Origin of the sequence: Mesorhizobium sp. WSM4976 (assembly GCF_029625685.1) — a bacterium.
Taxonomy (GTDB): Bacteria; Pseudomonadota; Alphaproteobacteria; order Rhizobiales; family Rhizobiaceae; genus Mesorhizobium.
This window is the reverse complement of the sequence record NZ_JARTVT010000037.1, coordinates 1-57,671: the sequence shown is the minus strand read 5'-3', so window position 1 is coordinate 57,671 and position 57,671 is coordinate 1. Positions and strand designations below refer to the sequence as shown.

General features: G+C 61.6%; 49 protein-coding genes and 4 pseudogenes. 34 read left to right on the top strand and 19 right to left on the bottom strand.

Features of this window, described 5'->3' with window-relative positions:
• Positions 1 to 167 precede the first annotated feature (167 nt).
• The 9 genes from P9272_RS31935 to P9272_RS31895 form a co-directional block, all read right to left on the bottom strand.
• Positions 168 to 1,151, bottom strand: coding sequence for a beta-ketoacyl-ACP synthase III (locus P9272_RS31935; RefSeq protein WP_063169256.1), 984 nt, complete (start codon positions 1,149 to 1,151; stop codon positions 168 to 170).
• Positions 1,148 to 2,413: an adenosylmethionine--8-amino-7-oxononanoate transaminase gene (locus tag P9272_RS31930; RefSeq protein WP_063169255.1), complete on the bottom strand. Its 1,266-nt coding sequence runs from the start codon at positions 2,411 to 2,413 to the stop codon at positions 1,148 to 1,150. Before P9272_RS31930 ends, P9272_RS31935 begins: the two co-directional genes overlap by 4 nt.
• Positions 2,413 to 3,048 (bottom strand): dethiobiotin synthase, encoded by a 636-nt coding sequence (bioD, locus tag P9272_RS31925; protein WP_063169254.1) that lies wholly within the window; start codon positions 3,046 to 3,048, stop codon positions 2,413 to 2,415. Before bioD ends, P9272_RS31930 begins: the two co-directional genes overlap by 1 nt.
• Positions 3,045 to 4,184: an 8-amino-7-oxononanoate synthase gene (locus tag P9272_RS31920; RefSeq protein ID WP_024505572.1), complete on the bottom strand. Its 1,140-nt coding sequence runs from the start codon at positions 4,182 to 4,184 to the stop codon at positions 3,045 to 3,047. The genes bioD and P9272_RS31920 overlap by 4 nt, the downstream gene beginning before the upstream one ends.
• Positions 4,181 to 5,149 (bottom strand): biotin synthase BioB, encoded by a 969-nt coding sequence (bioB, locus tag P9272_RS31915; protein ID WP_224570943.1) that lies wholly within the window; start codon positions 5,147 to 5,149, stop codon positions 4,181 to 4,183. Before bioB ends, P9272_RS31920 begins: the two co-directional genes overlap by 4 nt.
• A 174-nt stretch (positions 5,150 to 5,323) precedes the next feature.
• A complete protein-coding gene (gene nadC, locus P9272_RS31910) occupies positions 5,324 to 6,205 on the bottom strand; it encodes a carboxylating nicotinate-nucleotide diphosphorylase (protein ID WP_063169252.1) in 882 nt (293 codons plus the stop codon).
• A 1-nt stretch (position 6,206) separates the two neighbouring features.
• Positions 6,207 to 7,748 (bottom strand): L-aspartate oxidase, encoded by a 1,542-nt coding sequence (locus P9272_RS31905; RefSeq protein ID WP_063169251.1) that lies wholly within the window; start codon positions 7,746 to 7,748, stop codon positions 6,207 to 6,209.
• On the bottom strand, positions 7,745 to 8,719 hold the full coding sequence (gene nadA, locus P9272_RS31900; RefSeq protein WP_063169250.1) for a quinolinate synthase NadA: 975 nt from the start codon (positions 8,717 to 8,719) through the stop codon (positions 7,745 to 7,747). The genes P9272_RS31905 and nadA overlap by 4 nt, the downstream gene beginning before the upstream one ends.
• A 62-nt stretch (positions 8,720 to 8,781) precedes the next feature.
• Positions 8,782 to 9,744, bottom strand: a complete 963-nt coding sequence (locus P9272_RS31895; RefSeq protein ID WP_024505567.1) for a membrane protein — start codon at positions 9,742 to 9,744, stop codon at positions 8,782 to 8,784.
• Between the two features lie 171 nt (positions 9,745 to 9,915).
• On the opposite strand from P9272_RS31895, the gene panB reads away from it, so the two are divergent.
• The 4 genes from panB (at position 9,916) to P9272_RS31875 (ending at position 13,200) form a co-directional block, all read left to right on the top strand.
• A complete protein-coding gene (panB, locus tag P9272_RS31890) occupies positions 9,916 to 10,752 on the top strand; it encodes a 3-methyl-2-oxobutanoate hydroxymethyltransferase (protein WP_063169249.1) in 837 nt (278 codons plus the stop codon).
• Positions 10,749 to 11,657, top strand: a complete 909-nt coding sequence (panC, locus tag P9272_RS31885; RefSeq protein ID WP_063169248.1) for a pantoate--beta-alanine ligase — start codon at positions 10,749 to 10,751, stop codon at positions 11,655 to 11,657. Before panB ends, panC begins: the two co-directional genes overlap by 4 nt.
• Positions 11,658 to 11,755: 98 nt before the next feature.
• Positions 11,756 to 12,475 carry a LuxR family transcriptional regulator gene (locus tag P9272_RS31880; protein WP_063169247.1) on the top strand — a complete coding sequence of 240 codons (720 nt, stop codon included), beginning with the start codon at positions 11,756 to 11,758 and terminating at the stop codon, positions 12,473 to 12,475.
• Between the two features lie 92 nt (positions 12,476 to 12,567).
• A complete protein-coding gene (locus P9272_RS31875) occupies positions 12,568 to 13,200 on the top strand; it encodes an acyl-homoserine-lactone synthase (protein WP_063169246.1) in 633 nt (210 codons plus the stop codon).
• Positions 13,201 to 13,565: 365 nt separating this feature from the next.
• On the opposite strand, the gene P9272_RS31870 is transcribed toward P9272_RS31875, so the two are convergent.
• Positions 13,566 to 13,814, bottom strand: coding sequence for a DUF6074 family protein (locus tag P9272_RS31870; protein ID WP_063169245.1), 249 nt, complete (start codon positions 13,812 to 13,814; stop codon positions 13,566 to 13,568).
• 599 nt (positions 13,815 to 14,413) lie between these two features.
• Here P9272_RS31870 and P9272_RS31865 point away from each other — a divergent pair.
• From P9272_RS31865 to P9272_RS31855, 3 genes are all read left to right on the top strand, one after another.
• Positions 14,414 to 14,884: a hypothetical protein gene (locus P9272_RS31865; RefSeq protein ID WP_224570941.1), complete on the top strand. Its 471-nt coding sequence runs from the start codon at positions 14,414 to 14,416 to the stop codon at positions 14,882 to 14,884.
• A complete protein-coding gene (locus P9272_RS31860) occupies positions 14,877 to 15,011 on the top strand; it encodes a hypothetical protein (RefSeq protein WP_256754986.1) in 135 nt (44 codons plus the stop codon). The genes P9272_RS31865 and P9272_RS31860 overlap by 8 nt, the downstream gene beginning before the upstream one ends.
• A gap of 174 nt (positions 15,012 to 15,185) precedes the next feature.
• Positions 15,186 to 15,431 (top strand): hypothetical protein, encoded by a 246-nt coding sequence (locus P9272_RS31855; RefSeq protein ID WP_063169243.1) that lies wholly within the window; start codon positions 15,186 to 15,188, stop codon positions 15,429 to 15,431.
• A 189-nt stretch (positions 15,432 to 15,620) separates the two neighbouring features.
• Here P9272_RS31855 and P9272_RS31850 read toward each other — a convergent pair whose 3' ends face one another.
• On the bottom strand, positions 15,621 to 16,010 hold the full coding sequence (locus tag P9272_RS31850; RefSeq protein WP_024505560.1) for a hypothetical protein: 390 nt from the start codon (positions 16,008 to 16,010) through the stop codon (positions 15,621 to 15,623).
• 706 nt (positions 16,011 to 16,716) lie between these two features.
• Here P9272_RS31850 and P9272_RS31845 point away from each other — a divergent pair.
• The 3 genes from P9272_RS31845 (at position 16,717) to P9272_RS31835 (ending at position 20,121) form a co-directional block, all read left to right on the top strand.
• Positions 16,717 to 17,931, top strand: a complete 1,215-nt coding sequence (locus P9272_RS31845) for a cation:dicarboxylase symporter family transporter (protein ID WP_210326676.1) — start codon at positions 16,717 to 16,719, stop codon at positions 17,929 to 17,931.
• A gap of 150 nt (positions 17,932 to 18,081) precedes the next feature.
• Positions 18,082 to 18,387 (top strand): thioredoxin domain-containing protein, encoded by a 306-nt coding sequence (locus P9272_RS31840; RefSeq protein WP_126057771.1) that lies wholly within the window; start codon positions 18,082 to 18,084, stop codon positions 18,385 to 18,387.
• A gap of 732 nt (positions 18,388 to 19,119) precedes the next feature.
• Entirely contained in the window at positions 19,120 to 20,121 is a 1,002-nt protein-coding gene (locus P9272_RS31835; protein ID WP_063169241.1) for a zincin-like metallopeptidase domain-containing protein, read from the top strand.
• A 157-nt stretch (positions 20,122 to 20,278) separates the two neighbouring features.
• On the opposite strand, the gene groL is transcribed toward P9272_RS31835, so the two are convergent.
• The 3 genes and pseudogenes from groL to P9272_RS31820 form a co-directional block, all read right to left on the bottom strand.
• Positions 20,279 to 21,934 carry a chaperonin GroEL gene (gene groL / locus P9272_RS31830; RefSeq protein WP_063169240.1) on the bottom strand — a complete coding sequence of 552 codons (1,656 nt, stop codon included), beginning with the start codon at positions 21,932 to 21,934 and terminating at the stop codon, positions 20,279 to 20,281.
• A gap of 65 nt (positions 21,935 to 21,999) precedes the next feature.
• Positions 22,000 to 22,293, bottom strand: a pseudogene (gene groES, locus P9272_RS31825) (co-chaperone GroES); the annotation flags it as partial.
• Positions 22,294 to 22,355: 62 nt separating this feature from the next.
• On the bottom strand, positions 22,356 to 22,703 hold the full coding sequence (locus tag P9272_RS31820; RefSeq protein WP_063169239.1) for a hypothetical protein: 348 nt from the start codon (positions 22,701 to 22,703) through the stop codon (positions 22,356 to 22,358).
• A gap of 1,010 nt (positions 22,704 to 23,713) precedes the next feature.
• Between P9272_RS31820 and P9272_RS31815 the strand changes: the two genes are divergently transcribed.
• The 7 genes from P9272_RS31815 to P9272_RS31785 all read left to right on the top strand — a co-directional run bounded on the left by P9272_RS31815 (position 23,714) and on the right by P9272_RS31785 (position 31,681).
• Positions 23,714 to 24,037: a DUF736 domain-containing protein gene (locus tag P9272_RS31815; RefSeq protein ID WP_024505644.1), complete on the top strand. Its 324-nt coding sequence runs from the start codon at positions 23,714 to 23,716 to the stop codon at positions 24,035 to 24,037.
• A gap of 181 nt (positions 24,038 to 24,218) precedes the next feature.
• On the top strand, positions 24,219 to 24,488 hold the full coding sequence (locus P9272_RS31810) for a helix-turn-helix domain-containing protein (protein WP_024505645.1): 270 nt from the start codon (positions 24,219 to 24,221) through the stop codon (positions 24,486 to 24,488).
• The gene (locus P9272_RS31805) at positions 24,485 to 25,033 is read left to right on the top strand and encodes a S26 family signal peptidase (protein ID WP_024505646.1); all 549 of its coding nucleotides are present in this window, start codon (positions 24,485 to 24,487) and stop codon (positions 25,031 to 25,033) included. The genes P9272_RS31810 and P9272_RS31805 overlap by 4 nt, the downstream gene beginning before the upstream one ends.
• Positions 25,021 to 25,704, top strand: coding sequence for a lytic transglycosylase domain-containing protein (locus tag P9272_RS31800; RefSeq protein ID WP_024505647.1), 684 nt, complete (start codon positions 25,021 to 25,023; stop codon positions 25,702 to 25,704). The genes P9272_RS31805 and P9272_RS31800 overlap by 13 nt, the downstream gene beginning before the upstream one ends.
• Before the next feature lie 178 nt (positions 25,705 to 25,882).
• The gene (rlxS, locus tag P9272_RS31795; protein WP_063169238.1) at positions 25,883 to 27,853 is read left to right on the top strand and encodes a relaxase/mobilization nuclease RlxS; all 1,971 of its coding nucleotides are present in this window, start codon (positions 25,883 to 25,885) and stop codon (positions 27,851 to 27,853) included.
• Between the two features lie 355 nt (positions 27,854 to 28,208).
• A complete protein-coding gene (locus P9272_RS31790; protein ID WP_024505649.1) occupies positions 28,209 to 29,195 on the top strand; it encodes an ATP-binding protein in 987 nt (328 codons plus the stop codon).
• 17 nt (positions 29,196 to 29,212) lie between these two features.
• Entirely contained in the window at positions 29,213 to 31,681 is a 2,469-nt protein-coding gene (locus P9272_RS31785) for a S8 family peptidase (RefSeq protein WP_063169237.1), read from the top strand.
• Between the two features lie 206 nt (positions 31,682 to 31,887).
• Here P9272_RS31785 and P9272_RS31780 read toward each other — a convergent pair whose 3' ends face one another.
• The 4 genes from P9272_RS31780 to P9272_RS31765 form a co-directional block, all read right to left on the bottom strand.
• Positions 31,888 to 33,447, bottom strand: a complete 1,560-nt coding sequence (locus P9272_RS31780) for an E2 ligase fold family C protein (protein ID WP_024505651.1) — start codon at positions 33,445 to 33,447, stop codon at positions 31,888 to 31,890.
• A gap of 3 nt (positions 33,448 to 33,450) precedes the next feature.
• On the bottom strand, positions 33,451 to 33,837 hold the full coding sequence (locus P9272_RS31775) for a Mov34/MPN/PAD-1 family protein (protein ID WP_236383243.1): 387 nt from the start codon (positions 33,835 to 33,837) through the stop codon (positions 33,451 to 33,453).
• Between the two features lie 98 nt (positions 33,838 to 33,935).
• On the bottom strand, positions 33,936 to 34,553 hold the full coding sequence (locus tag P9272_RS31770) for a putative metal-binding protein (RefSeq protein ID WP_024505653.1): 618 nt from the start codon (positions 34,551 to 34,553) through the stop codon (positions 33,936 to 33,938).
• Positions 34,546 to 34,842: a DUF2604 domain-containing protein gene (locus tag P9272_RS31765; protein ID WP_024505654.1), complete on the bottom strand. Its 297-nt coding sequence runs from the start codon at positions 34,840 to 34,842 to the stop codon at positions 34,546 to 34,548. Before P9272_RS31765 ends, P9272_RS31770 begins: the two co-directional genes overlap by 8 nt.
• Before the next feature lie 902 nt (positions 34,843 to 35,744).
• Here P9272_RS31765 and P9272_RS31760 point away from each other — a divergent pair.
• The 17 genes and pseudogenes from P9272_RS31760 to P9272_RS31680 all read left to right on the top strand — a co-directional run.
• Positions 35,745 to 36,638, top strand: a pseudogene (locus P9272_RS31760) (hypothetical protein); the annotation flags it as partial.
• An 88-nt stretch (positions 36,639 to 36,726) separates the two neighbouring features.
• Positions 36,727 to 37,771 (top strand): annotated as a pseudogene (gene fni, locus P9272_RS31755) (type 2 isopentenyl-diphosphate Delta-isomerase).
• An 86-nt stretch (positions 37,772 to 37,857) separates the two neighbouring features.
• Positions 37,858 to 38,089 (top strand): annotated as a pseudogene (locus tag P9272_RS31750) (IS5/IS1182 family transposase); the annotation flags it as partial.
• Positions 38,090 to 38,756: 667 nt separating this feature from the next.
• Positions 38,757 to 41,063, top strand: coding sequence for a S9 family peptidase (locus P9272_RS31745; RefSeq protein WP_063169235.1), 2,307 nt, complete (start codon positions 38,757 to 38,759; stop codon positions 41,061 to 41,063).
• An 833-nt stretch (positions 41,064 to 41,896) separates the two neighbouring features.
• Complete coding sequence (locus P9272_RS31740) at positions 41,897 to 45,361, top strand: Ulp1 family isopeptidase (RefSeq protein WP_063169234.1); 3,465 nt, start codon at positions 41,897 to 41,899, stop codon at positions 45,359 to 45,361.
• Between the two features lie 219 nt (positions 45,362 to 45,580).
• The gene (locus tag P9272_RS31735) at positions 45,581 to 47,605 is read left to right on the top strand and encodes a conjugal transfer protein TraG (protein ID WP_063169233.1); all 2,025 of its coding nucleotides are present in this window, start codon (positions 45,581 to 45,583) and stop codon (positions 47,603 to 47,605) included.
• 116 nt (positions 47,606 to 47,721) lie between these two features.
• On the top strand, positions 47,722 to 48,135 hold the full coding sequence (locus tag P9272_RS31730) for a CopG family transcriptional regulator (protein WP_063170364.1): 414 nt from the start codon (positions 47,722 to 47,724) through the stop codon (positions 48,133 to 48,135).
• Entirely contained in the window at positions 48,132 to 49,100 is a 969-nt protein-coding gene (gene trbB / locus P9272_RS31725) for a P-type conjugative transfer ATPase TrbB (RefSeq protein WP_024502850.1), read from the top strand. Before P9272_RS31730 ends, trbB begins: the two co-directional genes overlap by 4 nt.
• Before the next feature lie 12 nt (positions 49,101 to 49,112).
• Complete coding sequence (locus P9272_RS31720) at positions 49,113 to 49,421, top strand: TrbC/VirB2 family protein (protein WP_024502851.1); 309 nt, start codon at positions 49,113 to 49,115, stop codon at positions 49,419 to 49,421.
• A complete protein-coding gene (locus P9272_RS31715) occupies positions 49,421 to 49,693 on the top strand; it encodes a VirB3 family type IV secretion system protein (protein WP_024502852.1) in 273 nt (90 codons plus the stop codon). Before P9272_RS31720 ends, P9272_RS31715 begins: the two co-directional genes overlap by 1 nt.
• Positions 49,687 to 52,137, top strand: a complete 2,451-nt coding sequence (trbE, locus tag P9272_RS31710) for a conjugal transfer protein TrbE (protein ID WP_063169232.1) — start codon at positions 49,687 to 49,689, stop codon at positions 52,135 to 52,137. The genes P9272_RS31715 and trbE overlap by 7 nt, the downstream gene beginning before the upstream one ends.
• On the top strand, positions 52,134 to 52,859 hold the full coding sequence (gene trbJ, locus P9272_RS31705; RefSeq protein WP_024502854.1) for a P-type conjugative transfer protein TrbJ: 726 nt from the start codon (positions 52,134 to 52,136) through the stop codon (positions 52,857 to 52,859). Before trbE ends, trbJ begins: the two co-directional genes overlap by 4 nt.
• Before the next feature lie 33 nt (positions 52,860 to 52,892).
• Positions 52,893 to 54,215 carry a P-type conjugative transfer protein TrbL gene (gene trbL, locus P9272_RS31700; protein ID WP_063169231.1) on the top strand — a complete coding sequence of 441 codons (1,323 nt, stop codon included), beginning with the start codon at positions 52,893 to 52,895 and terminating at the stop codon, positions 54,213 to 54,215.
• Positions 54,216 to 54,947, top strand: a complete 732-nt coding sequence (gene trbF / locus P9272_RS31695) for a conjugal transfer protein TrbF (RefSeq protein ID WP_063169230.1) — start codon at positions 54,216 to 54,218, stop codon at positions 54,945 to 54,947. It abuts the gene before it with no gap.
• Between the two features lies 1 nt (position 54,948).
• On the top strand, positions 54,949 to 55,974 hold the full coding sequence (gene trbG, locus P9272_RS31690; RefSeq protein ID WP_164548809.1) for a P-type conjugative transfer protein TrbG: 1,026 nt from the start codon (positions 54,949 to 54,951) through the stop codon (positions 55,972 to 55,974).
• On the top strand, positions 55,971 to 57,185 hold the full coding sequence (locus P9272_RS31685) for a TrbI/VirB10 family protein (RefSeq protein WP_063169228.1): 1,215 nt from the start codon (positions 55,971 to 55,973) through the stop codon (positions 57,183 to 57,185). Before trbG ends, P9272_RS31685 begins: the two co-directional genes overlap by 4 nt.
• A 12-nt stretch (positions 57,186 to 57,197) precedes the next feature.
• A complete protein-coding gene (locus P9272_RS31680) occupies positions 57,198 to 57,440 on the top strand; it encodes a DUF2274 domain-containing protein (protein ID WP_024502859.1) in 243 nt (80 codons plus the stop codon).
• Positions 57,441 to 57,469: 29 nt separating this feature from the next.
• Here P9272_RS31680 and P9272_RS31675 read toward each other — a convergent pair.
• Positions 57,470 to 57,671: hypothetical protein (locus tag P9272_RS31675; RefSeq protein ID WP_206520515.1), on the bottom strand; the 202-nt coding region annotated here is incomplete at its 5' end.

Genomic DNA, 57,671 nt, shown 5'->3' with positions numbered 1-57,671 from the left:
TTGCTGGCCTTCGATGAGCGCTGCGATTTGAGCAAGCGGGTCGATACTTAGACATCGCGGAGCACCGCACGGACCCCAGCTCTATGGAGCTTGCCGGCGACTATTTGCGTATTGAGCCATTCTCATAGTCTCATTCATGAGCAGTCCTGTGCGCAAGCATTGCTTTGCTAAATTCCCACCACAAGCGCGCCGCCGCTGAGACCCGCACCCGCTGCCGCCAAGAGGACTTTCTCGCCAGGCCGAAACGGCTGCGCCCGATGGGCCAGCGACAATGAGAGCGGGATCGTCGCGGCGGAAGAGTTGCCATATTCGGCGATCGTCTTGACGATCGAGTGATCAGCGATGCCGAGGTTCCTGCCGACCGCGTCGAAAATGCGCGCATTGGCCTGATGCGGCACGAAACGATCGAGGTCTTGCGGCCTCAGTCGGGCAGCAGTGAGCGCATCTCTCGAGCAGGCGGTCATCATCTCCACGGCCTTGCTGAATACTTCACGGCCGTCAGTGATCGTCATCCGTGTCTGCGCGAGGTCGAGGTCGGCATGGAACGGAGTGTTGCTTCCCCCGGCGGGAATCTGGATTAGCCCGTAGCGCGAGCCGTCGGAATCCACCGAAGCGCCGAGAATGCCTCGATCCGGGTCATCGCAAGGACTGATCACCATGGCGCCGGCGGCATCGGCAAACAGCACGGCGCTGGCGCGCTCGGCCAAATTGATGCGGTGGCTGAGGATGTTGGCGGCGATGACAAGGCTCGCTTTGCCGTGCAGGCGGGTGAACCCGTCGGCGAACATCAGCGCATAGATGAAGCCGGCGCAGGCGCCGGTCAGGTCGATCGCTCCGGCGCGGCCTAGCCCCAGCCGATGTGCGACCAGCGGCGCGCTTGGCGGCAGAAGGTGATCGGGCGTCGACGTGGCGAGCAAGAGTAGACCGACGTCGCCGCGGTCGATACCGGCATTGGTCAGCGCCATGTCGCCGGCAGAGGCGGCAAGGCCCGACAGCGTGTCTTCGTCTGTTGCCCAGAAGCGCGAGCGAATTCCGGTGCGCCGCTCGATCCAGCCGGGCTCAAGCCCGAGCCGGTCTTCGATTTCCGGGTTCTCGACCTTGCGCGTCGGCGCATGATGGCCGAAGCCGAGAACGCGCGACGATAGGTTCATGGCCGCGAGCCGAAGCGTTCGCCGGCCTCCTCTATCGCGTCATAGAGCCCGTCCAATTCGTCGCTGGTGATGCAATAGGGCGGCAGAAGATAGAGGACATTGCCGAGCGGGCGCACCAACAGGCCGCGCTCAAGGAAAAAAGCGCGCAGTTTTGGCCCGATCTCGGCCAGATAACCGGCTGAGCCGGTGCGTAGGTCGAGTGCCGCGATGGTGCCGGTTGTCCGGCAGTCGGTGAAATATGGATTGTCCCGGAAGCGTTGCAGCCCCGCGGCCTGCCTCGCGCTCAAGACCGCGATCCGCTCGGCCACCGGCTCGTCACGCCAGATCTCGACATTGGCAAGTGCTGCCGCGCAGGCGATCGGATTGGCGGTGTAGGAGCTCGAATGGAAAAACGTCTTCTTGCGATCCTCCGAAAAGTGAGCGTGGAAGATGGCATCGGTGGCGATCGTGGCGGCCAGCGGGATGGTACCACCGGTCAGACCTTTCGAGGTGCACAAGATGTCGGGCGAGACGGACGCCTGTTCGCAGGCAAACATGGTTCCGGTGCGCCCCCAGCCGGTCATCACTTCATCGGCGATCACGAGCGTGCCGGAGGCTTCGGCGATCCTCTTCAATTCGGCAAGAACCCAGGCCGGATACATCAGCATGCCGCCGGCGCCAAGCACCAGCGGCTCGACGATCAGCGCGGCTGCGCGCCGGTCGCGGCTAACGGCCTCGAACCGATCCAGCGTTTCCTGCTCGCGCCCGGCGGCCGGGAAGGGGATGGTGTCGACCTCGAACAGCAAAGGCTCATAGGCGGCGTTGAAGACGCCACGGGCGCCGACGCTCATCGTGCCGATGGTGTCGCCATGATAGCTGTGCTCCATGACGGCGATGCGCGAACGCGACGCGCCGATGTTACGGAAATAGCCGAGCGCCATCTTCAGCGCGACTTCGACTGAGGTCGAGCCACTGTCGGAATAGAACACCCGGTGGAGGCCGGCGGGTGCGATGCCTACAAGCGCCTCGGCCAGCCGTTCGGCCGGCTCGTGGGTGAAGCCCGCGAAGATGATCTGGTCGAGGCTCGAGGCGGTCGTCTCGATGGCCTTCATGATGCGGGGGTGGCGATGGCCATGGGTGACGACCCACCAGGAAGAAATCGCATCGAGGATGCGGAAGCCGTCGGCCTTGTGGAGATAGGCGCCTTCAGTCAGCACGATTTCAGGGAGCGAGGGCTCTAGCGCGTGCTGCGTGAACGGATGCCAGACTCGAGACTCCGCCATCAGTCGCCTCCGGCAATCATGGCCAGGTCGAAGCCGGAAATCATTGCATCTCTCAACGTTTCACCCGTCAGCGGACCGAGGTGCGGCAGCCTGCCCAGCTGCGGCACGCCGCCGAATTCCACGATTGTCCTTTGTGTATCGGCCACCTCTTCGCCAATGAAGGCAATGCCGATGAGCGGGATGGAGCGGGCTCTCAGGGCCTCGATCGACAACAGCGTATGATTGATGGTGCCAAGCGCGGTGCGGGCGCACAGTATGACCGGCAGCCGCCATTGTTCGAATATGTCAATGAACCTTGTCTGTCGATTGAGCGGCACCATCAGCCCGCCGGCGCCTTCGATGACGAGCGGTGTCGGCAGGACCGGAAATGAAAGATCGTCGGCCTCGATCGCGACGCCGTCGATTTCGGCTGATCGATGCGGCGACAGCGGCATCGTCAGTCGATAGACTTCGGGCAGCACGCGTCCGTCGGGCAAGCCGGAAAGCCGGGCGACGACCTCGCTGTCGGTCTCCTCGTTGAGGCCCGATTGCACCGGCTTCCAGTAGAAGCCGTCGAGCAGCCCGGCAAGTCCGGCCGAAAACACTGTCTTGCCAATTCCAGTGTCTGTTCCGGTGACGACGATGCGTTTGGTCATGCTGTGGCCAACACTCCGACGAGAGCCTCGACCATGGCGGAAATGTCGGCTTCGTCGACGTTGAGAGTCAGCGAAATGCGCAGGCGCGACGTACCCTCAGGCACTGTCGGCGGGCGAATGCCGCGTATGTCGAAGCCGCGTGCCTGCAGTCCTGCCGCCACCGCCATGGTGCGGCTGTTATCGCCGATCACAAGCGGCTGGATCTGCGAGCCGCTGGGCATCACGCCGCAGCGTTCGGCCAATTGCCGGCTCGCGAAAGCGACACGCTCGTGCAACTGAGCACGACGCATAGGCTCGTCAGACAGAATAGTCAGCGCCTCACGTGCCGCGACTGCCATCAGCGGCGATGGTGCGGTCGCATAGATGAATGGCCGGCACCGGTTGATAAGATAGTCGCACAGTGTTCGCGGTCCGGTAACGAGCGCGCCGGATGCGCCAAGCGCCTTGCCGCATGTGTGGAGCGTGACGATGTTGTCGCGGCCTTCATACGCGGCGGCCAGTCCCCGGCCGTCCGGTCCCCAGACGCCGGTGGCATGCGCTTCATCGACGACGATGAATGCCTGGTACCGATCAGCCAGCGCGACCAGGCTCTCCATCGGCGCACGGTCGCCATCCATGCTGTAAAGGCTTTCGAAGGCGATCCACACCCGCCCCATGCCGCCTTCGGCGCGCCAGCGGGTGATTGCGTCCTCGACAGCGTCGACGTCGTTGTGCGCGGCCAGCTTGAACTCAGCGCGCCCGGCCTGGGCACCCTCATGCATGCTGGCATGAGCGAGCTCGTCGAGGACCAGCAGGTCGCCTTTCTGCGGCAGGGCCGTCAGCAGAGCGAAGTTGGCGATATAGCCGCTGCCGAAGAACAGTGCACGCTCGGCTCCGAAAAATGCCGCTGCGTCCGCCTCCAGTTGCTCATGTTCCGGTGCATTGCCGCGCAACAGCCGCGATCCGGTGGCGCCCACTGGCGTGCCCCGCGCAATCGCCGTCGAAACCGCATCGCCCAGTCTTTTGGAGGCGGCAAGTCCGATATAGTCGTTCGACGAGAAGTCGAGCCCGGCGCGCGGTGCGAGCGTCCGCAACCGGTCCTTGCGCCCCAGTCCCCGCAAGGTTGCGTCATAGCGGGCAAGAATTGCCTCCTTCATTGCGTGGCGAGTTCCATAGGCTCAATGCCGAGGCGCCGGAACAGAAGGGTATCCTTGTCCTCGCCGGGATTTCCCGCCGTCAGCAGCGTGTCGCCGACAAAGATCGAATTGGCGCCGGCAAAGAAGCACAGCGCCTGCGTTTCGTCGCTCATCGCCGTCCTGCCGGCGGACAGCCTTACATAGGATTTCGGCATCATCACCCGCGCGAGCGCAACGATGCGGACGAAATCGATCGGATCGATGGCGTCGGCCGCGGCAAGCGGCGTGCCTTCGATGGGAATAAGCATGTTGATCGGCACGCTTTCCGGCGGCTCGGGCAGGTTCGCGAGCGTGACCAGCATGTCGATGCGATCGGTCTTTTCTTCTCCCATCCCGACAATGCCGCCGCAGCAGACTTTCATCCCAACCGCGCGCACGTGCCCAAGCGTTTTCAGCCGGTCGGCAAAAGTCCTGGTTGAAATAACCTCGCCATAGTAGCGCTCAGAGGTATCGATGTTGTGGTTATAGTAGTCGAGACCGGCCTGCTTCAGGCGAGCAGCTTGCTCAAGATCGAGCATGCCGAGCGTCATGCAGGTCTCCATGCCGAGGGCCTTGACGCCCTCAATCATGGCGACCACAACGTCCATGTCGCGCTCCTTGGGACTTCGCCACGCCGCGCCCATGCAATAGCGCGTTGCGCCGCCATCACGCGCCTTGGCCGCTTCGTCGATGACATGCTTGACGTCCACCAGCTTCGACGCCTTCACACCGGTTTCGTAATGCGCAGACTGGCTGCAATAGCCGCAATCTTCGGGGCACCCGCCGGTCTTGATGCTAAGGAGCCGCGACAGCTGCACTCGGTTTCGATCGAAGTTCTGGCGGTGGATCGTCTGAGCCAGGAACAGCAGATCGTTGAATGGCATGCCGTAGATGGCCTCGGCCTCTTTGCGGTTCCATCGCGGAGGCGTTCCGTCGACCGATTGCATGGTCTGGTTCACGTCGAACTCCGAGTTCATTCCAATCGTCATCGTCAAACCTTTGTTTGCTAGTCCGGTACGCCTTCTTGGCTTTGGGGCGCACTCGCTAAAGGCGAGCTGCGGCACGTCTTTCCAGCACCTCCTACGCCTGCCGAGCTGATGTTGCTCCTCACGCCGTAATCCTCAGTTCAAGTGCTTGCAGATGTTCTGGTGGTCCGGCATGTCCAGGCCGATGTCGAGGATCGGGGCGCTGTGCGTCAGCCAACCCATGGAGATGAGATCGACACCGGTCGCCGCAATCGCCGCCGCCGTTTTCGGCATCACCCGACCGGACGCCTCGGTGATCGTACGGCCATCCACTATAGAAACCGCGCGGGCAAGATCCTCGACCGACATATTGTCGAGCAGCACCGCGTCAACACCAATCGCGAGCGCTGCATCGAGCTGCTTCAGCGTGTCGACCTCGACCTCGACCTTCACCATATGCCCTGCTGCGGCGCGCGCCCGCTCTATTGCTGTGCGCATATCGCCGGCGATCGCGATGTGGTTGTCCTTTATGAGCACGCCGTCATCGAGGCCGAACCGGTGATTGGCACCGCCGCCGACGCGCACGGCGTATTTCTCCAATGCCCGCAGCCCGGGCGTCGTCTTTCGCGTCGATACAATCCTCGCCTTGTGACCGCGCACGGCCTCAACCATGGCCGCTGTGGCAGTGGCAATGCCGCTCAGCCGGCATAAGAAATTGAGGGCCGTGCGTTCGGCCGTGAGCAGGCCTCGTGCGGGTCCGGACAATCTTGCAATGGTTTCCCCGGCCCCAACCTCGCTGCCATCAGGGCGCCAGATCTGGATGTTGATCGCCGGTTCCACGAGAAGGAAGGCATACGAGACCAGATCGAGCCCGGCAACGACGCCCGCCTGCCTCGCTTTGAGCACCAACGTGGCAGTGCAATCATACGGGATAACCGCATCGGTGGTCAGGTCGCCGGATCTGCCCAGGTCTTCGAGGAGCGCAACGCGCACAATCGGTTCGATCAGGGTCGCGGGGAGGGGGGAGAATGAAGTCATATCAAGTGCTCCGTATGGTAGCCCGGCAATCGAGTGCGGCCGCGGCCCGCATTGCGCTGTGCAGTGTCAGCCGTGATGGGCGCACGTTGGCATCGTGGAGCGGGAAATCGGACCGACAGTGCGCGCCTCGACTCTCTTCCCGCCTCAGGGCCGCCGCGGCGATCATCAGTGAGACCAAAGCCGGACCAGAGGCAGCGACACTATTGGCTGCGATCGGCAGCAGGGTCGCCACCGCTTCGCGCATTGCCTCGCCGTCGCGGATGATACCCAGGGCGGCGGAGACAATCGGGCGGACCACGGAAGCGTCTGGTCGTGGAGGGACGAATGTGGAGCATCTGCGCGGTCGCCGGGTATACGACGTGCCGGCAACGCTTTCGGCAACCCAGCTCGCGGTGACCGCCGCTTCGGTGAGCGAGTTGCTGGCCAGGCGGTTGGCGCCGTGCAGGCCGGTACAGGCCACCTCACCGCAGGCCCACAATCCCTCGATGGAGCTGCGGCCGGCGCTGTCTACGGCGACGCCGCCCATGTGATAATGTGCCGCCGGGCGCACCGGGATCAGGTCGGTCGCTGGGTCGATTCCTGCGCTCCGGCACAATTCGGCGATGCCTGGAAAACGCTTGCCAAATCTCGGGCCGAGACTTTGCCGTGCGTCCAGGAATACGCGGCGTCCAACGGCAAGCTGGTGCCAAATGGCGCGCGCTACGACGTCGCGAGGCGCAAGTTCACCGCCAGGTGTGTCGGCGAGGAAGCGCTCTCCTCGCTCATCGATGAGCACCGCGCCTTCGCCACGCACGGCTTCGCTCACCAGCGGCATCGGCCGGCGCGGACCGTCGAGCGCAGTTGGATGGAACTGTATGAATTCCAAGTCGGCGAGTTCCGCCCCCGCCCATGCGGCGAGCGCCAGCCCGTGACCCCATGAGCCAGCGGGGTTTGTCGTGTCGCAAAACAGCCCGCCGACGCCGCCGGTCGCCAGCACCGCGCGACGCGTGGGCAGAGCGAGCGCGCCGGCTCGTCCTGCTGCGACCACGGCGATGACCGACCCGTCCTGCACGACCAGCCGGCGGACCTCCACATTTTCGATAATGGTGATCGAGGCTGTACGCCGAACCGCGGCGACGAGCGCGCGCACCAACTCGCGACCGGTGGCGTCGCCGGCTGCATGCACAATCCGCCGTCGCGAGTGTGCCGCCTCGAGCCCAAGTCGCAACGCGCGGTCAGGGTGCTGGTCGAAGTCGACGCCGAACCTTTGGATCGTCCTAATCGCTTCGGGTGCAGCTCGTACCACTCGCCGCACCGTGGCCTCATCGCAGAGTCCGTCGCCGGCAGCTATCGTGTCGCAAAGGTGAAAATCTGGGCCGTCGTCGCCCCCGAGACTTGCCGCAAGACCGCCCTGGGCAAGTTCACTGCAGGCTCCGGTTCCAAGCGGCGCGTTGGTCAAAAGCACGACCGGTTCCGGCGCCAGATGAAGCGCCGTCATCAGGCCGGCAATGCCGCCGCCGATGACGACCGGCGCCCCCGCGATTTCGCGAACCTCCAGACTCATAGGGAAAGCATGCGCTCGACCGCGCGGCGGGCGGGGCCGGCAATTTCGGGATCAATCCGGACCTCATGCCGGTTCTGCTCGAGTGCGGCGCGAATGTTGGCCAGGTTGATGCGCTTCATGTGCGGGCACAGATTGCATGGGCGAACGAACTCGACGTCGGGATGCGCGACCGCGACGTTGTCGCTCATCGAACATTCGGTCAGAAGGACGACACGCTTCGGTTTCTCACGCTCGACATAATCCGACATCGCCGCGGTCGAGCCGGAGAACTCCGCCTCCGCGACAACGTCTGGTGGGCATTCTGGATGGGCCAGCACGATGACGCCTGGATGGGCATCGCGCAGTTCCCGGATGTCTGCTGCGGTGAAGCGCTCATGCACCTCGCAATGGCCTTTCCAGGCGATGATCTCGACGTCTGTATCGGCTGCCACGTTCCTCGCCAGATATTCGTCCGGGAGCATCAGCACACGCGCCACGCCAAGCGATTCCACCACCGCCTTGGCGTTGCCGGACGTGCAGCAGATGTCGGACTCCGCTTTTACGGCGGCGGAAGTGTTGACGTAAGTAACAACGGGGACCCCCGGATACCGCAGCCGCATTAGCCGCACGTCGTTTGCCGTGATCGATTCGGCCAGCGAGCAGCCGGCGCGGAGATCCGGGATGAGCACGGTCTTGTTCGGATTGAGCAGTTTTGCCGTCTCGGCCATGAAATGAACGCCGGCAACCACGATGATGTCGGCGTCGACCGTCACCGCCTTGTGGGCCAACGCCAGGCTGTCGCCGACGATGTCTGCCACGCAATGAAAAATTTCGGGCGTCTGGTAATTGTGCGCCAGCACCACCGCATTGCGCTCACGCTTCAGCGCTAAGATGGCTTCAATATCGCCGGCGAACGCGGGCCATTCAACGGGTGGGATCACCCGCCGGACACGCTCATACAAGGACGCAGCCATAGGTAACGCCCCAGTCATTGGCGCCTCGATTATATTCGGTTTGACAATAAGGGAATATATCTACCTTGACTATAAGTATGTCAAGCCCGCGCCAGCGGTAATTTTGTCCCGGCGATAGCCCTGTCGTCGAGGACGGCATGCCGGAAGCGATAAAGCTTCGCCGGTCGGCCGCCCGTGTCGAGGGAGGTCTCCCCGGTCTCCTCAACAAGTTCCTGCTGCTCGACCAATCTCCGGAAGTTCGGCTTGTTGATCAGCCTGCCAGCCAAAGCTTCCACGGTTCGCTGCAGTTGCAGCAGCGTGAAGGAAGGCCGCATAAGCTCGAACACGACCGGCCGGTATTTGATCTTCGAACGCAGCCGCGCGATCCCGGTTGCCAGAATACGACGGTGGTCAGCGACCATTGGTTTGCCAGCCGCGGCCGCAATCGCGTCCCTGCCGCCACCGGCCTCCTCAATCAGAGCAGCTTCATAGAGCAACTCGTAGCGTTGGAGCGTGAGTTCCTCGTTCCAATGGCGGTCGTCGAAGCCGAAGGCTATCGCAGCGCGCTGCCGGCGCTCGCGTTGAGTGGTCGGCTCGCTGGCGCCGCCGGCCCACTCAATCAGGCGGGGCCGCAATCTATCGAGCAGCACAGGCGGCGTGCCGAAGCGGTGGTCCTCCCAGGGAAAATATTCGTACCAACTTTGCCAGCCGCACGCGGCCGAGTTCGTTGCCTGTTCCTTCCTGGTCAATGCGAGATAGCTGATTGAGATGACGCGCTGGTGGCGCTCAGTGCCGATGCGATCGCGATCGGCGAAGGTGTAGAGTTGCTCGATGTATCCAAGTGCATGGCCGGTCTGCTGCTCCACCCACCCCCTCAAACCCGACTGCAGTGATCGATGCTCAAGGGCAAAAGGTCCAGAAGGGAGGGTGTCCGCATGACCGACTGTGAGGACACAGGGCTCACTGTCGTTTACGGCGACCACGACGGCAGTCAGGTCCACTTTGGCTTCGTCAGCTTTGACGGCGGCTTTGCCTTTCTTGGTTCTTCTTGTCTGAGGATCCATGTTTGCGAAAGCGGGTTGGCCCAACGGAGCGCCTTAATCGATTGAATGTAACCTTGGAAGCCAGCACGTCAACACCGGAGTACTCAAGCGCTGTTTTTAGCTCTTCGCAGTCGCACAAAAATATGCCAAACGCGACACCCGCTGTTGGTAACGTAAGGGAAGGGGCCTCGGTTGAGCGCGGCTGGTGAGATAAAAGGGATGACTCCTCCAGATATTCGATCGCGAAAAGGCCAGACGCCACTTGTATGCTTGACGGCCTACACCACGCCGGTCGCGAGGCTGCTCGATCGCCACTGCGACATCGTTCTTGTCGGCGACAGCGTCGGCATGGTGCTGCACGGCCTGTCGTCGACGCTGGGGGTCACGCTCGACATGATGATCATGCACGGACAGGCCGTTCGCCGCGGCCTTGAACACGCGCTGATGGTCGTCGACCTGCCCTTCGGTTCCTACGAGGAAAGCCCAGAGCACGCTTTCGGCAACGCTGCGCGCGTGATGGGTGAGACCGGTTGTTCAGCGGTAAAGATCGAGGGCGGCGAGACCATCGCGGAAACCATCCGCTTCCTTACCGCGCGCGGCGTACCTGTCATGGCCCATGTGGGCCTGACGCCGCAGGCGGTAAACACGTTTGGAGGCTATCGTGTGCAGGGCCGGGGAGCCGATGCAGAGCGGATCAGGCGCGACGCCAGGGCGGTAACTGAAGCTGGCGCCTTCTCCTTGGTGCTGGAAAAGATACCGGAGCAGCTTGCACGGCAGATAACCGCCGATATCGACATACCCACCATCGGCATCGGTGCCTCGCCAGCTTGCGACGGCCAGATTCTGGTGAGCCACGATATGCTCGGGCTCTTCACCTCATTTCGGCCGAAGTTCGTCAAACGCTATGCCGAGCTCGGTGAGCAGGCTGAGGCGGCAATCGCCGCTTACGCCACCGATATGCGGAACCGGCACTTTCCGGCGGTCGAACATCTCTATGTCAACGCCTTGAAGGCCGGTGACTTCACATGAGCGTGCCGATCGCTCGAACCGTGAGCGAGCTGCGCGGCGTCGTTGCGCAATGGCGTCGCTCGGGTGCCACGATCGGTATTGTGCCGACCATGGGAGCCTTGCACGACGGGCATCTGAGCCTCGTGCGGAAGGCGCTCGAAAGGGCCGAGCGGGTGATCGTGACGCTGTTCGTAAACCCCAAGCAGTTCAACAGCCCCGCCGACCTGATTGCCTACCCTCGGACGGAAAGCGACGATGCTGCCAAGCTCGCTCTGCTGGGCACGCATCTGCTCTATGTGCCGGACACAGAGGAAATGTACCAGGTGGGCTTCGCCACGGCCGTTTCAGTGTCCGGCATCAGCGAATGCCTTTGCGGCGCATTCCGGCTCGGCCATTTCAATGGCGTGGCGACGGTCGTGGCCAAGCTCTTCCTGCAGGCCGGCGCTGACTTCGCCTTTTTTGGCGAAAAGGATTTTCAGCAACTTCAGCTTGTCAGGCGCTTGGTCCGGGATCTCGACATTCCGATCACTATTGTGCCCTGTCCGACAGTCCGCGAAGCCGATGGTCTTGCGCTATCGTCGCGTAACGTGCGGCTCTCCCCAGCCCAACGCGCCATTGCCCCAAAACTAGCATCGGTCCTGCTCGATACGGCCGAGCGGCTTGCACGCGGCTCCCCCATCCTGCCTACGCTTGATGAAGCGCGTGCAGCAATTCTGGCTGCCGGCTATCGCGAGCTCGAATACCTGGAGCTTCGCGGAGAAACAGACCTGCAATCGTTAGCAAGCCTTGACCGACCGGCACGCTTGCTTGCTGCGGCTTGGCTTGGCGACACGCGGCTCATCGATAACGTCGCAATATCACCCATCGGTAGTTGGTCAGGTGGGCGGAGCTCTCTCCAATCGGAAGCAGCACAGCAATTGCGGTGATGACGGCGGCGCGTCGTATGCCCTGCAGGGACAGGCCATCATTTAGAACCACGTCTCCGTCGGCTTCCAGCAACCTCCGCGAGGTACGCTAAGCGCAGATGCATCGCGTATTTGAAACCTTGGTCGAGCAACTCTCTGCAAGCGTCGATGCCGTCGATCTCCATGAGGCAATGGCGTCCGCCGCAGCCGGGTTCGACTTTCCGCTCTTCGCTTATTTCACCTACCCATCCGCTTCCGGCGACAGGCCGCGATTGATCTCGAATTATCCATCATCATGGACATCACATTACCTGCAACAGCGCTACCACAGCGTGGATCCCGTGATCCTGCGGGGACTGCGGGGCTGGGATACCTTCGACTGGGGTGTGGACCGCGATCACCGTTATTTGCCGACCTCTCAGCAGGAAGTCCTGGAAAAAGCAGCTGAGTTCGGCATTCGCGGCGGACTGACCATGTCGATGCATGATCATCGCGGCCGGTTCGCCGCACTGACCTTCGCCTCCAACGAGGCGCATCCGCCATTTCTGAGGTCGCTGACGCGCTACGAAAAAGCAATGCAACTGGTTGCGATCAACGTTCATATCCATGCCCGGCGCAGGCTCGCCGAAGATTGCGTGGTAGATGGCATAATGCTCACCCGGCGGGAGTTCGAGTGCCTGAAATGGGCGGCGTGCGGCAAGTCGGCCTGGGATATCAGCCAGATTCTCGGTGTCTCGAAACGCACCGTGACCTTCCATCAGGAAAACGCCAAGGCGAAGCTTGGCGTGCGAACCATCAACCAGGCCGTAGTGCGGATGGCTGCTCGGGCGAGATCCTGATCCTCTCCAAGTCTAGCTGTAAAGGTCTACAGGCTGCATTCATGACGGCTTTGCCCTTCGATTGCGTGGACACATCCCGCACGGAGACGACAATGATGCAGCTGATAACACCCGACTGCTACGCCGAGTTTGCGAGCGAACTCAAGGAAATGCACGGACTTAGGTATCGGGTTTTCAAGAAGCGGCTCGATTGGGAAGTGCAGACCGAAGGCGAAATGGAAACGGACTCGTTTGACAGCCTGAACCCCGTCTACCTGCTTCTCAAGGGGTCCGATTGGCGAACTTGCGGCTGCGTCCGCCTTTTGCCGACCACCGGACCGACAATGTTGCGCGATACGTTTCCGACGCTGCTGGATGAGATGGTGGTCCCTGCGAGTGCCGATATCTGGGAGAGTAGTCGTTTCGCGCTCGATCTCCCTGCGACAGCGCCGAAGGCAGCTGGCGGCCTGGCCCAAGCAACCTACGAGCTCTTCGCGGGGATCATCGAATTCGGCTTGGCCAACAATCTCTCCGGGATCGTAACGGTGACAGATACGCGCATCGAAAGGATCCTTCGTCTCGCGACCTGGCCGTTGTCACGTATCGGACAGCCCAAGCAGGTCGGCAACACCGAGGCAGTCGCCGGCTTCCTCGATATTTCCTACGCCAGTCTCTTGCGCATCCGCTGGAGGGGACGCCTCAACGGGCCGGTGTTGTGGCAACCAGTTCTCATCCAATCGGCATAGCGCCTGCGGATGCTCAGCCGTGACTTGAGTTAAGTCTGCTCACGGCCGCCACCGCCGCCGTGAGGGTGAGCGGACCCGCCCCACGAGCTTTCGACTGTTCCGGTCGATTGGCTCGCGCGGCCGGACTTTGGATTTCCGTAGGCGCAACCCGCAGTCCAGCGTGAGCACGCCAAAATGGCGCCCCTCCGCTTCGTCCAAAGAAGCCAACGTGGCTTCTGAGGTCGTCTTAGAATATTGGACCGGCCGCCGTGAGCGATCGCAACCTCAAAGCTTTGCCGGTATGCCGGTTTGGCCGGACCGTCGGCCAGTCGGAGCAGTCCCCCGATAAGGACCCGAGCTGACGCGCGGTCCAACAGCGCCCGAGCCTATGCTTTGTGCATTACCGTTCGGTTGGCCATGTCGTCCAAGACCGCATGAAGAAGGCTTCCAACCTCCTGCGCAGCGAGCTCTGGCGCAATTCCTACATCGGACAATTGAATGAGCATTTTCTTGGCGGCACAGCGCCAGAACGCGCTCGCCGCCTCGCCGTTCTTGGTCTCGAGGGCCTGGGCGATACTTTCGACCAATATACGTCGCCGATGCAGCGGAAATACGCAAATGTTTGATTCATGCATCAATCACCTCACAGATTCAGTTCCACAAAGAAAAACACCGGCGTCTTCAAAAGAGCCCCGCTAGCGCGGTGACGGTTCGCGGCGACATGACGAGTTCCACTTCCCCATCGACAAGCCATTGGGAGATGAGCCGCCGGACCGCATATCCGGGACCGCACATAAGGTGAACCACCATTGCTCATCCGGCTGCATTTTCCTGGGCCGTTCGACGAGGCGTTCCAGCCGAATTGACGTCCAATGACTTGATCTCTGAAAGGGCAGGGCGGTACGAATCACCCGACTGTTCCGCTGCTTACATTCCTGCGAGCTTGTGTATGAACGATTAAAGCGTGCCCGAGCCGTTCTTGGTGGCCGCCGCAGAAGGGAATCATGTCATCCGCTGCCTATCGTAGGCGGCGCGACTTCTAGCATGACTGCACTGCCCCGACAGGGCTTTGCAATCGCGCGTTTCGAAGCCTATGCTTTGGCATCGGCCGGCATTTACTTCGGTGCAGCCGACAGTAAGACGTACGCGCTCTTGCCCCGTTGGAAGAGAGCCTTGCCCGATCCCTCTTTCGCGACCAGGTGCTGAAGCCCTCACCCCGCAGGACTTCGCGCTTTTGCGACCATCGCTGCATCACGTCGAACCGGGCATCAAGGACAAGTTGGAGGTCGCGCATCAGCCGATCAAGAACGTATATTTTCCCGAGAGGGGCATCGCGTCGGTGGTCGCCACCATGACCGGCGGGCGGCAAGGTGAAGTCGGCATTGTCGGCTATGACGGGATGAAAGGAATTGCCGTCATTCTCGGAAAGGAAAGCACTACCTGGCGCCTGCCGGTTGAAAACCTTCGCCCTGCGATTAGCCCGTCGCTTCGCACCTCAGTGCTGGACTATGCCCACGCGTTCCTCGTCCAATCATGCCGGACGGCACTGGTCAATGGCCACTCCAAGGTCGAAGAACGGCTGGCCCGCTGGCAGCTGATGGTCCACGACCGTGCGGAAGGAGATAAGATCCTCCCGACGCATGAATTTCTGGCGACCATGCTCGCGCCCACCGCCCGGGGTCACCACGGCCCTGCAAATGCTTGAGTATCGAGGACTGGTGCACGCCAAGCGCGGCGAGATCACGATCATCGACCGTGCCGGATTGATAAAGCTCACACATGGCGCTTATGACAAGGAGGAGCAGCGTTATTTCGGCCTGGCCGCTGCCTGAAGCATGTCGGTTGAAACGGGTTCAGCCGACGTCTCCTTGCCCCTCACCAGGTCGCCCAAAAGCATCAGCGGTTTTGAACGAATCGCAGCGATTGTCCGCAATCGGACATAGGCTTGAAGGCGGTCGAATTCGTGCCATAAGTCGGGTTGGTCAGGGTTCAGGGAGGAATTCGTCATGACCAATTCGTTTCACACCGTCACCGTCGAAAAAGCCGCAGAAGCCTATGTCCTTTCCAGGGGAAGGGTCCGCTTTCTCTCCATGGCGCAGGCGATCCGCGCCATCCGAACACTAATGCCGGCATGCAAGGCCACCGACCGCGAGTTGGAGGAACTGTTGGCGGCCGCTTCCTTCGTTCATGGCGTGCCCGTCGCCTTCGACACAAAAACAGCCGATGGTGTAGAACCACGGCTGCATTCCTAAGAGGGCATGCCGCGCCATGCAGACTGTCAGAGGGCATTCGTCAGATGGTAGTCCGCTAACTTAACTGCAGAGTCTAAAGGACGTGTTCCAGCATTGCGAACTCACCGATCGCTTTGTTGCCAAAGCTGCCAGCAAGCGATCGCCTCATCCAGCCGTTTGCACCATCTCATCACAGACATCATCGCGATGCTACCTGTCCAGCATATGTCCAGCATTTCGCAAGGCGGCCAGAAGGAGCCTCGCATAGCCTGTGACATCGATCTGGGCCTGCATCGAAAGGGGCATGCTGGTCCAGTTCTCCAACGGTGCAATGAAAGGTGAGAAGGTGCCATTGACAAGGCAACAACAGCTAACAAGGCCCTCTCGGTCCAATGCCACCACACCGATCTTGTCGCCTGGATATCCAATGGCTGCGACTCGCTGGACCTCCAGGTCACCGTCCACCCGCACGTCAAAAAGAAGGCTACCACGGCTCCTCGTGGCTATCTCAGCCGCCTTCTCATCAAAGCTTGAAGAGAGCAAGCGGACGCTTTCCACCGCCATCTGGAAAATCACCAAATCCAGTTCATTCACGGCCATATGGGCATTTCCGCGCAACGGGTGGTGATTGCAATGACACATACTGCTTGTTCACAGATGTCGGTCACGAACGATCATTCGTCGGGTTCCGGTTCCGACCAACGGTGTCGCCACCTGATCGTGCTGCGGTTCGAACCTTCCGAACGCGAGCCGAGCGCGCTATGAGGTTGGAGTCTAGGTCTCGGACCCTGCCTCGCGGCCTGCTCATCTTTGGCAGACCCGTTGCAACGCCGCCGCGATGGCGCAAACGCCAGATGACGCTGATCCATCGCTTGATCGTGAACTGAGCTTCTGAACACCATTGGGACAGCAGGGTGGAAGGGCTTGACCAACGCTGCCCCCGTTTTCCAAGAGGACCCGTCCTCGATTGAATCTTTCGAGCCCCGTGCAGCGCGCAGCCAAATGATGACCATCTGGACCCAGCTCGCAGACCGCAAGGCAAAGAGGGAACCTTCCAGGCAGCCAAGCTGCGTCGACGCAAAGAGCGGCCTTTGGAGTTCCCAGAATCGACCCTTCCATAGTTGCGACAGGCAACCACTGCACGAGTGTGGGAGAGCGAATCGCAAGCATTGCGTGAGGTCCTGCGCGTTTTCCCCTCTTGCTATTTGGCACATCGTTTGCGCCGAAGTGGGCGCAGCGTTCGACCGGAGCACTGCATGGGAGAGGGAGGAGCCCCACCCCGATCCGGTCAAGGAGAGAGACGGTGTTGGTTCCAAGAGTTCCCCGCGCGATCTTAGCGCCCCGCAAGCGCCATTTTGCCCGGACCTACGTGCAGGTACTTGCCGCCATAATCCTGGGTGCCGCAATCGGCTATTTCCATTTGGAGACCGGCCACAGCCTGAAGCCGCTCTGCGATGCCTTCGTCGATGTCGTCAAGATAATCACCGTACCTGTCATCTTCCTGACAATGGCGACCGGCATTGCCGGCATGAGCGATCTGCAGAAGGTCGGCCGAGTTGCCGCCAAGGCGATGGTTTATTTCCTTACCTTCTCGACGCTAGCACTCCTTGTCGGGCTGATTGTCGCGAATATCGTTCAGCCTGGCGCCGGCCTCAACATCGATCCGGCCTCGCTCGATGTCGAAGCCGTTAAGGGCTATGTGGCCACGGCTCACGAGCAGTCCGTGACCAGCTTCCTGATGAACATCATCCCGTCAACGATTGCCAGTGCCTTCGCGGAAGGCGACATCCTGCAAGTCTTGTTCCTCTCGGTCCTGTTCCTCTCGATCCTGTTCGGCGCGGTCTGCCGCTACAACGGCCGCTCGCTCTTCTCTCTCGTCCGATACATCAAGGACGAGCTGCTGCTCGCAATGTCCTCCTCAGAGGCCGCGCTGGCCTCGCTCATGGAGAAGATGGAAAAGGCCGGCGCCACGCATTCGGTCGTGGGTCTCATTCCATTCAATCTGGACGGCACGAATATGATGCTCGCCGCCCTTTTCATCGCCCAAGCGACGAAAACTGATCTCCCGATCGGCTGCCGGATCCTCATGCTGTTTGTCGCATTGTTCCCTTCGAACGGAACAACCCGCATTACCGGTGCAGGCCTCGTCACAATGGCTGCAACGCTCTTTCTTGTTCCGGCCGCACCGGTCACCTCCGTGGGGCTTATTCTTGGCGTCGATCAGCTTATGTCCGAATGCCACGCGCTGACGGTTTTTCTCCGCAGCGTAGCGGCAACGCTGGCTGTCACCCGGTCCGGGGCGAGCGGGATAAACGACGATTCGGGGAGCGCCTCACTAGCGGACCGTTCAGCGCTCTGGCGGTGGACGGTCAAGTCGCCCGGCGTGGTGAACACAATTCCCCGTGCGAACGACGCTCAGCTATTGGGGTGGACCCGATGGCGCAAAGCCGTATTTGAGAAACCGCCAGATCGCACCGGCACCTGTGCGCCTGTAGCAACTGCGGGGCACGATCAAAACTGACCCATTTTACACCAAAAAGGCGGCCGTTGCTGCCACGCCGTCCATGGATTGGAGACTCATGTCTAAGCCGACTGCCATCACTGTCGCAGCTCTTCTTTTACTCCTCGCCTTGCTGGCGAGCCAATATAGCGCGAACCTGCACCGGCAGGCGTGGTCGACCGACAGGCAAAAGTGGAGCGGCGCATTCGACAACGATCTCCTTCGCCAATCGCCGGCAACCCGCAAGGCGATGCCGTTCTGGTCATATTCAATGACTACCACAACTGTCCGCATTGCAGACTGGCTGATATCAACTACCAAAAAGCCTTCAAGCATGAGCCCAATCTGAAGCTTGTGATCAAACAGTTCCCGGTCCTGGGACCGGATTCCCAATTCCCAGCCTTCGCCGCACTCGCCTCGAGAAAACAGGGAAAGTTCGACGAATTCCACCGCGCCCTTATGATTTCCCCCAGTTGAAGGGTCACTCTCAAGATCGCAGCGCGTGTAGGCCTTGACGTTGAGCAGCTCAAGCGGGAATGCAAGATCCGGCCATCGCAGATGAAATGCGCGCGTCCGCGCACTCGCGAAAGGTCTGCACTTAGACGGTACGCCCGCGTTGGTGGTCGGCGATATAGTGGTCGCCGACCTTGTGGACATGGCCAGCTTGCAACGCTTGCATCGCCGATGCGCGCTCAAAGCGTGCTGGCTCTCGTGCGGGGCAGCATCTGTAGACCGGCCACGCTGTTGTTGCCGGAGCGTGCCGTTTGTGGCAGCTGGCTTTGCTGTCGCTCCTCGTAATCTTGTTGCGGTCATCCAGCTGCCGTGGGCGCCAACAACAATCCTGAGCGCCCGCGCCTGAAGTCGCTGGCCGGGTGCTCGTGAACCGAGCCCGCTTTTCTTCGGCAAGCTCAGGCGGTCTTGGCCCTGCGGCATCGCCCCCTGGCGCGGGGCAGCCTTCGGCTGCTGACGGTCGCCGGCCTGTCGGCCGGCGTCTTTCTATTGTGGCCTTCCCCCTGGCGCAGGGTGGGCAGCACTCCCTTCTAGGCCCGCCGCGGCGTCCCGCAACCCTTCGCTTGTCGCTTTCGGGTCCTCCACTCCGTTCCGGTCCTGCTGATGCAGTCCGCCTCCGACGGCGGGCCTTTCCGGTCGCTTTTGCCGCCCACCCCGCTTCCGGGGAGGGCGCGCGATTGTAGAGCGGAGGACATCACGATGCGTGCAAACAACAAACGTTGCGGCAGCCGACAGGCTGGCGCAGACAGCGGCGGGCGCACCGGCGCCAGCCTTTATCAGGAAATCACCGACCGCATCATTGCCGAACTGGAGCGCGGCACCGTGCCATGGGTCAAGCCGTGGGGCAGGGCAAGGACAGGCCTCGGCCTGCCGCGGAATGCGGCCACCCAGCGCCGATATTCCGGCATCAATATCCTGATCCTGTGGGGCGCGGTCATCGAGCGCGGTTTCCCCAGCCAGAACTGGCTCACCTTCCGGCAGGCGCTTTCGCTTGGCGGCAATGTCAGGAAGGGCGAGCACGGCACCACCATCGTTCACGCTGACCGCTTTGTTCCCAAGAACGAAAAGCAACGCGCCGACACCGATGGCGACGAACCGCAGGCGGTGCCCTTCCTGAAGCGCTTCACCGTCTTCAATGTCGCGCAGTGCGATAATCTGCCCGAACATCTTTACGCCGCCGGCGAGCCTCTGCCTGAGCGCGAGATGGTCCCGCAGGCCGAGGCGCTCATTCATGCAACCGGCGCTGATTTTCGCGTCGGCGGCGAGCGCGCCTTCTACATGCCCGGCAGCGACACCATACAGGTGCCGCCGCAGCCGGCTTTCTTCCACCAGATCGACTATTACCGGACCTGCTTTCACGAGCTTGGCCACTGGACCGGCCACCCGAGGCGACTCGCGCGCGACCTGTCCGGCTCCTTCGGGTCCAACACCTATGCGCGCGAGGAACTGGTCGCCGAAATCGCATCAGCCTTCATCTGCAGCAGTCTCGGCATCGAGCCGACCGTGCGCCATGCCGACTACATCGGCTCATGGCTGACGGTTTTGCGCGAGGACAACCGCGCCATCTTCCGCGCCGCAAGCCATGCCTCGAAAGCCGCCGATTTCCTGCTTGGCCGCAATGTCGATGTCGAAGGCGAGGCACATGCCGAAACCGCCTATGGGAGCGCGCAATCCTCACACGCGACCGCCTTGCGCCTCTGATGACGCAAAGCCGCGCGCAACCAACTCGACAGTTCTTTTGAGGTTGCCCTAACGCCGATGGCCGGCGTTGGCGTCGATCGTTCATCGGACCGAGGTTCGCAAAAAAAGAGGGCGGCATTGATGCCGCCCTCTCGTTGCGAAAGCTGCCAGAGCTGGATTAGAAATCCATGCCGCCCATGCCGCCCATGCCGCCGCCGCCCATGCCGCCAGGCATGCCGCCGCCAGCCGACTCCTTCTTCGGAGCCTCCGCGATCATGGCTTCGGTGGTGACCAGCAGGCCGGCGACCGAGGCCGCGTCCTGAAGAGCCGTACGGACAACCTTGACCGGATCGACGATACCCATGGCGATCATGTCGCCATACTCGCCGGTCTGGGCGTTGTAGCCGAAGGTCGCGCCCTTGTTCTCAAGGATCTTGCCGGCAACGATCGATGCTTCCGCACCGGCGTTGGCCGCGATCTGGCGGGCCGGAGCCTGCAGCGCACGACGCACGATGTTGATGCCGGCGGCCTGGTCGGCATTGACGCCGGTGGCCTTGATGTTGGCCGAAGCGCGCAGCAGCGCGACGCCACCACCAGCAACGATGCCTTCTTCGACGGCCGCGCGGGTCGCGTTGAGGGCGTCATCGACGCGGTCCTTCTTTTCCTTGACTTCGACTTCCGTCGCACCGCCGACGCGGATCACCGCAACGCCGCCGGCGAGCTTCGCCAGACGTTCCTGCAGCTTCTCCTTGTCGTAGTCCGAAGTGGTCTTTTCGATCTGCTGCTTGATCTGGGCAACGCGGCCCTGGATCTCGGCCTTCTTGCCGGCGCCGTCGACGATGGTGGTGTTCTCCTTGGAGATCGACACCTTCTTGGCGCGGCCGAGCATGTTGAGGCCGACGTTCTCGAGCTTGATGCCGAGGTCTTCCGAGATGACCTGGCCACCGGTGAGGATGGCGATGTCTTCCAGCATGGCCTTACGGCGGTCACCGAAGCCCGGAGCCTTGACGGCGGCGATCTTCAGGCCACCGCGCAGCTTGTTGACGACCAGCGTGGCCAGAGCCTCGCCTTCGACGTCTTCCGAGATGATGAGCAGCGGCTTCGAGGTCTGCACGACGGCTTCGAGAACCGGCAGCATGGCCTGGAGGTTGGACAGCTTCTTCTCGTGCAGGAGGATGTAGACGTCCTCGAGTTCGGCAACCATCTTGTCGGCGTTGGTGACGAAGTAGGGCGAGAGGTAGCCGCGGTCGAACTGCATGCCTTCGACGACTTCGAGTTCGGTCTCGGCGGTCTTGGCTTCCTCAACCGTGATGACGCCTTCGTTGCCGACCTTCTGCATCGCTTCGGCGATCATCTTGCCGACCGAAGCATCGCCGTTGCCGGCGATGGTGCCGACCTGGGCAACCTCTTCGGAGGTCTTGATCTTCTTGGCGTTCTTGATCAGGGTCGCAACGACGTCGGTTACCGCGAGGTCGATGCCGCGCTTCAGGTCCATCGGGTTCATGCCGGCGGCAACGGCCTTGTGGCCTTCCTGGACGATCGACTGCGCCAGAACGGTCGCGGTCGTGGTGCCGTCGCCAGCGATGTCGTTGGTCTTCGAAGCAACTTCGCGGACCATCTGCGCGCCCATGTTTTCGAACTTGTCCTCAAGCTCGATTTCCTTGGCGACGGTGACGCCGTCCTTGGTGATGCGCGGGGCGCCGAACGACTTGTCGATGACCACGTTGCGGCCCTTGGGGCCGAGCGTGACCTTCACCGCGTCAGCGAGGATGTTGACACCGCGCAGCATGCGCTCGCGGGCATCGCGGGAGAATTTTACGTCTTTGGCAGCCATTTTTAGCTCCTGGCAGGGGCTTCAATCGAGCCCGGGAATTCAGTTGACGAAAGGGCCTGATATGAGCCGATGATGCCCATGATGTCGGATTCCTTCATGATCAGAAGGTCTTCGCCATTGAGCTTGACTTCCGTGCCCGACCACTTGCTGAACAGGATGCGGTCGCCGGCCTTGACGTCCAGCGGGACCAGCTTGCCAGCTTCGTCACGAGCGCCGAAGCCGACAGCGATGATCTCGCCTTCCTGCGGCTTTTCCTTTGCCGTGTCGGGGATGATGATCCCGCCAGCGGTCTTGGATTCGGATTCGACCCGGCGAACGACCACGCGGTCATGCAGCGGGCGGAACTTCGACTTTGCCATTTTCGGATTTTTCCCTGGTGCGCTGTTGAGGGGTTTTTGTTAGCACTCGCGATGGACGAGTGCTAACGCGATAGTGAGGTAGGCTGTAAGCGGGCACTCGTCAAGACGGACGAGGGCAGGCGAGGAGCTCTGGCCCCCTCCCCGGTGGAACCCAACGCATACGCGGCATCCGCGTTGATGGCTGCGAGCCCCACATTTCCATTGAATTCGGCGTCATGACGCCAACTTGCTCGCGCCGCTTCCAAGTCGTCAGTCGTGCTGCCGTCAGCACGAACATAGGGCTGCGCTTCACTTCCCGTCGAAGCCGCGGCAAGCAGCGTCGCCGTCAGCACGCTCCTTTGCAGATGCTTGCCAAAGGTGGACAGTGAGCGCACCTGCGCCGGGCTGTTGGTGCGAACGTAAGACGTCATTGACAACTCCTTTTTGCAAGTCGAGCCCCTTCTCCACCTTCGGCCGCCGTCGACGCGAAGAAGTCCGCATCGCGTTGAAGACGAGCTGCGAAAAAGAGAAAGATGTGTTTGATGGCTGCGGCCCCAACGGTGCCTTCAGATTTGAGATCACTTCCGCCGCGAGCGGCTGAAGCTCCTCGCAACGTCAAATCGAATCTGCTGCCAAGCCTCCAGGAAAGGAGAGCATTGCTCATCTCGCGCTTGTGCATGCAGTCAACCTTCGATCCGTGTTGCCACATCAAGAGCAAATGCCGTGCCAAAGCTCACTGGGAAGTGAACGCATGGCTCTCCCTGAAAACCTCACAAATCCAGCATGGTCAATTGTGCGGAACCCGACATGCGTCTTCTGCCACTGTCAGCTTTCGGACAGGCATGACGCGTTTCGCGCCGACCACCGGTCGATCGGTTTTGGGGCCGGTCTGTTCGCCTCATAAGAGCGCGTTACATTGCGTAGCGGTTTCCCGAGCGCCGCCACATGACACTGGACCTGCAGGTAGCACCGGCTTCTCATCCAGCCTTACTTTGGCCCCCTCGCGTATCAAATTCCCGCTGGCGAGCCCTGCTTTCATAGATCGCACCATGCCGGATGTCTGCTCTGGCGCCCGACCCGCTGGCACGATCTCGATCCGGCATAAGGGCGCAGCATCTTTGCAGGCCGTTTCATCCCGGCGTCCTGCTTGGCTGACAGACCGCACTTGGCGAGCGGTCTCCATGCTCTCTCCAAGGACCATCCCTGCGGCTGGCTTGTCGACCTATGGGCGGGTCCGGCCGCCCGAAACCCTCGCGCCATCAGCTTTTTTCCCCGCCGCCTGCGGCGGCTTCCTCGCGCCGCTTCGCTCACAAAAAAGCTGCCCGCTCGGGTCCTTCACTGTCGCTGCGGCCCTGTCGGATTCAGGCGGTCCTGACGCGCCCATTACGGTGCGCCATCGCAGGGGATGGTCCCCGGCGAAACCACAAAAGGAGACTTCGAAATGACCGCGATCGGTTACGTCAACAAGCAGGAAAACGGCGCCTACAAGGGCCAGTTCAAGACGCTCAGCGTCCGCGCCGACATCGATATCGTCCCCAACCAGGCCAAGAGCGCCGATAACCATCCCGACTTCCGGGTGCTTACGCAAGGGGTCGAAGTCGGCGCTGGCTGGATCCGCACCGGCGAGACTTCCGGCAAGGATTATGTGAGCCTGTCGATTGCAGCGCCGGAGTTCGGACCGCGCAAGCTCTACGCCAATCTCGGCCGAGCCGCCGGCCAGGACGATCACGACACCTACGCCATCATCTGGAACCCGGCCGACTGACCGGCCGAGATAAGAGCCTCGCGCCGCAGCCCCGGCGCGGGGCTCATTCCCAGGAGTTCCACCCAAACCCCGTCCGCCCTAAAGGGCGGCGAAAACTCTCCCCCGACTCTTCGCCCGTCCCCGAGACGATCTCCCTCGCCCATCCTCGCCCTCGCTTGTCCGAAGCGAAACGAGGATCATCATGGACGACGAAAACGAACGCGCGGCCCGCGCGAAAAAGGGCAGCCCGTTTCTCAGCACAGCCCAAGCCGCCTTCTATATCGGGCTCTCCCAGCGCACGCTCGAAAAGATGCGGCTCAAGGGCGGCGGCCCGAAATTCCGCAAGCACGGCCGCTATGTCCGCTATCACATCGACGAACTCGACCATTGGTCGAAAGGACACCCGCAGCACTCCATCGCCGGCGATGGCAAGGCCGGTTCCGGCCAGGGCGGCACGGGAGGCCGTTCATGAGGCGGCGCCCTTCCATCCATCTGATCGGCAGCCGCCTGAGGCGTGTTCGAGCCCGTAAGACGGTCGCCTTGGCCGCGGCCGGTCTCGGTCTTTTGGGCTTCACGGCGCTGGGAAAGCCCGCCCCTTGGCTGGTCTGGAACGCCTCGGCCAGCGCGCCGATCGGCCTTTACCGCATCGCTGCGGGAGCGCTGGCGCGTGGCGATCTCGTGCTCGTGCGCCCGCCTGAATACGCGGCGTATCTCGCCGCCGAGCGCAGCTATCTGCCTCGCAATGTGCCGCTGGCAAAACGTCTTGCAGCGCTGCCGGACGATAATGTCTGCGCCTTCAATGACGCCATCATCATCGGCGGCGACATCGTCGCGCGCCGGCTCAAAATCGACGCCGAAGGCCGACCTTTGCCATGGTGGAACGGCTGCCGAGCGCTCGGGGATAACGAGGTTTTCCTGCTCGGCAGCGACAAAAACCGCTCCTTCGACAGCCGCTATTTCGGGCCTGTTCCCACTCAAAATGTCATCGGGAGGCTCGTACCACTATGGACCGAGTGACCCTCCTCTTGTTGGGCATGATCGCCATTGCGCCATGCGCCTGTTCCGCCTCGACCGGCGCTGAGCCGGTCGCCATCTCCCAAAGTCCGCAGCTGCGAAAGTGGCAGACGTTGGTATCGGAAGCAAGCCGGCGCTTCCATATTCCCCAAGCCTGGATCTATGCCGTCATGGCTGCCGAAAGCGGCGGCAAGACAATGCGCGGCGGCCGCCCCATCACCTCCCCCGCTGGCGCCATGGGCCTCATGCAGGTGATGCCCGGCACCTATGAAGAGATGCGGGTCGAACACGGCCTTGGGCCTAACCCCCACGATCCGCGCGACAATATCCTGGCCGGCACGGCCTATCTCAGTGCCATGTATGACCGCTTCGGATTTCCTGGCCTGTTTGGCGCCTACAATGCCGGTCCCGAGCGCTACGACGAGCATTTGAAGCGTGGCAAACCGCTGCCAGAAGAGACCGTCGAGTACCTCGACCAACTCAAGGCGGCCGGAGTTTCGGCGGCCGACATCGAGGCGTTCGAAAGCCAATCTGTCGCTCCAAAGGCGCAAATCGCTCCTCTCGGACGGTCGCTGTTCTTCATTCATGACGGTGTTCACTCAGGCGTGCGAAACGGCGATCTCTTCGTGCCGCTCGGCAAGGACGGCGCGCAGCCGAAGGAGCCGGTGCGTTAGCCATGGCGGACGGGGGCGCGTCTGGCGGGGCTGGGCGCGGAAGGCAAGATAAAGGTACCGCCTCCAGGAGGCGGTTAAATCTTTGTCTGCACATCGTTTTTCCGGGAGGCTGCCGCCGGTGCCAAGAGGGTTTGACGTGTAAGTGTCTGATTTTGCTTGATATGTCTGGGAGGCTCGCATTAAGGATGACGAGTTCAGGCCGAAGCTCGGCAAAATCGGGTCGCGCGGCTCGAAGGCCGGCAAACGCTATGCCGGCCAGGTTCGTGCGGCGATCAACCGGGCTGGCGGCCGGCCGCAACGCGGTGGTCGCTTCACAGGAAGCCGGACAGGGCGCGGCGGGGCGGCCGCCGCACTGCTGAAATCGCGCGACCGGTATGCCGCCTTCCGCCAGCGCCGGGTGATCGTCAAGGCGCGGGTCGTCAAGCTCGCCGGCAAGGGCGCGGACGGGGCGCGTGCCCATCTACGCTATCTTCAGCGCGACGGGGTCACCCGCGAAGGTGAACCTGGCGAGCTCTACGGCGCCGACAGCGGCCGCGTCGACGGCAAGGCGTTCATCGATCGCGCGGACGGCGACCGCCATCAGTTCCGCTTCATCGTCGCTGCCGAAGACGGCATCGAGTACGACGACCTCAAGGCGCTGACGCGGCGGCTCATGGCGCAGATGCAGGAAGACCTCGGCACGAAGCTCGACTGGGTCGCGGTCGATCATTTCAACACCGGCCACCCGCACAGCCACATCATCGTCCGTGGCAGGGACGACCGTGGCGAGAACCTGGTCATCGCGCGCGAATATATCTCATCTGGCATCCGCGAGCGGGCGGCCGAGCTGGTCAGCCTCGATCTCGGTCCGCGAACCGACCGCGAGATTGAGCTTCGCCTGCGCCGGGAAATGGAGCAGGAACGCTTCACCAGCATCGACCGTCGGCTGCTCAGCATGCGTGATGATGACGGCCTGGTCTCGCCGGGCGGTCCCGACGCCATTCGCCAGACGCTGCACCAGGGACGGCTGCGCAAGCTCGAGCGGATGGGTCTGGCCGCGGAGGTCGGCGCTGGCTCCTGGCGCCTCGACGATGAGCTCGAAGCCACGCTGCGCCGCACCGGCGAACGCGGCGACATCATCAAGACCATGCACCGCGAACTGACCGGCAAGGGGCTTGCCCGCAGGGCCGCCGACTGGGTGATCCACGATCGATCCGGCGAGCCCGTCCAGTCTCTCGTCGGTCGCGTTGTCGCGCGTGGACTGGCCGACGAGATCAATGACCGCCATTACATGATCGTCGACGCCGTCGACGGTAAGAGCCATTGGATCAACATCGGTAGAGGCGAGGCGATGGAAACGATGCCTAATGGCTGCATCGTGCGTGTCGCGCCAAGGAACACCGAGCCGAGGCAGGTCGATCGTACCATCGCCGAAATCGCCGCCGCGCATGGCGGCCGTTACGACGTCGATATGCACCTGAAGCATGACCCATCCGCCACCGAGAGCTTTGCGCGAACGCATGTGCGGCGGCTGGAGGCGATCCGCCGCGCGACCGGCGGCGTTGAGCGAGAGCCGAACGGCACCTGGCTCATCGCGCCGGACCATCTCGATCGCGTCGCGAATTATGAGGGCCAGCGGGCCAGGGCCGAGCCTGTCGTTGCCGACAAGCTCTCCTCAATGGCGCTGGAGCGACAGGTCAGCTTCAACGGCGCCACCTGGCTCGACCGGGAGCTGGTTGCCGATAGACCCGAGCCTTTGCACGGATCCGGCTTCGGCCGCGACGTGAGAGAGGCGCAAGCTCGCCGGCGGCAGTGGCTGATCGCGCAAGGCCTCGCGCATAAAGAACAGGATGGGATCGTCTATCGAGCCAACATGCTTTCGATCCTGCGCCAGCGAGAACTGAACCGTGTTGCTGGCCAACTGTCGGAGGAACTTGGCCTGCCCTATGCCGAAGCGCGATTCGGAGGACGAGTAGAGGGTACGCTCCGCCGCTCCGTCGAGCTTGCCAGCGGAAAATATGCCGTCGTTGAAAAGTCGCGCGAGTTCACGCTGGTGCCATGGCGGCCGGTGCTTGAGCGCCATGTGGGCAAGGAGGTCTCCGGTGTCGTGAGTGGGGAGGGGATTTCATGGACCGTCGGCCGGCAAAGGAGCGGACCTGGTGTTTCGTGAGATGGTGTACAGCTTTTTAGCCAGCGGCGCGGGCAGCCATGCGAGCCCGCGTAGACCTTATGGCCGCACGCCCGCAATCGGTCGCATGGACCTGCCAGGCGGGGCGGCTTTGGAGCGTTCGGACCCGACACGCTGCGTGAGTGGCCAGACTTCGAGCGCTCGAAGATGCGGACTGTTGTCTGCTGGCCGGCGTTATTCCGGCTGGCCTATGACCGCGGCGCAACAGTTCACCGCTGAAGTTGCCACGGGCGAACATCGACAAGAGAAAAAACACCATTGCGCGTTACAAATCGCCGTTGAAAGCGTTTAGGTTGCATGCGCTTCGCCAAGTAAACGGATACCCCAGAAGAGAGCCATGACCACGGCCCGCCATATCGTGACGCTGCTTAAAAGCCACATTGCCGGCGACGAGGATCGTTTCCTCTCTATCGCGATGCAGCTTGCTGCGCATGAGGCACGTCAAGGCCATGGCAAGCTTGCTCAGGAGCTCAAGGATCTGGTCGACGCAGCCAAGAGCAGGGACGCCCGGATTGCCAAGAGCAGTCGGCCGGTTCCCCTTTTTCAGCCAAAGGGCGAACTCGCAGGCCTCCTGCATGTGCGCTATCCGGACCTGCGACTGACGGACATGATTTTGCCGGACAGTCTGCGCTCGCGCCTGCACCGCGTGCTGGGAGAGCAGCGCCAACAAGCAAGCTTGCGCGAGCACGGGCTTGTTCCCCGTCGCAAACTGCTTCTGGTCGGCCCGCCAGGATCAGGCAAGACGATGACCGCATCGGCATTGGCCGGGGAGCTTCATCTGCCCCTTTTCATGATCGTCCTCGATGGTTTGATCACCAAGTTCATGGGAGAGACTGCCGGAAAGCTGCGGCTTGTTTTTGATGCAATGCAGGCGACGCGGGGCGTCTACTTCTTTGACGAATTCGATGCCATCGGCGCGCGTCGAGGCGAACGCCAGGATGTTGGCGAGATTCGGCGCGTGCTGAATTCGTTTCTGCAGTTTCTCGAGCAAGACGACAGCCACAGCCTGATTATTGCGGCAACAAATCATCCCGAGCTGCTCGACAGAGCTTTGTTCCGCCGTTTCGACGATGTCATCGAATACGCCGTGCCCGATCGGCCGATTATCGAGGCGCTGCTTCGGGCTCGACTCGACCGCTTCGACACCAGAGGGCTTGCCTGGAACGAGGCGATCTCTCAGGCAGAGAGACTGTCGCAGGCCGAGATCACCCGCGCGGCCGACGACGCTGCAAAAACCATCATATTGCGGGGGGGGAAGCGGATCACCTCGGAAGCGCTCATCGACGCTCTGAAGGAACGCCGGCAGGCTTCGCTGTCTGAGTAGCGACAGCACAGATCATAATGGCAGACGATTTTCCGCGCGACCGCGCCCATATCCACCTTCGCAACAACGGCATTCGGGAAGCCTATCGGCGGCCCAACCAACTTATACATGCACCGCCGCTGCCGGCGCGTGATCGGGCGTCGCATGCTGCGGCCTTGACGCAATCCATCGAACAAGCGGTCGAAAGTGCACGCCAGCAGATTGCGGCGCGTGACCCCCAGCTGTCGGTCGGCACGCCTGGCTTTTACCTCGAGATCGATCTGCCCATGTCCGGACGGGCGGCCCTCGACCAGTTGGCCGATCGTCGCCAGCACATGGAGCTGGTCGCCGTCCATGAGCCAACTCAACCCGGTGCTCCCATCACAGCGTCGGTGTTCCTGCCGCAAAGCGCGCAAGCCTATTATTTGCGGAAAGTCGAGGCGTATCGAGACGTTGACACTGACCGCGGCAGACCGCGCAACGAGCCGCTCGTCTCCCGCATGGAGACAGTCAGGCTGGCGACTGCACGATCGTTGTTTACCGACCACGACGACCTCTTCCCCCAGGCCGCTGACGAGCAGGTGTGGTGGGAAGTCTGGCTGCGCGACGGTCGCCGCGAGAACTTCGAGCACATTGCCGAAGCCCTGAACATCACTTTGCGCACGCATGCGGTCAGGTTTCCGGAGCGGGTGGTCATGCTGGCACTCGCCAGCACGGCAATGCTCGACCGCATGATTGCGCACAGCGATGTCGTCGCCGAGCTGCGGCGCGCGAAGGATACGCCGTCCTTCTTCATGGGCCTTGGCGGCGCGGAGCAAAGGGACTGGAGCGACGAGCTTCTCGGGCGCGTCAGACCGCCTCAATCCGATATTGCGGTCTGCATTCTCGACAGCGGCGTACGTCGCACCCACCCGTTGATCGAACCCGCACTTGCCGTTGAAGACTGGCACACCGTCAAACCGGCATGGGGCAGCGACGACACACCTGCGTGGAGCGGCCACGGGACGCGAATGGCAGGTGTCGGCCTGTACGGTGATCTGGTCCCGCTCCTGGTCGGAGGCGATCCAGTTCCATTGCCCTTTCGGCTGGAGAGTGTCCGTATCCTTCCGCCAGAAGACGAGGCAAACGATCCAGAACTCTATGGCTCGATCACCGCGGAAGCGATCGCCCGCGCCGAGGTGCAGGCGCCGGAGCGCCGCCGCGCGATCGCAATGGCTGTGACAAGCGCCAGTCCGGCGCGTGGAAGGCCCACATCGTGGTCTGCCGCTATCGACCAACTCTGTTTCGAAGAGGAGCAGCGACGCTTGATCGTTCTCTCTGCCGGCAACATCGGCGATGACCTCATGCCGGCCGAGCATTTGACGCGCAACGATCTGGAAGCAGTCGATGATCCTTCTCAGGCCTGGAATGCGCTGACGGTCGGCGCTTTCACAGAAAAGGTCGATATCATTGACACCGACTTTGCGGGCTACGCTCCGATCGCGCCGGTCGGCGAGCTCTCGCCGCGCAGTCGCACTTCGGTCGTTTGGGACAGGCAGTGGCCGGTGAAGCCCGAGGTCGTCTTCGAAGGCGGCAATCTCGCCCATGACGGTGTGTTGCCTGGCGAGCCGATCGACGATCTGCAGATATTGACCACTTTCTATCGACCCGAACTGCGCCACTTCACCACCCTCGGAGATACGAGCGCGGCAACGGCCCATGCCGCACGGATGGCGGGACTAATTCTATCAGCGCGCCCCGAGCTGTGGCCTGAAACGGTTCGCGCCCTGATCGTCCACTCGGCCGAATGGACTCCGGCGATGCGCGCACGCATCGATGCGTGCAACGGAGCGAAGGGCGAGATCCAGGCGCTCGTGCGGCGCTATGGTTACGGCGTGCCAGATCTTGGGCGCGCGCTTCTGTCAACGGTGAACGACCTCACGCTTATCGTTGAAGATGAGCTTCAGCCTTTCCAGCGCGAGGGCGGCGCGGCTGCCAAAACGCGTGACATGAAGCTGCATCGCCTGCCTTGGCCGAAGGAGCAGCTCGCGGCGCTCGGCGCTGCCCAGGTCGAGCTCCGCGTCACGCTGTCCTATTTCATCGAACCCAACCCCGGTGAACGCGGATGGACCCGCCGGCATCGTTACGCGTCCCATGGTCTTCGGTTCAGAGTAAAGTCAGCGACCGAGACAGTCGACGAATTCCGAGCCCGCATCAATCAGGCCGCTCGGGACGAGGAGGAAGGGGCGCCTGCTGGAGGCGGAGAAGAGTGGCTGCTCGGCACCTTCCGCGATCGCGGCTCGTTGCACGCCGATTTCTGGTCGGGCAGCGCCGCCGATCTCGCCGAGCGTGATGCGATCGGCGTGTTCCCGGTCGGGGGCTGGTGGAAGGAGAAGCCTTACCTGGAACGCGTCGACGCTCTGGCTCGGTACGCCCTGATTGTGACGATGCGGGCGCCTGGGGTCGATGTTGACATCTTCACACCCGTCGAAGCAGCCCTGACTGTCGAGACGTCGGTCGAGACCTGATGCAGCACTGTCCAAATCGGCCAACAACGGAGGTTTGACCAGCCTCTGGTGCCATGGCGGCTGGTGCTGGATCATCACGTCGGCAACAGGGATCATGCGCGGAGGACGATAGGCCGGCAAAGGAGCGGGCCAAGCGTGTGATAATGGCGCCCATGGTCACGCCCACAAGCCGCGCCCCCTGCGTCTACGGAGAGGTGCGCGTCTGTTTAGGCGGCCGAGACATCGCTTACCTGATCAACGCGCTCGCCGTATTTGCGCCTGTAAGCGGCAATGAAATCGTCGTCGCTACAGATGCAGCGGCCGCTGGAGTCCTTGGCCTTCGGATCGTGCAAGTGAGAGCCAAGGGGGCGCAGAAGATTCACCCGAGTGCTCGTCGTCGGGCTCATGGGAAACCCCGCACTATGTTTGACCAAATCCGCGGCAAGCATAATCCCGGCAAGCACCGACTGAAAGGCCATCGGAACCACAGTTCGAACGCGGCGACTTCCTTCGCTAAGCTGGAACACCAGACCGCCGCAGATAGCCTGCTGATAAAAGGAGCGCAGGGGCTGGCCGACAAACGGGGCTAGCGGTTCAAACGGCACAGCCATCGCTGTAGCCACGCGAACTACAAAGTCGTTGGGAACTCCGGCATTGGTCTGCAGGAGCGTTTTCACCTGCTCGTGTGCTTCCGGTATTCCGAGTTCCTCGGCAATCAGCTGGTGCTCGTCCTTGGATTTTCCGGATGGCAGGTACATGCAACAAAGGCAAGCCTGGCCGTCATCGAAACCATGCCGGGAGATACCGAGATCGTGCTCCTGCGTCCAAGCGTTTGCGATCCATCGCGGCAGTGCACCTTGGACAGCCAGACGGTCGGCGGCGGTGTCAAGCGCCACACCCACTTGGTCGAAGACCCAATTGCCCCGGCGCGCAACATATTCTGCCCACGTCAGAGGGTGCGCCTCGACCTCAAGGGCAGTCGATCTAAGGGCGGTGGCTGCAAGAACCGCTTTGGACATACCAATCTCCGCCTGGCCAGCCAATGCGTAGCGCTGCAGGTTTGAGAGTTCGATCGCTTCGTGATCGATTACATGCAGACGACCTTTGAGATCGGGTTGTCTCGCTAGCGCCCAAAGCGAGCCATGGCCTATCGCACCGAGCCCAACGAGGTGGGTTTCGCCAAGGTCGACTGGGAAGTCGATCGGGCCAGGCTCTCCGGCTTTGGTCTTGTCGTAGCTGCATAGCGAGAGGTCGATGGTTTCGTCCAACTCGGCGCCGGTCAACTGGGCAGCGAAGATAGTTCGAAAGACGTTGGCGGCGCCGAAGCAACTGGCGGCGCCAGCTCCATAAGGCAGCAGACTTGGGCCAGAGCCCACCGGGTCCGTACGCGACAGCTTTGCCGCCCAACCGTCCGATCCCACGAAAAAGATCGGGCACCGGAGTGATGGGCGCGTTACCCCTGCAACGACGCAGACGGTGGCAGACTTGCCGGAACGCCGGATGCCGACTTTTGGATTGATCGACTTTGCCAAGCGCTCCAGCGCTTGGGCTTGAGAGCTCGCCGCGCTGTCCAGCGGGAGTATCGCCAGAACCGGGTAGAGCCTAGCGAGCAATCTCACCGCAAGATCTAGTGTCGCCTGGCCTTCGGCGCAGGAAGCGGCCTGATGGTCGAAGGCGACTGCCACGACCTGCTTTTCAAGAGCTGCTTTGAAGTCTCCCAGATGAAAATCGGCCAGGACCTGAGATGCCGCCGTGGCGGCGCGATCGATGAAGTTAGCGAATGCCATTGTTCAACTCGATATCATGATCATTCGCGACAGTGCCGCGGGAGGGAGCGCATTCCATTTGGCCTTTTCGTCAAGCCGATAGGCGGCGACCCGAGCAAAATCGAAAGGCTCGCGGGCGAAATTCGGCACTACCAGCGACAGACACCCAACCGTGGTAGCAACCGCATAAGCGTCGTCCGTCGTCGAATGGTAGGCGCGGCCCGGATGGCTGTGAATCTGGGCCAAGAGTTTCAGGCCGCTTTTGTAGAGCCAGACATTGAGCCGGTGCAGTTCTTCGGCCGCAACGATCACGCAAACGCCATCGTTTGTCCGAATGTGACGCTGCGCCGGGATAACCGTCTCTGTTACGGCAAAGTGCCGCTCTTGCTGAACGCCGACCCAGAGCGCCATCCCCTCATTGCCCTCGCGACCAACTGAGCGCAGATGCCCATGCGTGGTCGAGATGCAGCCGCGCGGGAGAGTCACGATCGTTACATCTCTCAAACCAGTCATTCTTGTATCGCCTGAGGGGATACCACCATTCCTACGATTGTCGGTTGGAGTTGAATCTGCAACTGCTCTATAGGAACGATTCCGTACTTGATGATCTTGTCCAGGATGAAGGCCAAACAGCCTTCGCCAGAACCCCGATGAAGCAGCCATGGATCACCTGAATGGGCTGGATTGTCGTGGTATTCCCGGACGCCCGCCATGCACAGGAATGGTTCGTCCTCGGGACTGTTGGCCTGGATGAAGTCCGTCAGCGGCACGGCGTTCTGCTGGATGAGAGCTCCTATCATCTCCGGCGGCGTTCCGGGCAGCGGCGGACGTCTAAGCATTTTCAGGTATAGATCTTTCCGGGCAATCGGATGACGCGTAAACGGATCGACGAAGACCACGGACGGTGGTCTTAAGTCGTAGTCGGTGAAGTCGACCTCGCTCGCTGCGCTGACCACCCGTGGCTTTAACTTGGGGCTGGCGAAAATGAAGAAAGCGCGCGGAAAGGTCGCCTCGATCAAGAAGCAGCCCTGAGCCCGATAGACATCAGCATATGGCCGGAACCGGCCGATCTCCCGATCAAACTTCGCTCGGGAGACCTCCGGATCCACACTTTGGTGTTTAGGCACCTGCGACGCCCGCCTTCAGGCTGAGGAACAGGGTCACAGTATTCGGGAAACCGAAGTCGCCAAGCTTCTTGTCGACATCGAGCAAGTTGCCGGCCTCATCCTTGAATTCCCAATTCTCGGCTGGTTGGGCGACATTCTGCGTGTTCTCAAGGGCTTTGGTACGAATGACGTGAAGCGGCTGGTTGGGATTGGCTTCGACCTGCGTGGGCTGGCCGTTCACCACCACCGTGATCTCGATCTTGCCCGGTCCGCCGCCGTGATTATCGCCCTTACCCGAATCCTTCGACATTGTCCTACTCCTGTGGCTTGCCAACCGCCCCACGCCCTGGCGCCCACCTGCGAGTGAGACCGGCGGTCTTCAATCGTTCACCCGGCGCCACGGCCGCGAGTACGCGAAAGACAGGGGATAAGCTACCGAATCGGTGCTTGCCTTCTTTTATGGGTGACTTGAGCCGCAAGTAAATGGTCTCAAATTGCTCCTCACAACTATAATCGATTAGAGCAATGCAAAAATATTGGCGACACGCCTATTCATCTGCTCTCTCACTCGCCTGCTCCGTGCTTGGCAAGGGGAGCTTTGACTGCGTCACGCGTCCCCCAAGCAGCCGATTGCGCCGGCAGCGCCGTAGGAACCGTCGTTCAGAGTCTTCACCACTCAAGCAGCCGCATGGATGCAGCCGACGCTCGTCTCCACAAACAGCGCAAGTGGTGCCTTGTTGGATAAGGTCGCCTCGTCCCTGGTGCAGCATCTGTCGGAACGGGTCCGCTGCGAGACCATGCCTCATCATCGCGCATGCGCAGCAGCCGGCGGTCGATGCTCGTAAGGCGTTCTGCTCATTTCGTGGCGAAGGCGCTGCTCGACTCGCGGACATATGCGGGCACCGAGGCGGAGGCTGACCAGTCGGCGCCGCGTTCGCGGATGTCGCTTGCAATGTGCTCGCGTGCGTTTGCCGCCGGCGACCTTGCCGTCCTCGCCTGCTATGGCGAGCCGGCGCAAGCGGATTGCTCGATACTGCCGGCGAGGCTGCGGGCCGGTCCTAACGGCCGTTCACAAGAGCTTGCATCAGCAACTGGCAATCGGATCGATAACTTCGCGATCGCCGTTATGGCGCGGAGATGCGGTCTCGCCGGGTTGTGGCTGGCGCTTCGTTGTGGGCGGCGCGTCGTAGCCGAGGGAGCAGGGGCGGCGCCATGATCCAGACCGAACGCGCGCTGCAGCAGGTGCTTGAGTGGGGGCGTGCCCTGACCGGTTTCGCGGATGAGCATGCTGAGGAAGCGGTAAGGGGCGGCCAGTATATCCTGCAACGCATTCACCCGAGCCTGCGCGACACCAGCGCCCGCACCGGCCGCGATCCGCAGGACGAAACGCTGATCGTGGCGTTCTATCGCGAACTGGCGCTGCTGTTCTGGCTAGACGATTGCAACGACGTTGGCCTGATCGCGCCGGAGCAGCTCGCCGCCCTGGAGCAGGCGCTGGGGCACGGCGTACCGTGCGTGCTCTCCGGATTCGAGGGCTGCGCTCAGCTGCGCGCTTCGCTGGCTGCGCTCGCTTACGATCGTCACGACTATGCTCGGCTTCTCGACTATACCCGGTGCTACTGCGCGGCGCTGCGCGCCGGACACGCGCAGGCGGCAGGGGCGCGACGCTGGTCTTACGCCGAGTACCTGCACAACGGCATCGATTCGATCGCTTACGGGACCGTGTTCTGTTGCCTGTCGCTGCTGTGGGGGCTGGACATGGCGACCTTGCGCGCGCGTCCAGCGTTTCGCCAGGTCCTGCGGCTCATCTCAGTGATAGGGCGCCTGCAGAACGATCTGCATGGACGCGACAAGGACAGGTCGGCCGGCGATAACGCGGCGATCCTGCTTCTGCAGCGCTATCCGGCTATGCCTGTGGTTGAGTTCCTCAACGACGAGTTGGCCGGCCATACGCGCATGCTGCACCGGGTGATGGCGGAAGAATGCTTTCCCGCGCCGTGGGGACCGTTGATCGAGGCGATGGCGGCGATCCGCGCGCAGTACTACCAGACTTCGACCAGCCGCTATCGCAGCGACGCTGCAGGGGGAGGCCAGCGTGCGTCGGCCTGGACGCGCCGGAGGCGGCGGCTTGGGCGCGCTGCCGTCGGTTCGATCCGACGCAACGCCGTCGCCCGCTGCTACGGATGGAGCGAGCATGAGCGACACCGCCCTGAGCCGGGGAAGGACGAACATCTGGACATCGTGCTGGATCGGCGAACGGCGCCGGCCACGGTGGCCGCTGGCTGGGAGTACATCCATCTCGAACACTGCGCACTGCCCGAGTTGGACCTGACGCAGATCGACCTGCGCGCCTCGCTGCTGGGCAAGGCTATGCGCGCGCCGCTGCTGATCAGCTCTATGGCCGGCGGCATGCCACGGGCCGAGGCCATCAACCGGCATTTGAGCGAGGCAGCGCAAGCCTTGGGGATCGCCATGTGCGGTTCGCAGCGTGTGAGCCTGCAATCCCGCAACTCCCAGGGGCTAACGCGCGCGCTGCGCCGCCTGGCGCCAGACATTCCCTTGCTGGCCAATATCGGCGCCGCGCAACTGCGGGAGGCCGACGGCCTGGACCTGGCGCGTCGCGCGGTGGACGCGCTGGAGGCCGATGGGCTCATCGTCCATCTCAATCCGCTGCAGGAAGCGGTACAGCCGGAGGGCGACCGCGAACTGGCGCGGCGTCCTGGCGCTGATCGCTGGCGCCGCGCGCATCGTGGGCGTGCCGATGGTGGCCAAGGAAGTGGGGGCGGGCCTGTCCGCCTCGGTGCCTGTGCGCTCGTCGAGGCGGGCGTGGCGGTAATCGATGTCGCCGGCGCCGGCGGCACCAGTTGGGCCGCAGTGGAGGGCGAGCGCGCCCGCAATGCCGCCGACCGTGCAGTGGCGATGTCATTCGCCGATTGGGGGATTCCACCCTGACCAGCGTGCAGGCGGTGCGTCGGGCGCTGCCAACGGTGAAGCTGATCGCGTCGGGCGGGATCCGCGATGGCGTCGACGTGGCCAAGGCCATCCGCCTGGGCGCGGACATCGCCGGGCAGGCGGCCAGCGTGCTGGGCGCGGCGACAGTGTCCACCGGGGCCGTTGTCGCGCATTTCGAGATCGTCATCCGCCAGTTGGCCGTCGCCTGCTTCTGCACGGGCTCGGCTGATCTGGCGGCGTTGCGTCAGGCGCGCTTGTTGCCCTCGTCGCATTTGTCCGCCGGTTGATGTCGGCGTCGTCCGCACGCTAACAGCAGGCTGCTGAAATACCTACGCCAAAGACAGACTATTGATCCCCCTGGCGAGACGGCTCGATTGACGGGAGCGATGTGTTCATGGAGCAGCTGTTCACGATGAAGCGGTTGGAAGATTTCGTTCCAGCCGGTCATCCTGGTGCCCGCACCGGCTGATGATCAATGGAGCGCTGGTGCGGCTAGACGGCATCCTTTCCGGCATGTACGCCTGCAGTGCCAAAGGCGGTCGCCCCAGCGTTGCGCCGGAGAAATTGCTGCGGGCCGTGTGTTGCAGGTGTTCTACAGCGTCCGTCGGAATTGATGCAGCAGGTGCTGCTGTGGCAAGGCCAAGACCCGGGAATGCCGTCAGCTTTGATCAGGCGCTTCGGGCCGTCGGAAACGCGCGAAGAGTCCGGCTTTCGAAAAAGGCCGAACGCCTCAGATAAAGCCAGAACTCCTTGGGTCACCATCAAACCAATTTGACGCCCCGGGACAATTTCGTCCGGCATTGTCCGGTGTGCGACGATGTTGGGGATGCGACATAGGCGGATTGCCGTGTATTTAAACCGCTTTTCCTTTGGCACGCATATTGCGCCCTATCGGTAAACCTCGTCATGGGCCGGCGGCAATCGCTCGGAGATTGTCGAAATAGCACAATGATTTCTGCCGGGGTGACATCCGGCCCGACTAGAGCAGGACCTTTCAGATGATGCAGAAAAGCAAGCGGCCATACTCGCGGGGAAATAGTCGCGTCAGGGCTGCATGGACGCTCTTTCCTGGTTGTTTCGGCGGCGGACGCCAACTCTTCAATCGGCACCCGAACCAGTGCCTGGATGTCCAAGGAGCGCCCCTGTTGCGCGTGCCTGGCTGCACCCGCGTGCTGGCTCTCCTCCAAGGCGACGCTTCGGCGCTGCTGCAGACCGGCGACGAGAACCCAACTTCAAAATTAGCATTCCGAAAACCGAAAGAAGTGAACAGGTATGTCCAGGATCGGCGCTTTGACGCGCGCCGCATGGCGATCGGCAACTCAGACGCTGGCCAAGGGTTCGAAAAGTTTACACCCGACGCTAGCGCCGGCCGATTTCAAGCGCGCACTTACGATCAACGATCGATATGGCGGGCTCACTGTCAATGTCCCCAAAATGCCTTTCTGGCTGACCGGGGGTGAAGCCTTCGTCTACCGCCGGACTAGCCACGGCGAGCAGCAGTTCATGCAGGTCGATGCTGCCACGGGTTTCAAGCGGCCCGCTTTCGATCAGGCGCGTCTGGCGGCAGCGCTAAACAAGGTGAGCCATGAGAGCTATCAAGCCGGCAATCTTCCGTTCGACCGTTTCGAACTGAGTGAGGATGGTCGCAGGCTCGACTTCCAGATTGAAGACACCCGGTGGAGCTGCGACCTTGCAAGCTATGACTGTACCAGCACCACATTCGATGCAAGGAAAGGGGACCGTAGGGAGCTCAGCCACCGCTACACGCCGCCAGCGGAGAACAACCCCGACAAGAGCAACGCGTCGCCCGACGGCAAATGGATCGCCTATATCAAGAACTGCAACGTTTTCCTGCGCAGCGAGGACGGATTGCAGGATGTTCCTCTGAGCCGGGACGGAGCCGAAGGCAATTGCTACGTCTTTTCGACGCTGAGCTGGTCGCCGGACTCGCGCCACCTCGCCGCTTACCTTGTTCGCCCCGGCTATAGGCGAGAGGTCCGCTACCTCAATTCTTCGACGGACCAGTTGGAGCGGGAATATTCAACAAAATTCTATCCCAGGCCGGGCGATGTCCTTCCGCTGCCCCAGCCAGTCCTGTTCGACATTGCCGGCCGGCGCCAGATCGTGATTGACGGTGCCCTCTTCTCGAACGTCTTCGAACTTTCCCCTCTCCGGTGGTGGGCGGACAGCCGCGGCTTCACTTTCGAATATAACCAGCGCGGGCATCAGCTTTATCGCCTGGTCGAGGTAGACGCCGCCTCGGGCCGCGGGCGCTCCCTGATCGATGAGACCAGCGAGACATTCGTTGATTATTTGCCGCTGGGGCATGGCCAGGAGGATGCCGGAAAAATCTTCCGTTACGATGTCGATGACGGGAAGGAGATCATCTGGGCATCAGAGCGCGACGGGTATGAGCATTTGTATCTTTTCAACGGCCGGACAGGCGCGCTCGAAAACCAGATCACGCGAGGTGAGTGGGTCGTCCGGAGGGTCAACCATGTCGATCCGGTCAAGCGTCAGATCTGGTTCGAGGCGAGCGGGATGAACTCGCAGGAGGACCCCTATTGGGTCCATGCTTACCGCATCGGCTTTGACGGCAAGGGACTGACTGCACTGACGCCCGAACCGGCCAACCACCATATCGAGTTCTCGCCTGACAGGCGCTATTATGTCGATCTCTGGTCACGCATCGATCTGCCCCCGCGCATGGCACTCTACCGCGCCAGCGACAATGCCAAGCTCCAGCAGATCGAGACGGCCGACATTTCTGAGCTCGTCGCCGCAGGCTGGCAGCCGCCGCTCAGTTTCCATTCCAAGGGGCGCGACGGCAAAACTGACATCTGGGGCGTGCTCCACCTGCCAGCCAACTTCGACCCGACGAAGAAATACCCGGTTGTGGAGAATATCTATGCTGGACCCCACGGCTCCTTCGTCCCAAAATCCTTCTCGCGGTGGACAGAGCCGCTCACGCAGCTGGGCTTCGTCGTTGCTCAGATCGACGGCATGGGCACCAACAACCGCTCCCGCGCCTTCCATGATGTTGCTTGGAAGAATCTGAAGGACGCAGGATTTCCCGATCGCATTCTGTGGCACAAGGCGGCGGCCGCGCAATATCCATGGTACGACATATCCAACGTCGGCATTTTTGGCGCATCCGCCGGCGGCCAGAGTGCAGTCAGCGCGCTGCTCTTTCACCCCGATTTCTACAAGGTCGCCGTCGCCAAAAACGGCTGCTTCGACAACAGGATAGACAAGACCTGGTGGAACGAACTTTGGATGGGGTGGCCGGTCGGCATTGAATATTCGCAATCCTCCGCCGTTGACAATGCTCACAGGCTGCAGGGCAAGCTGATGATCGCGGTCGGCGAAATGGATGATAATGTCGATCCGTTTTGCTCGTTCCAGCTTGCCGATCGACTCATCAAGGCAGGAAAAGATTTTGACATGGTCTACGTTCCTGGTGCCAATCACCATACTCTAGGCACCTACACCGAGCGCAAACTCCTAGACTTCTTCGTTCGCAACATTCTCGGTCAGACCCCGCCCGACTGGAACACCAAACCGATCGAGCTGGAATAGCTTGTGGCTCTTGCAATTGTTAGCTCGCCTTATCAGCTGTAATCAGGGCGAGGCGCGAGCAAATCTGCACCGAAGGACGATCGTGGAGTCTAGGACTTGCGCTGCGTATTGAGGATCGGCTCGCCGCGACGTTGGTCTGAGCAAACTGCTTGATAGGCACGCCTGCAGACCGCGTGTGTGCGATTGCAAGATCCCCTATCAGCCTGGTGTGAAGCGTTCAGGGGAAAAGCCGCACCCAACGCCGCTTCCGCTCGCCGTAACGCTACGGCGGTGCGGCCCACCGATCCGCTCGACGAGCATTGGAACACATAGGTCCCCGAACGGACGATTGCCTTGGCAATAGAAGACCCTCGTCGGTCATCGCCGCTGTGGGTGGCAGCCCGTCGGTCTGGAGCTGCCACGATTCTCATCCTCGCGTCACATATGAGCTGAAGCTTTCCGGATCGGGTATCCAATCGGCATCCAGTTGCTCGGCGATATGGTTGAATTCTGCCCTCAGGACAAGAGTGAGTAGAGCAGCCCCGCTACGAAAATCCCATCCTGGTTCGTTTGACGCATCGACTATTCAGATTGATTGGCGTGATACCCGGCGCGGCCGCAACACGCGAGGCCGTCAACCGCTGAGCAGAAAACCAGCCTTCGCCTTCCGCGGCGGCGGACCTCGTCAGCCTCTCGAAAGCTTGCCTGAGTAGGTTGCTCATGTGATCTGTGGAAGTGAGGATAGCGTGCACCCGTACAAACTAGACATTCATCGTGGCAGCTTGGCTGCAGGTGCAGCACGCCGTACCGCACGAGCAAGCGGACAGGCCGGCCAAGCCGGTTTTGAGCAGCACTTGGGCGAACTGCAGGCGGCGGACGAGTTGATGGGTGCGCTAGGCGAGGAGGTCCTCGTCAATGGCTCGCATGGTAAAGGTGAGTTGAGACCAACGAAGAGGCAGAGGATCCAAAGCAATCTGCAGCATGCTGTCACTGAGCGGCAACCAGGTGAGGTTGGCAACTCAGGCGCTCGCGTGATGATGCAACTCCCCACCGATCAGGTGGGTACATCGGAACGGGAGGCGCAACTTGTGATGCAGGGGGACGAGCACGAATACACCCCAGCACCGCATCTCGACGGGTCGATGCCCTCGACAGTGCAGCCGGATCGTCCAATTGTGGTCCCCGACGGTGCCGACAAGCGTCCTGTTTATTCCAACGATGCCACCGCCATCGAAGGGCTGAAGTCAGCACTCCTTGCGGGTAAAGCCAGGCCGGACACGGTCACTCGCAGCACAAATTCTCTTTTCGGCTTTAGTCGTTGGCTCTTTCAAAACAACAAGCCAGGGCTTGCTGCTCGGCTTTACCATCCGTCGCTGAGCCAGGATCTCGAGGAGTACGAGAGTAGGGGTGGTTCCTCCACCGTGGCTGGCGCACTGCGTCAATTGATGAAGTCGATGGGCGGAGCCGGCCCGATTGTGGGTCGCGCTGTCCTGAACCCCCATCCTGACGACGCCGCGCTCACCAGACATTTCAGATCCGCGAGCGGCTACGCAACTGCTCTTAACCATTTCAGTCATTACCTACGTCAAAATGACAAGCTCGGAATTGCGGGTCGCATTTACGATAAATCGCTGGATAAAGATGTTGAGAGCTACAAGGCCGCCTCCTCTAATGGTGGAGCTCCGATCGAATCTGCGCTGGTTTATCTCCGCAAGAACCCGCCGCGCGTTATACTCGGGAATCATCTGGAAAACGCGGTCAGCATGGAGGCTCGTCCCCGTGGCGACGCTGCTCAGCATACCGCACCACAGCAGGGATTCGATTGGCCAGAGGAGCTCCTGCCGGTAGGTTATAAGGAGGGCACCGATCTACCATTGTCTCTCGCCCCAACCGCGCACCAACACCAAGCGCCCGACTTTGGAGAGGCCGTCCCTCACTTGAACTGGCGCCACGGCGACCAGGGCGCCCCGGAGGAGCTGGTAGCTGCACGGGACAGGAGCAGCCCGCTGCCAAGCGAGGCGGTGCCACATAAATCTGGACGGGGACTCGCTACGCAGCCCAGATTGTGGGCGGAGAAATCCGCCTCGCCAGAGCTCTTTCGACGGCGGGCGGAGCAGGCTCTGCCGGCGTCCGCCAGAGGTGTGGAGACATCCTCCGCGGTTGATGAAGCCGCGCAGGCCGCTCGCCAAGCTTTGGCTTGGTTGCAGCAGGAGATGGAGGGGATCGAACCGATGCAGGATCCTCATGAGGTGGCTACACCGGAATGTGAGGCGCAGCTCGTCAGGCAGAGGGATGAGCACGAATCCACCCCAGCACCGCATCCCGGAGGTGGTGGGTCGATGCCCTCGACAGTGCAGCCGGATCGTCCAATTGTAGTCCCCGACGGTGCCGACAAGCGTCCTGTCTATTCCAACGATGCGACCGCTATCGAAGGGCTGAGGGCAGCATTCCACGCGGGTAAGGCCAAAGCGAACACGGTCACTTACAATGTAAATTCTCTTTTCGGCTTTAGTCGGTGGCTCCTTCAAAACAACAAGCCAGGGTTTGCTGCTCGGCTTTACCATTCGTCGCTGGATCAGGATCTCAAGGAGTACGAGAGTACGGGTGGTTCCTCCACCGTGGCTGGCGCACTGCGTTACCTCAAGAAGTCGACAGGCGGAGCCCCGATTATGGCTCGCCCTGTCGTGATCCCCTATCCTGACGATGCCGAGCTCATTAGAAATTACAGAGCCGCTTCGACCAAGGAGTACCTGGCAGCGCCTGCGACCGGACGGAATCCAGATACCGTGGGCGGCTATACAAATTTTCTTAGACATTTTAGTCAGTACCTGCGTCAAAATAACAAGCTTGGGATTGCGGCTCGGATTCACGACAAATCGCTGGATAAAGATGTTGAGAGCTTCAAGGCTGTCTCCTATGGTAATAGGCTAAGTATCAGTTCTGCATTGGCTCACCTCCGGGATATCCTGCCGCGCATTGTGCTCGGGCGCGAAACTGTCCTTTCTGCTCATCCGGCAGACGCAGTCACCAGGCGCGTTGGGGCCGCTGCTGAAGCTGGGCCAGCGGCACCGGCAAGAGCTCCCCAACCCGCCTCGCCAGCAACCGCTAGGCTGCCAGGCACCTACCGCGGCCTTCCACTGGTTGATGTGACCACACTGACTACCAGTTCCTCTGGGGCTCAGATCGGGGCGCTCGATCCGACAGCCCCGTCCAACGTTGCAACGGGGCGGGTGCTCGGCGCCGCCGAATGGCTGAGCGACGCCCATATCCAGAGAGATTACAATTTGCTGGAGGGGCAACTGCAGGGGATCAATCCGGCGCTCGCTGCCCGGACTCGGCTGGTGGATCCTTCCGTATCCCATCTACTGCGACACACGTCGCCGCAAGACGCTCGAGGCATATTGCAGTCCATCTATAATCAAAACAACGCCACAGCCGACTTCCTGTTCTTGCCAGTGAATAATGGCACGGCTACTAGCCCCGGCACCCATTGGTCGCTGCTGCTCGTTGATCGCCGCGACCCGGAAAGGCGGTTCGCCTATCACTACGACTCCCTCCAGCGAGAGGGATATAACGACGTGCCTGCAAAACAGCTCGCAGGACTGCTGAATGCCACCTTGGCGCCAGCCCCCATGGCCAGACAGACGAACCATTATGATTGCGGCGTATTTGTCCTGGAGGGCACGTGGGCGCTGGTTGAACGATTGGTGAAAGGGCAGCGGCCAGACCACGAGCCGCTGCCCCTCGACAACCTCGTTGCCGATCGGCAGGCGCTGCAAGACCGGCTAAGGAGGCGCTTGCCGCACGAGGAAGAGCCGCGGCAGCTGCTGGAGGATGAACCCGCCTCCCCACCGATGATGGCATTCGAGCCAGGGGAACTGCGGCAACTGTTGGAAGACGAGCCTGCCTCCCCACCAATGATGGCGTTCGAGCCAGGGGAACTGCGGCAACTGTTGGAGGACGAACCTGCCTCCCCACCAATGATGGCGTTCGAGCCAGGGGAACTGCGGCAACTGTTGGAGGACGAGCCTGCCTCCCCACCAATGATGGCGTTCGAGCCAGGGGAACTGCGGCAGCTGTTGGAGGATGAACCCGCTTCCCCACCGATGATGGCGTTCGAGCCAGGGGAACTGCGGCAACTGTTGGAGGATGAACCCGCTTCCCCACCGATGATGGCGTTCGAGCCAGGGGAACTGCGGCAACTGTTGGAAGACGAGCCTGCCTCCACTTGGGCACAAATCAATTCGACCCCACATGCGCGAGCGGACGGTGTTCATCAGCCAGCCCAGGCGCCGTGGCTCCCTGAACGCAGAAGATAACTTTGCGGAGGAGCGGTCACGCAACTGTCGGCGGCGCCGGGCCTCAGGGTGAATGGAAAGGATGGAGTGGCGGATGGTGTCGCGTGAAGGCGCAACACGCGTGCTGACCGACCTGCATACGTAGGAAGTCGTTCATTGCTCCCAAATCGTATGTGAGGAACATTCCTGTCCCGGCTGCGCCGCGCGATGCTAGGTCGCGTTGTTCAGCGGGCCAAGCCGATGACACCTACGAAGCTACTGATCGGGCAGATCGCCGTTGTGTGCGCAATTGTCATTATCGGCGTATGGACGGCAACCCAATGGTGCGCTCAAATGCTGACCTACCAGACGCCTCTCGGCGCACCATGGTTTCTCTTCGCCGGCTGGCCAATCTACAAGCCGTGGAAGCTGTTTGAATGGTGGTTCCACTTCGATGCTTATGCGCCGGAGGTCTTCGACAAAGCCGGTACGCTTGCAGGCGCCAGCGGATTCCTGGGTTGTGCCGCCGCAATCGCTGGCTCGCTTTTGCGCGCGCGACAGCGCGGGTCGGTTACGACCTATGGGTCTTCACGGTGGGCCACGACTCATGAGGTCGAGACGGCAGGGTTGTTACGGCCGGCGGGCGTTTTCCTCGGTAGGCTGAACGATCGCTATCTGCGCCATGACGGCCCGGAGCACGTCATGGCATTTGCGCCGACGCGTTCGGGCAAGGGCGTGGGGCTGGTTGTTCCAACGCTACTTTCCTGGACCGGGTCTGCCATCATTCATGATATAAAAGGCGAAAATTGGCAGTTGACCTCCGGCTGGCGGTCGAAATTCTCGTACTGCCTTCTGTTCAATCCGACCGACCCGAGATCGGCACGCTACAACCCGCTGCTGGAGGTGCGCAAAGGCCCAGATGAGATCCGGGACGTTCAAAACATCGCCGACATCCTCGTCGATCCCGAGGGCGCGCTGGAGCGACGGAACCACTGGGAGAAGACCAGCCATTCACTCCTAGTTGGCGCCATTTTGCACGTGCTCTACGCTGAAGAGGACAAGACGCTGGCCCGCGTCGCCACCTTCCTGTCGGACCCGCAACGCTCGTTTGCCGCAACGCTACGGCGGATGATGACGACAAACCATCTCGGGACGGGGCATAACCCTCAGGTCCATCCCGTAGTGGCCTCGGCGGCTCGCGAACTCCTGAACAAGTCGGAAAACGAGCGCTCAGGCGTCCTCTCGACCGCCATGTCCTTTCTCGGGCTTTATCGTGATCCAACGGTCGCGGCGGCCACTTCGTCCTGCGACTGGCGCATCGCTGACCTAGTGGATGGAGAGCGACCGCTGTCGCTCTATCTGGTCGTGCCGCCTTCGGATATCTCGCGCACCAAGCCTTTTGTGCGACTGATCTTGAACCAGATCGGCAGGCGGTTGACGGAGCGTCTGGAGGGGGACCCGAAGAAGAGCCGTAAGCATCAGCTGCTCATGATGCTGGACGAGTTTCCGGCGCTCGGTCGCCTCGACTTCTTCGAAACGGCGCTCGCCTTCATGGCAGGTTATGGCATTCGCTCCTATCTGATCGCACAATCTTTGAACCAGGTTTCAAAGGCCTATGGCGAGAACAATGCTATTCTCGACAATTGCCACGTGCGAATTGCCTTTTCCTCCAATGACGAACGCACGGCCAAGCGCATCTCGGATGCCCTCGGCACCGCAACCGAACTTAGGTCGATGCGCAACTATGCGGGCCATCGGCTTGCGCCCTGGCTTTCACATGTCATGGTGAGCCGCCAGGAAACCGCGCGCCCGCTCCTGACGCCAGGCGAGGTGATGCAATTGCCGCCGTCAGACGAATTGGTCCTGGTTTCTGGGTTGCCGCCGATCCGCGCCAAGAAGCTGCGCTATTATCAGGATCAGAATTTCACAGATCGGGTGCTGCCTGCGCCGGTGCTGCACGACGGACCCTATGCGGACTGCCCTGCATCACGCCCGGACGGCTGGACTGGACAAGTGTGCAGCGTCGATAGCCGACTTGCTGCGGACGAGGAAAGCGCCGACGCGCCAGTTGAAGACGAGGGAGGCGTTCAGCAGCAACGCCATCCAAGCCTGCCCGAAGAAGACGTTGTTGTCTCTCAAGAGCCCGATCAGGCCGATCTGTACAAGCCCGCAGACGATGACAGCGAAGCGCTCGCGGACAAGCGTGTCATGGATCGGATTTCCACTGCGGCCCGCGTCTACGGTATCAACGAGGGCAGGGGCGACGATGTCATTCCCGGCTTCTGAAGTCCGCTGAGTTGCAGAGCGCACCTCAGCGTAGATAACGGCCATAAGCAATTTTGAGCGTCTGGCCGATGCTTCTCCCGTCGCCGGCGCAACGCCGGGCCGTCGGAACGATCCGCATGAAGCCGCACCGCATTCGCCATCAGTTTCTGCTTGAGCCGGAGCTCAGCGAGAAACTGGACAACCTCAGTCGCGATCCGTCAACGACCAAATCAGCGATCGTGGGGAAGGCGATCGAGGCGTTCATCGAGCGGCGTGGCGAGAGCGAGTTCGATCGGCGCTACGGCGTAAGGCTTGACCGGCTCTCCCGCGATCTTGCCCACGTCAGGCGCGATTCCGAGGTGATCCTGGAGAGCCTGGCGCTCTTCATCCGCTTTTCGATCACCCTTCACGCCCACACGCCGGTCCCGGATCGGGCAACGCAGGCTATTGCCCAAGAGCGTTTCGAGAAATTCGTTGAGAAGGTCGGCCGCCAGATCGCTTCCGGCAAAAAGTCGCTTAGCAAAGACAATGGTGGGGGAGGGGAAGGATGAGCTCTCATCCCGAGGCCGACCACCGGCGGCGTGTCATGCTGCGCACCGCCATGGGTCCGGCAATCACCGAAGCCCTGGCCGATCCGTCCGTCATCGAGGTGATGGTCAATCCCGACGGCGCGCTGCGACTCGACCGGTTAGGCGAAGGTCGGGTCGATACCGACGTTCACATGCACCCGTCCGAGGCAGAACGTATCATCCGCCTGGTTGCTTCGCACGTGCGCGCCGAGGCGCACGCCGACAACCCGATCGTCAGTGCCGAATTGCCGTCTGGCGAACGCTTCGAAGGCCTGCTGCCACCTGTGGTGTTGGCGCCATGTTTTGCCATCCGCAAGCCCGCCGCGAAAGTCTACACCCTGGCCGACTATGTTGCCGAACGCATCATGCTGCCGCTGCAGGCCGATGCGCTGAAAAAGGCCGTCCGCGAGCGGCGCAACATGCTGATCGCCGGCGGCACTTCCTCGGGGAAGACAACACTCGCCAACGCTCTGCTGGCTGAAGTCGCCGAATGCGACGATCGGGTGATCCTGATCGAGGACACACGCGAACTGCAGTGCGCGGCCAGGGACTGCGTTGCCCTGAGAACAAGGCGGGGCTCGGTCACCCTTGCCGATCTCGTGCGCTCGACGCTGAGGCTCAGGCCGGACCGCATCATCGTGGGCGAGGTGAGGGGCGCGGAAGCGCTCGACATGCTGAAGGCATGGAACACCGGGCACCCAGGCGGCATCGCTACCGTACACGCCAATTCCGCGCGCTCGGCTCTCTATCGCATTGAGCAACTCGCCCAGGAAGCGGTGGTCACCGTTCCCCGCCGGCTCATCGCTGAGGCGATAGATCTGATCGTCTTCATAGCGGGACGCGGCTCGTCGCGCCACATCGACGCAATCGCCGAGGTCACCGGTCTCGACGGCAGCGGCGATTACGCCGTTGCCCCGCTCACGCTTTCGCAACTCCAGCAGCTTTGAAAGGCCTTCCTCATGCGCAAGAAGCTTCGCTTTCTTTCGTCCACAGCGCTCGCGTTTCTTATCACGGCCCCGGTTTATGCCGCCGGCTCCGGCATGCCGTGGGAGCAGCCGCTGCAGCAGATCCTGGAGTCCGTGCAGGGACCGGTCGCCAAGATCGTTGCGGTGATCATCATTATCACCACCGGCCTGACGCTTGCCTTCGGCGACACCGCCGGTGGTTTTCGGCGCCTGATTCAGATCGTCTTCGGTCTGTCGATCGCCTTCGCGGCATCGAGCTTCTTCCTCTCCTTCTTCTCCTTCGGTGGTGGGGCGCTCGTCTGATGGCCGCCGGGGAGCAGCATATCGAGGGCTTCGCAGTACCGGTCCACCGGGCGCTGACCGAGCCGATCCTGCTCGGCGGGGCTCCGCGCGCGGTGGCGATCCTCAACGGTACAGTGGCCGCGGCCATTGGCTTCGGCTTGCAGCAATGGATTGCTGGTCTGGTGCTTTGGATCGCAGGCCACTCGTTAGCGGTGTTTGCCGCAAGACGCGATCCGGACTTCGCCAGCGTGCTTGTGCGCCACCTACGTCTGAAGGGGTGGCTTGCATGCTGAACCTTTCGGAATATCGAAGCAAAGCCGACCGGCTTGCCGACCATCTACCCTGGGCTGCCTTGGTGGCGCCCGGCATCGTGCTCAACAAGGACGGCAGCTTTCAGCGGACGTTGCGGTTCCGCGGCCCGGATCTCGAAAGTGCGACGGAGGCTGAACTCGTCGGCATTTGCGCCCGGGCGAACAATGCTCTCAGACGCCTTGGCTCTGGCTGGGCATTGTTCTTTGAGGCCGAGCGCACAGAAGCGCTGGGCTATCCGAACTCGCATTTTCCTGACGCCGCGTCGTGGCTGGTCGACGAAGAACGCCGCGCTGCTTTCGAGGGGAAGGTAGCGCACTACGAGAGCCGCTATCATCTGACCTTGGTGTTTATGCCACCGCCGGACGCCCAGGCGCGCGCAGAAAGCACGCTCGTCGACTCTCATTATTCCCGAGGAGAAAGAGACTGGCGCCAGGATCTGGCGAGGTTCCGTGACGAGACCAACCGCGTGCTCGATCTCTTCTCGGGTTTCATGTCCGAAGTACGCGTCCTCGATGATGCTCAGACGTTGACCTACCTCCACGGCACGATTTCGCCTCGTCGCCATCCTATCATGGCCCCGGAAACGCCGATATATCTGGATGCAATCCTGGTCGATGCGCCGCTTACCGGTGGCCTGGAGCCGATGCTGGGTGAGCAGCATCTTCGCACACTGACCATCCTCGGCTTTCCGAACCTCACCCGGCCCGGAATCCTCGATACCCTCAATCATCAGGATTTCGCCTATCGCTGGATGACGCGCTTCATTCCGCTCGAGAAAACGGAAGCCACGAAGACGCTGACGCGATTGCGCCGGCAGTGGTTTGCCAAGCGCAAATCGATCGTGGCAATCCTACGCGAGGTCATTACCAACGAGCCGGTCCCGCTTGTCGATAGCGATGCCGACAACAAGGCGCTCGATGCCGACGAAGCCCTTCAGGCATTGGGCGGTGATCATGTGAGTTTCGGCTATCTCACCACCACCGTGACGGTGTGGGGCGAGGATCGCCAAGCCGCTGCAGAGAAGCTTCGCGCGGTCGAGCGCATCATCAATGGGCTCGGCTTCACCACGATCCGAGAAGGCGTCAATGCGGTCGAGGCTTGGCTCGGCTCATTGCCTGGCCATGTCTACGCTAACGTTCGCCAACCGCTCGTTCATACATTGAACCTTGCCCATCTCATGCCGCTGTCGTCGGTTTGGGCCGGTCCTGCGACAAACGAGCATCTCGCGAAAGTCACCCAAACCGAAGCGCCACCGCTTTTCGTTGCCGAGACCAGTGGGTCGACACCGTTTCGGCTTTCCACCCACGTCGAAGATGTCGGCCACATGCTGGTTGTTGGTCCGACCGGCGCCGGCAAGTCGGTTCTGCTTGCTCTGATTGCTCTGCAGTTCAGGCGCTACGCCGGCGCCCAGGTTTATGTCTTCGACAAAGGCAATTCGGCCCGTGCTGCAACACTTGCCATGGGTGGAGAACACCACGCGCTAGGAGCGGACGGTTCCCTTGCCTTTCAGCCACTGCGCAGCATCAACGACCAGGCTAGCCGAAGCTGGGCGGCCGAATGGATCGCCAGCCTTGTTGCCCACGAGAACGTCACCGTCACGCCGGAGGTGAAGGAGGCTATTTGGTCAGCGCTGGCCAGCCTTGCCACCGCGCCGGCGCAGGAACGCACACTGACCGGTCTTTCGGTCCTGCTTCAATCCAATGCGCTGAAGACCGCATTGATGCCCTACACGCTCGACGGTCCCTTCGGCCGCCTGCTCGATGCCGATCATGATGGGCTGGCCTTGTCGGATGTGCAGTGTTTCGAGACCGAGGAGTTAATGCACAGCCAAAGCGCTTTGCTGCCGGTGCTTACCTATCTGTTCCAGCGACTTGAGGAACGGTTCGACGGACGGCCCACGCTGATCATGCTCGACGAGGCGTGGGTCTATCTCGACAATCCGCTGTTCGCCGCCCGCATCCGCGAATGGCTGAAGGTGCTGCGAAAGAAGAACGTGTCGGTTGTCTTCGCTACGCAGTCGCTGGCTGATATCGCGGGCTCTGGCATAGCGCCGGCAATCATCGAAAGCTGCCCGCAGCGCATTTTCCTTCCCAATGATCGTGCCGTGGAACCCCAGGCGCGCACAGCCTACGAGCGCTTCGGTTTAAGCGAGCGGCAGATCGAATTGATCGCCCGCGCCACGCCGAAGCGTCAGTATTATCTGCAATCGCGCCGCGGCAACCGTCTGTTCGAGCTCGAGCTTGGCCCCATCGCTCTTGCGCTTTGCGGTGCTTCCGATCCGGCCACGCAGACTCTGATCGACAGGATCATGTCCGAAGACGGGCAAGGCAGCTTTGCCTCGCAGTTCCTGATCGCGCGCGGCCTCGATTGGGCCGGCGAACTTCTCAAGCAATTCCCTCAACCAGACAAGGAGCAATTCTCATGATGCGGCGACGCCTTCTCTCCGGCCTGATCACCGTTTCCCTGATCGCCAAGCCTATGGCCGACTATGTGCAGCCCGCCTACGCCCTTATCGTGTTCGATCCGTCCAATTATGCGCAGAACGTGCTGACGGCCGCGCGCGCATTGGAGCAGATCAACAACCAGATCCAGTCGCTGCAGAATCAGGCGACCATGCTGCAGAACATGGCGCGCAATCTTCAGCGTCTGGATTTCTCTTCCGTTGGCCAACTCACCGGTTCGCTCCATCGCATCGACGGCTTGATGGACCAGGCGAGTGGCCTCAGCTTTGATCTGGGCAAGCTTCAAGACCAGTGGCGCAGCCAATATCCGGAAAGCTACGACGCCACGATCAAAGTCAGCGATGTGGCGAGTGCTGCGCGGGAGCGTTGGCAAACCGCCATGCAGGCGTTCCGCCAGACCATGGGTGTCCAGTCGCAAATCGTCGAGAACGTCCGCGCCGACGGCGATCTGCTCGCCGATCTCGTCAACCGCAGCCAAGGGGCGGCCGGTGCGCTTCAGGCAAGCCAGGCCACCAACCAGCTGATGGCGCTTTCGACAAAACAGCAGATGCAGATCCAGACGCTGCTCGCAACGCAGTTTCGAGCTGAGGCCGAGGATGCCGCCCGCAAGGCCCAGTCAGACGAAGCCGCCCGCGAGATGACGAAGCGATTCTTGGGTACCGGCTCGGCTTATCCCGGCAATTAATCACGAGTTCATCACGACGAGAAAGGCAGCGGCATGAACGACCTTGGCGTCATCGATCGCTTCATGGAGACCTTCATCCGCTACATCGACAGCGGGTTCGGTCTGCTATCGGGCGACCTCGCCTTCCTCACTACCATTCTGATCGGCATTGACATCACACTTGCCGGCCTGGCGTGGGCGCTCGGCGACGAAACCAGCGTTCTCGGCCGGCTTGTCCGCAAGGTGCTCTATGTTGGCGTCTTCGCCTTCATTCTGAACAATTTCAAGAACCTCGCCGATATCGTTTATCGTTCTTTTGCCGGTCTCGGGATTAAGGCGTCGGCCGGCAATCTGTCGGCAGACAATCTCTTGCGCCCGGGCCGCATTGCCGCGACCGGTTTCGAAGGTGCTTGGCCAATGCTTGACCAAGCCAGTCAGCTCCTGGGCTTCCCGGAAATCTTCGGCAACGCACTGACCATCTTCGTGCTGCTGATGGCCTGGTTCCTGGTCATCATCGCCTTCTTCATCCTTTCCATCCAGCTTTTCATCACCATCCTTGAGTTCAAGCTCACCACGCTGGCAGGTTTTGTTTTGGTTCCATTCGCACTTTGGAACCGTTCAGCGTTCCTGGCCGAACGCGTGCTCGGCCATGTTATCTCGTCAGGCATCAAGGTGATGGTGCTCGCCGTCATTGTCGGTATCGGCTCCACGCTCTTCGGGGAGTTCGCTTCCGCATTGCAAGGCAAGGAGCCGGATCTTGCCGGTGCCATGTCCCAGGTACTGGGCGCACTGGCATTGCTTGGCCTTGGCATTTTTGGGCCGGGGATCGCGTCGGGTCTTGTCTCAGGCGCACCGCAGCTTGGGGCGGGCGCCGCCCTCGGCACGACCGCGGCGGCAGCGGGTGTATCACTCGTTGCTGGAGGCACAGCATTTGCTGGCGCGCGTATGGCAACCAGCGGCGGTGTCGCCGCCATCCGAGCCGGCACAACAATGGGATCGGCTGCTTCCACGTCATGGCAGATCGGGCGCGCAACCTCGCCCGACGCTGGCCTCTCCGGTGTGGCTGCTGGAATGCATGGTGTAACCAGTGCAGCTGGCGGCGCCGCTATACGCATAGCGCGATCCGCCACTGCAAGTGTTGGGCGCAACGCCGATGCCGGGCGCGATGCCGCGTGGACCGCGACCGGCGGCACGCCGACAGCGCCAATGACCGAACGCTCTGCCGGTTCGGCCACTGTTTCGGCGCCGACGTGGGCAAGGCGCCTACGTTCTGAACAGACCGCCCGTGCAAATCGCCACGCTGCCATGCAAGCTGTCCGAGACGGAGACCGGCCGGGAGGCAGCGCCACCCCCTCTCTCAACGACAAGGATGACTAGATGCTCTTCAAGCGACCCGTGCACCGTTACGGCAAAACACCCGAACCGGTCACGCCGTATCAAAAAGCCGCCCAGCTGTGGGACGAGCGCATCGGCTCATCTCGACTGCAGGCCAGGAACTGGCGGATCATGGCCCTTGGCTGCCTGGCCTTGGCGACCGGGCTTTCCGGCGGACTCGTATGGCAGTCGATGCAAAGCCGTGTCGTGCCTTATGTCGTCGAGGTCGATGGCTTCGGCGAGACGCGCGCCGTCGCGCCGGCGATCCGGAATTATGAGCCCTCGGATGCTCAGATCGCCTGGCATCTCGGCCGCTTCATCCAGAATGTCCGTTCCGTTTCCACCGATCCGGTTTTGGTACGGCAGAACTGGTTGGCAGCGTACGACTTTGCTAGCGATCGCGCAGCGCTCTTCCTCAACGAATACGCCAAGGCGAACGACCCCTTCGGTCAGATCGGAACGCGCAGTGTTTCGGTACAGGTCACCAGCGTGGTCAGAGCCTCCGAAAGTTCATTCCAGGTCAAATGGACCGAGCAGGTGTTTGAGCGCGGAAGCCTTGCCAGCACGATGCGCTGGACTGCGATCCTCACGATCGTGATTCGCTCGCCAAGCAATACGGATCAGCTGCGCAAGAATCCGCTCGGCGTCTTCATCAATGCCATTGACTGGTCACGCGAGCTCGACAGCGCCGTCCCAACCCCCCTTTCTCCGACGGAGTCCACCAATGAAAGGTAAAATGTCACCGATTCGTGCCGTGCTGATCCTATCGGTGTCGGCAGCGGTCGTTTCCGCTTGTGCATCGAAGAAGGTGCCGCCGCCTGAGATTTCCTATGACGCTGCCGACTTCAAACCGGCCGCGATCGAAAAGGCGCCGGAGAGGCCGATTAGAATTGTCGAGGTGCCAAAACCACTGCCGCTGCCTGGCCAAATGCAGCCCGAGCCCGGCAAGGCCGAGGACAAGCGCCCCCCTGAAGAACGCGTCGCTGATGCCAACAAAGCCGCGACCCAGCAACCCACCAAGTACGGGTATGTTAATGCCGTGCAAGTCTACCCCTTCACCGATGGCGCGCTTTATCAACTCTATGCCGCGCCGGAGCGCGTGACCGACATCGCTCTGCAGCCGGGCGAGAAACTAACCGCCGTGTCGGCTGGCGACACCGTGCGCTGGGTCATTGGCGATACCGCAAGCGGCACCGGTGACAATCAGCGCACCCATGTTCTGGTAAAACCCTTCGCGCCGGGTCTTGCCACCAATGTCGTCATTACGACGGACCGGCGGACCTATCATTTGCAGCTTCAAAGCACCGAGAAGACCGCAATGGCGGCAATCTCCTGGACCTACAGCCAAGACCAGATCATCGCGCTTCGCCAGCGCAATGCTCAAGCCGAGGCAGTTACACCGGTCGCGTCGAATATCGCGCTCGAAAACCTTCGCTTTCGCTACTCAATCAGTGGCGACACACCGCCCTGGAGACCGACGCGAGCCTTCGACGACGGCAGCAAGGTCTATATTGAGTTCCCTCGTCGCATAGATCAGGGCGAGGCGCCACCACTCTTCATCGTCGGCGCAGATGGGAGCAGCGAGCTCGTCAACTATCGCGTGCGCGGCAACTATTACATCGTCGATCGGCTCTTCGCCGCGGCCGAACTTCGCCTCGGCACCAAGCGGCAGCAGGTGATCCGCATCAGCAGGATTGACGGCAGGCAACCGCAACGGCGGATCTCGCTCTTTCGCGGCAGCCGGCGAGGTGAGGACTCATGATCGAAAATTCCCGCTCTGGCATCCCGCCGAAACTGGATCCCGAGGAACTGCAGCTTCGGGCCTCTCCCCGCCGCGTGGTGCGGTTCAGGCGCGGTGTGATCATCGCGATCGCAGCGCTCGGATCCGGCGCTGTCTTCGGCGTTACCATGATCGCCCTCCAGGGGCCGGCCCTTCGCATCAGGGATCAGGCGGAAGATCTCTACAACACTGAGCGCAAACCAACCGCCGAGGGGCTCGATACGCTTCCCCATGACTATTCCGGCATGAAGCCGAAGCCTCCCGTCCTTGGGCTACCTTTGCCGGGCGACCTCGGCCGCCCCATCCTCGAGCGGCAGCGCCAGCTCGGCATCGTGCCGGGCCAAGACATCTCGGCCGAGGAGCAGCGTCTAGCGCAGCAGGCGATCGAAGCGCGTGAATCGCGGGTGCTTTTCCGCGTCGAAAATCGAGCTCAAAAGACAGATGTCGGAGAGAGCGTGCAAACTGCTCAGCATCCATTTGAGGCGCTTCCCCAATCCGAAGCAGGACGCGCGTCAGCCTCGGTGGCGGCGGCGGAAGGCGACCAGAACAATCAGCAGCGAAAGCTTGATTTTCTCAGCCAGCGGAGCACTGGCGGGATCTACAATCCGCATGCGCTGCAGACGCCGATCTCGCCATATCAACTGATGGCTGGCAGCGTGATTGCCGCCAGCCTGATCACCGGCATCAATTCCGATTTGCCGGGCCTTGTCGTCGCGCAAGTCACCGAAAATGTGCACGACACGGTCACGGGCAACATATTGCTGATTCCGCAGGGCTCACGTCTTATCGGCGTCTACGACAGCGTCGTCGCGTTCGGGCAAAAGCGAGCGCTGCTGGTCTGGCAGCGCATTCTGCTGCCCGACGGCTCGTCGGCCGAAATCGACAATCTGCCCGCGAGCGACACCGCCGGCTACGCAGGGCTGGAAGACGAAGTCGATTTCCACACTTGGCAGATGATCAAGGGAGTGGCGCTTGCCACATTGCTCGGTGTCGGCACAGAATTCAGCCTCGGCGAAAACGAGAGCGATCTGGTCAAGGCGATCCGGGAATCAGCCCAGCAGAACGCCAGTCGAGCCGGCCAGCGCATCACCGAAAAAAACCTCAATATCCAGCCCACCATCGTCGTCCGCCCAGGTTGGCCACTGCGCGTCATCGTGCACAAGGACATCGTGCTGCGGCCATACGCCAGTTGAGCAGGAGTTATCATGGCTGACCTGAAACTTGGAAAACTTCCGGACCGAACAGCTTCGAAGATCACCATTACCGTCAGCGCGGAGCTGAGCCAAACACTCAAGGAGTATGCTGCACTTTACCGTCAGACCTATGGTCAGTCTGAAACCGTGGCAGAACTCATCCCTTTCATGCTGGCGGCGTTTCTGGAAGGCGACCGAGCCTTTGCCAAGGCCAGAAAGGAACGTCTGCCGACGGAGCTTGCCGGAAAATCGTGACTCCTCCGCTAGGGCAGCTGGAACATTGCCTAGCTGTCGCGACCTACCTGCTCCTCGCGAAGCATAGGATCAAACACCTTGGAATGCAGGTATGCGCAAGAGATGATGTGGAAGGAGATACCGCGCAACAGCCTAAGTTTGCATTTTCGATTTGGTCGGCCGTGAACTATCCGCAAGCCATTGATCTGGCCTGTTGATTGAGGCGGATAGCGGCTTTGGAATTGCAGGATT

Excerpts from the sequence above, each read along its gene's own strand:
- P9272_RS31855 (WP_063169243.1), top strand. The coding sequence starts at position 15,186 with ATGACCAATTCGTTTCACACCGTCACCGTCGAAAAAGCCGCAGAAGCC.
- trbL (WP_063169231.1), top strand. The coding sequence starts at position 52,893 with ATGAACGACCTTGGCGTCATCGATCGCTTCATGGAGACCTTCATCCGC.
- P9272_RS31850 (WP_024505560.1), bottom strand. The coding sequence starts at position 16,010 with ATGGCCGTGAATGAACTGGATTTGGTGATTTTCCAGATGGCGGTGGAA.
- nadC (WP_063169252.1), bottom strand. The coding sequence starts at position 6,205 with ATGACTTCATTCTCCCCCCTCCCCGCGACCCTGATCGAACCGATTGTG.
- panC (WP_063169248.1), top strand. The coding sequence starts at position 10,749 with ATGAGCGTGCCGATCGCTCGAACCGTGAGCGAGCTGCGCGGCGTCGTT.
- P9272_RS31815 (WP_024505644.1), top strand. The coding sequence starts at position 23,714 with ATGACCGCGATCGGTTACGTCAACAAGCAGGAAAACGGCGCCTACAAG.
- P9272_RS31820 (WP_063169239.1), bottom strand. The coding sequence starts at position 22,703 with ATGACGTCTTACGTTCGCACCAACAGCCCGGCGCAGGTGCGCTCACTG.
- trbJ (WP_024502854.1), top strand. The coding sequence starts at position 52,134 with ATGATGCGGCGACGCCTTCTCTCCGGCCTGATCACCGTTTCCCTGATC.
- P9272_RS31930 (WP_063169255.1), bottom strand. The coding sequence starts at position 2,413 with ATGGCGGAGTCTCGAGTCTGGCATCCGTTCACGCAGCACGCGCTAGAG.
- P9272_RS31835 (WP_063169241.1), top strand. The coding sequence starts at position 19,120 with ATGCGTGCAAACAACAAACGTTGCGGCAGCCGACAGGCTGGCGCAGAC.
- P9272_RS31715 (WP_024502852.1), top strand. The coding sequence starts at position 49,421 with ATGGCCGCCGGGGAGCAGCATATCGAGGGCTTCGCAGTACCGGTCCAC.
- P9272_RS31720 (WP_024502851.1), top strand. The coding sequence starts at position 49,113 with ATGCGCAAGAAGCTTCGCTTTCTTTCGTCCACAGCGCTCGCGTTTCTT.
- P9272_RS31765 (WP_024505654.1), bottom strand. The coding sequence starts at position 34,842 with ATGTCGAAGGATTCGGGTAAGGGCGATAATCACGGCGGCGGACCGGGC.
- trbG (WP_164548809.1), top strand. The coding sequence starts at position 54,949 with ATGTCACCGATTCGTGCCGTGCTGATCCTATCGGTGTCGGCAGCGGTC.
- P9272_RS31920 (WP_024505572.1), bottom strand. The coding sequence starts at position 4,184 with ATGAAGGAGGCAATTCTTGCCCGCTATGACGCAACCTTGCGGGGACTG.
- P9272_RS31805 (WP_024505646.1), top strand. The coding sequence starts at position 24,485 with ATGAGGCGGCGCCCTTCCATCCATCTGATCGGCAGCCGCCTGAGGCGT.
- P9272_RS31880 (WP_063169247.1), top strand. The coding sequence starts at position 11,756 with ATGCATCGCGTATTTGAAACCTTGGTCGAGCAACTCTCTGCAAGCGTC.
- bioB (WP_224570943.1), bottom strand. The coding sequence starts at position 5,149 with ATGCAATCGGTCGACGGAACGCCTCCGCGATGGAACCGCAAAGAGGCC.
- P9272_RS31730 (WP_063170364.1), top strand. The coding sequence starts at position 47,722 with ATGAAGCCGCACCGCATTCGCCATCAGTTTCTGCTTGAGCCGGAGCTC.
- P9272_RS31685 (WP_063169228.1), top strand. The coding sequence starts at position 55,971 with ATGATCGAAAATTCCCGCTCTGGCATCCCGCCGAAACTGGATCCCGAG.
- trbF (WP_063169230.1), top strand. The coding sequence starts at position 54,216 with ATGCTCTTCAAGCGACCCGTGCACCGTTACGGCAAAACACCCGAACCG.
- trbE (WP_063169232.1), top strand. The coding sequence starts at position 49,687 with ATGCTGAACCTTTCGGAATATCGAAGCAAAGCCGACCGGCTTGCCGAC.
- P9272_RS31905 (WP_063169251.1), bottom strand. The coding sequence starts at position 7,748 with ATGAGTCTGGAGGTTCGCGAAATCGCGGGGGCGCCGGTCGTCATCGGC.
- P9272_RS31735 (WP_063169233.1), top strand. The coding sequence starts at position 45,581 with ATGACACCTACGAAGCTACTGATCGGGCAGATCGCCGTTGTGTGCGCA.
- P9272_RS31745 (WP_063169235.1), top strand. The coding sequence starts at position 38,757 with ATGTCCAGGATCGGCGCTTTGACGCGCGCCGCATGGCGATCGGCAACT.
- P9272_RS31680 (WP_024502859.1), top strand. The coding sequence starts at position 57,198 with ATGGCTGACCTGAAACTTGGAAAACTTCCGGACCGAACAGCTTCGAAG.
- P9272_RS31860 (WP_256754986.1), top strand. The coding sequence starts at position 14,877 with ATGCTTGAGTATCGAGGACTGGTGCACGCCAAGCGCGGCGAGATCACG.
- bioD (WP_063169254.1), bottom strand. The coding sequence starts at position 3,048 with ATGACCAAACGCATCGTCGTCACCGGAACAGACACTGGAATTGGCAAG.
- P9272_RS31875 (WP_063169246.1), top strand. The coding sequence starts at position 12,568 with ATGATGCAGCTGATAACACCCGACTGCTACGCCGAGTTTGCGAGCGAA.
- P9272_RS31935 (WP_063169256.1), bottom strand. The coding sequence starts at position 1,151 with ATGAACCTATCGTCGCGCGTTCTCGGCTTCGGCCATCATGCGCCGACG.
- P9272_RS31800 (WP_024505647.1), top strand. The coding sequence starts at position 25,021 with ATGGACCGAGTGACCCTCCTCTTGTTGGGCATGATCGCCATTGCGCCA.
- P9272_RS31775 (WP_236383243.1), bottom strand. The coding sequence starts at position 33,837 with ATGGCGCTCTGGGTCGGCGTTCAGCAAGAGCGGCACTTTGCCGTAACA.
- P9272_RS31895 (WP_024505567.1), bottom strand. The coding sequence starts at position 9,744 with ATGGATCCTCAGACAAGAAGAACCAAGAAAGGCAAAGCCGCCGTCAAA.
- P9272_RS31780 (WP_024505651.1), bottom strand. The coding sequence starts at position 33,447 with ATGGCATTCGCTAACTTCATCGATCGCGCCGCCACGGCGGCATCTCAG.
- P9272_RS31790 (WP_024505649.1), top strand. The coding sequence starts at position 28,209 with ATGACCACGGCCCGCCATATCGTGACGCTGCTTAAAAGCCACATTGCC.
- P9272_RS31810 (WP_024505645.1), top strand. The coding sequence starts at position 24,219 with ATGGACGACGAAAACGAACGCGCGGCCCGCGCGAAAAAGGGCAGCCCG.
- nadA (WP_063169250.1), bottom strand. The coding sequence starts at position 8,719 with ATGACTGGGGCGTTACCTATGGCTGCGTCCTTGTATGAGCGTGTCCGG.
- P9272_RS31870 (WP_063169245.1), bottom strand. The coding sequence starts at position 13,814 with ATGCATGAATCAAACATTTGCGTATTTCCGCTGCATCGGCGACGTATA.
- trbB (WP_024502850.1), top strand. The coding sequence starts at position 48,132 with ATGAGCTCTCATCCCGAGGCCGACCACCGGCGGCGTGTCATGCTGCGC.
- P9272_RS31785 (WP_063169237.1), top strand. The coding sequence starts at position 29,213 with ATGGCAGACGATTTTCCGCGCGACCGCGCCCATATCCACCTTCGCAAC.
- groL (WP_063169240.1), bottom strand. The coding sequence starts at position 21,934 with ATGGCTGCCAAAGACGTAAAATTCTCCCGCGATGCCCGCGAGCGCATG.